Source organism: Mycobacterium sp. NGS50 (assembly GCF_059812545.1).
On the sequence record NZ_JCALCW010000035.1, the window covers coordinates 1 to 56,643 of the forward strand.

At 68.4% G+C, this 56,643-nt stretch carries 33 protein-coding genes; 11 read left to right on the top strand and 22 right to left on the bottom strand.

The features are described 5' to 3' along the window. Positions 1 to 32: 32 nt before the first annotated feature. The gene (locus AC5Y36_RS21000) at positions 33 to 1,520 is read right to left on the bottom strand and encodes a flavin-containing monooxygenase (protein WP_500042894.1); all 1,488 of its coding nucleotides are present in this window, start codon (positions 1,518 to 1,520) and stop codon (positions 33 to 35) included. 288 nt (positions 1,521 to 1,808) lie between these two features. Here AC5Y36_RS21000 and AC5Y36_RS21005 point away from each other — a divergent pair, with 288 nt between their 5' ends. From AC5Y36_RS21005 to AC5Y36_RS21015, 3 genes are all read left to right on the top strand, one after another. Next, the gene (locus tag AC5Y36_RS21005; RefSeq protein ID WP_500042922.1) at positions 1,809 to 2,834 is read left to right on the top strand and encodes an AurF N-oxygenase family protein; all 1,026 of its coding nucleotides are present in this window, start codon (positions 1,809 to 1,811) and stop codon (positions 2,832 to 2,834) included. Between the two features lie 28 nt (positions 2,835 to 2,862). After that, positions 2,863 to 3,711: a phthiotriol/phenolphthiotriol dimycocerosates methyltransferase gene (locus AC5Y36_RS21010; RefSeq protein WP_500042895.1), complete on the top strand. Its 849-nt coding sequence runs from the start codon at positions 2,863 to 2,865 to the stop codon at positions 3,709 to 3,711. A gap of 108 nt (positions 3,712 to 3,819) precedes the next feature. Then, a complete protein-coding gene (locus AC5Y36_RS21015; RefSeq protein ID WP_500042896.1) occupies positions 3,820 to 5,130 on the top strand; it encodes a cytochrome P450 in 1,311 nt (436 codons plus the stop codon). Positions 5,131 to 5,139: 9 nt separating this feature from the next. On the opposite strand, the gene AC5Y36_RS21020 is transcribed toward AC5Y36_RS21015, so the two are convergent. Together AC5Y36_RS21020 and AC5Y36_RS21025 are read right to left on the bottom strand one after the other, a co-directional pair. Then, positions 5,140 to 5,925, bottom strand: a complete 786-nt coding sequence (locus AC5Y36_RS21020) for an alpha/beta hydrolase (RefSeq protein ID WP_500042897.1) — start codon at positions 5,923 to 5,925, stop codon at positions 5,140 to 5,142. 85 nt (positions 5,926 to 6,010) lie between these two features. Next, positions 6,011 to 6,817 carry an SDR family NAD(P)-dependent oxidoreductase gene (locus AC5Y36_RS21025; protein WP_500042898.1) on the bottom strand — a complete coding sequence of 269 codons (807 nt, stop codon included), beginning with the start codon at positions 6,815 to 6,817 and terminating at the stop codon, positions 6,011 to 6,013. Positions 6,818 to 6,951: 134 nt separating this feature from the next. Between AC5Y36_RS21025 and AC5Y36_RS21030 the strand changes: the two genes are divergently transcribed. Beyond that, entirely contained in the window at positions 6,952 to 8,169 is a 1,218-nt protein-coding gene (locus AC5Y36_RS21030; protein ID WP_500042899.1) for a PE-PPE domain-containing protein, read from the top strand. Positions 8,170 to 8,212: 43 nt separating this feature from the next. Then, entirely contained in the window at positions 8,213 to 9,043 is an 831-nt protein-coding gene (locus AC5Y36_RS21035) for an SDR family NAD(P)-dependent oxidoreductase (RefSeq protein WP_500042900.1), read from the top strand. 52 nt (positions 9,044 to 9,095) lie between these two features. On the opposite strand, the gene AC5Y36_RS21040 is transcribed toward AC5Y36_RS21035, so the two are convergent. From AC5Y36_RS21040 to AC5Y36_RS21065, 6 genes are all read right to left on the bottom strand, one after another. Then, entirely contained in the window at positions 9,096 to 10,460 is a 1,365-nt protein-coding gene (locus AC5Y36_RS21040; protein WP_500042901.1) for a hypothetical protein, read from the bottom strand. 307 nt (positions 10,461 to 10,767) lie between these two features. Next, entirely contained in the window at positions 10,768 to 12,165 is a 1,398-nt protein-coding gene (locus AC5Y36_RS21045; RefSeq protein ID WP_500042902.1) for a hypothetical protein, read from the bottom strand. Positions 12,166 to 12,593: 428 nt separating this feature from the next. Next, complete coding sequence (locus AC5Y36_RS21050; RefSeq protein ID WP_500042903.1) at positions 12,594 to 14,075, bottom strand: hypothetical protein; 1,482 nt, start codon at positions 14,073 to 14,075, stop codon at positions 12,594 to 12,596. Between the two features lie 197 nt (positions 14,076 to 14,272). Then, positions 14,273 to 14,944: a nitroreductase family protein gene (locus tag AC5Y36_RS21055; RefSeq protein ID WP_500042923.1), complete on the bottom strand. Its 672-nt coding sequence runs from the start codon at positions 14,942 to 14,944 to the stop codon at positions 14,273 to 14,275. A 37-nt stretch (positions 14,945 to 14,981) separates the two neighbouring features. Continuing rightward, positions 14,982 to 15,485, bottom strand: coding sequence for a DUF2505 domain-containing protein (locus tag AC5Y36_RS21060; protein WP_500042904.1), 504 nt, complete (start codon positions 15,483 to 15,485; stop codon positions 14,982 to 14,984). 11 nt (positions 15,486 to 15,496) lie between these two features. Next, complete coding sequence (locus AC5Y36_RS21065; RefSeq protein WP_500042905.1) at positions 15,497 to 16,186, bottom strand: flavodoxin family protein; 690 nt, start codon at positions 16,184 to 16,186, stop codon at positions 15,497 to 15,499. 62 nt (positions 16,187 to 16,248) lie between these two features. On the opposite strand from AC5Y36_RS21065, the gene AC5Y36_RS21070 reads away from it, so the two are divergent. Continuing rightward, complete coding sequence (locus AC5Y36_RS21070; RefSeq protein ID WP_500042906.1) at positions 16,249 to 17,091, top strand: class I SAM-dependent methyltransferase; 843 nt, start codon at positions 16,249 to 16,251, stop codon at positions 17,089 to 17,091. A gap of 26 nt (positions 17,092 to 17,117) precedes the next feature. On the opposite strand, the gene AC5Y36_RS21075 is transcribed toward AC5Y36_RS21070, so the two are convergent. From AC5Y36_RS21075 to mutA, 12 genes are all read right to left on the bottom strand, one after another. After that, complete coding sequence (locus AC5Y36_RS21075; protein WP_500042924.1) at positions 17,118 to 18,320, bottom strand: phthiocerol/phthiodiolone dimycocerosyl transferase family protein; 1,203 nt, start codon at positions 18,318 to 18,320, stop codon at positions 17,118 to 17,120. Positions 18,321 to 18,364: 44 nt separating this feature from the next. After that, positions 18,365 to 22,765, bottom strand: a complete 4,401-nt coding sequence (locus AC5Y36_RS21080) for a type I polyketide synthase (RefSeq protein ID WP_500042907.1) — start codon at positions 22,763 to 22,765, stop codon at positions 18,365 to 18,367. After that, positions 22,762 to 28,200 carry a type I polyketide synthase gene (locus AC5Y36_RS21085; RefSeq protein ID WP_500042908.1) on the bottom strand — a complete coding sequence of 1,813 codons (5,439 nt, stop codon included), beginning with the start codon at positions 28,198 to 28,200 and terminating at the stop codon, positions 22,762 to 22,764. Before AC5Y36_RS21085 ends, AC5Y36_RS21080 begins: the two co-directional genes overlap by 4 nt. Further along, positions 28,200 to 33,563 (bottom strand): type I polyketide synthase, encoded by a 5,364-nt coding sequence (locus tag AC5Y36_RS21090; protein WP_500042909.1) that lies wholly within the window; start codon positions 33,561 to 33,563, stop codon positions 28,200 to 28,202. The genes AC5Y36_RS21085 and AC5Y36_RS21090 overlap by 1 nt, the downstream gene beginning before the upstream one ends. Positions 33,564 to 33,570: 7 nt before the next feature. Further along, positions 33,571 to 38,364, bottom strand: coding sequence for an SDR family NAD(P)-dependent oxidoreductase (locus AC5Y36_RS21095; RefSeq protein ID WP_500042910.1), 4,794 nt, complete (start codon positions 38,362 to 38,364; stop codon positions 33,571 to 33,573). 28 nt (positions 38,365 to 38,392) lie between these two features. Then, on the bottom strand, positions 38,393 to 43,690 hold the full coding sequence (locus AC5Y36_RS21100) for a type I polyketide synthase (RefSeq protein WP_500042911.1): 5,298 nt from the start codon (positions 43,688 to 43,690) through the stop codon (positions 38,393 to 38,395). 196 nt (positions 43,691 to 43,886) lie between these two features. Continuing rightward, positions 43,887 to 45,647 (bottom strand): AMP-binding protein, encoded by a 1,761-nt coding sequence (locus AC5Y36_RS21105; protein WP_500042912.1) that lies wholly within the window; start codon positions 45,645 to 45,647, stop codon positions 43,887 to 43,889. 231 nt (positions 45,648 to 45,878) lie between these two features. After that, the gene (locus AC5Y36_RS21110) at positions 45,879 to 46,589 is read right to left on the bottom strand and encodes a thioesterase II family protein (protein WP_500042913.1); all 711 of its coding nucleotides are present in this window, start codon (positions 46,587 to 46,589) and stop codon (positions 45,879 to 45,881) included. 9 nt (positions 46,590 to 46,598) lie between these two features. Next, entirely contained in the window at positions 46,599 to 47,837 is a 1,239-nt protein-coding gene (lipL, locus tag AC5Y36_RS21115) for an esterase/beta-lactamase LipL (protein WP_500042914.1), read from the bottom strand. Positions 47,838 to 47,933: 96 nt separating this feature from the next. Next, positions 47,934 to 48,920, bottom strand: coding sequence for a methylmalonyl Co-A mutase-associated GTPase MeaB (gene meaB / locus AC5Y36_RS21120; protein WP_500042915.1), 987 nt, complete (start codon positions 48,918 to 48,920; stop codon positions 47,934 to 47,936). After that, positions 48,921 to 51,203: a methylmalonyl-CoA mutase gene (gene scpA, locus AC5Y36_RS21125; protein WP_500042916.1), complete on the bottom strand. Its 2,283-nt coding sequence runs from the start codon at positions 51,201 to 51,203 to the stop codon at positions 48,921 to 48,923. It lies immediately after the preceding gene. A 5-nt stretch (positions 51,204 to 51,208) separates the two neighbouring features. Next, a complete protein-coding gene (gene mutA, locus AC5Y36_RS21130; RefSeq protein WP_500042917.1) occupies positions 51,209 to 53,071 on the bottom strand; it encodes a methylmalonyl-CoA mutase small subunit in 1,863 nt (620 codons plus the stop codon). A gap of 165 nt (positions 53,072 to 53,236) precedes the next feature. On the opposite strand from mutA, the gene AC5Y36_RS21135 reads away from it, so the two are divergent. From AC5Y36_RS21135 to AC5Y36_RS21150, 4 genes are all read left to right on the top strand, one after another. Next, positions 53,237 to 53,986, top strand: a complete 750-nt coding sequence (locus AC5Y36_RS21135; protein ID WP_500042918.1) for a TVP38/TMEM64 family protein — start codon at positions 53,237 to 53,239, stop codon at positions 53,984 to 53,986. 139 nt (positions 53,987 to 54,125) lie between these two features. Further along, positions 54,126 to 54,746 (top strand): TetR/AcrR family transcriptional regulator, encoded by a 621-nt coding sequence (locus tag AC5Y36_RS21140; RefSeq protein WP_500042919.1) that lies wholly within the window; start codon positions 54,126 to 54,128, stop codon positions 54,744 to 54,746. 21 nt (positions 54,747 to 54,767) lie between these two features. Further along, positions 54,768 to 55,259: a nitroreductase family deazaflavin-dependent oxidoreductase gene (locus AC5Y36_RS21145; RefSeq protein WP_500042920.1), complete on the top strand. Its 492-nt coding sequence runs from the start codon at positions 54,768 to 54,770 to the stop codon at positions 55,257 to 55,259. Then, positions 55,256 to 55,822, top strand: coding sequence for a hypothetical protein (locus AC5Y36_RS21150; RefSeq protein WP_500042921.1), 567 nt, complete (start codon positions 55,256 to 55,258; stop codon positions 55,820 to 55,822). Before AC5Y36_RS21145 ends, AC5Y36_RS21150 begins: the two co-directional genes overlap by 4 nt. On the opposite strand, the gene AC5Y36_RS21155 is transcribed toward AC5Y36_RS21150, so the two are convergent. Next, the gene (locus AC5Y36_RS21155; RefSeq protein ID WP_500042925.1) at positions 55,704 to 56,171 is read right to left on the bottom strand and encodes an MOSC domain-containing protein; all 468 of its coding nucleotides are present in this window, start codon (positions 56,169 to 56,171) and stop codon (positions 55,704 to 55,706) included. The genes AC5Y36_RS21150 and AC5Y36_RS21155 overlap by 119 nt on opposite strands. Here AC5Y36_RS21155 and AC5Y36_RS21160 point away from each other — a divergent pair. Next, positions 56,163 to 56,366, top strand: a complete 204-nt coding sequence (locus AC5Y36_RS21160) for a hypothetical protein (protein ID WP_500042926.1) — start codon at positions 56,163 to 56,165, stop codon at positions 56,364 to 56,366. The two genes, AC5Y36_RS21155 and AC5Y36_RS21160, sit on opposite strands and share 9 nt — an antisense overlap. The last annotated feature ends 277 nt before the right edge of the window (positions 56,367 to 56,643 follow it).

Below are 56,643 nucleotides of genomic sequence, written 5' to 3' on the forward strand. Positions count from 1 at the left end.
GCTGTTTAGGGCACTTTTGCGTCTGCTCGGCCTCAAACGATGGCGTAGTCGCTGAGCGGGAAGCTGTCCTGCTCCTTGACCGCACTGGTCACCGATGTCGGGCGGAACAGTGGCGCTTCCCCGGTGTGGTGGTTGAACCAGTACGAGCGTGAGTTCGCGCAGCTGCCCAGATGAAACACCGAATCGTCGAGCAGCGTGCTCATCCGCTCGTAGAAGCGGTCGTTGGCGTCCTCGGTGACCTCAAAGGTGCTCGCACCGCGCCGCTGCAGCTCGCCGAACAGCCGGTTCATGTGCCGCATCTGGTATTCCACCGTGTTGAACCAGGACAGCCCCACCCAGGCGAACGGGCTCGCCATGCTCAGGAAGTTCGGGAAGTACGGCATCGAGATTCCTTGATACGCCTGGAATCTGGTCTCCCGCCACCACTTTCCGAGGTCGCGGCCTTCGCGGCCGATCACCTCGATCGCCGGCAGGTTGGCGTCCCACACGTCAAACCCGGTCGCCAGCACCAGGGTGTCGATGACGCGCTTGGAGCCGTCGCGCGCCACGATGCCGTCCGGCTCGATACGCTCGATGCCGCTGGTCTCCAGATGCACATGCGGTGCGGTGAACGCCGGATAGTAGTTGTTGGAGATCGACGGCCGCTTGCAACCGAAATCGAAATCCGGGTTCAGTCGGTGCGACAGCTCGCGATCGCGGGTCAGCAGCAGCCGGTACAGCTTCGACAGTCGTGCGATGCCCTTGTTGACCAGCTTGAAGTGCCGGTACCGCCACATCGTGATGACCATCATGAATTCCAGGTTGATGTCGGTGATCCAGCGCACCGCGCGCTGCGTCAGCGGCATCCTGGCGAACGCCCGTTGCACCGCGGCGGGGAACGGGATGTCGAACTTGGGCATCACCCAGATCGGGGTGCGCTGGTAGACCGTCAGCTCCGCGGCGTCCTTGGCCAGTTCCGGGATGACCTGGATGCCGGTGGATCCGGTTCCGATGACCGCCACCCGACGGCCGGCGGCCGAATAGTCGTCGTCCCAGAGTGCGGTGTGGATGGTCCGGCCGGCGAAGGTGTCGATGCCGGCGATGTCCGGCGTGCGCGGCTGGCACAGAAAACCGGTGGCGGCGATCAGGAACTGTGCGCTCAGCGTCTCCCCGCCGGACACCGCGACCCGCCAGAGCTTGGCCTCTTCATCCCAGCGGGCGCCGTCGACGCTGGTGTTGAACCGCATGTGACGGCGCACGTCGTACTTGTCTGCCACGTGCACCGCGTAGCGCTTCAGCTCGCTGCCCGGCGCATACATCCGCGACCAGTACGGGTTCGGCTCGAACCAATAGGAAAAGGTCGGCGATGGCTGGTCGACGGCAAGCCCCGGATAGTGGTTGACGTGCCACGTGCCGCCCAAGTCGTCCTCGCGGTCGACGATCAGGATGTTCTCGTAGCCCAAGCGCTTGAGCTGGATCGCAGTACCGATACCGCCGAAGCCCGCGCCCACAATGATCGCGTCGAACTGATGGCTCCCCATGATCTACAGACGCTACCGCACGCGCATTCGGCCAGACACGACCAGCAGCCCTGTACGCCCTGCACAGGCAGCCATCCGCGGTACAGTTCTGATAACCAGCACGGCACGGAATGACCGCGATACGCCCAACCACCCGATCCGACTCTTACCATATTGCCAGAGTTTGGGTAAGCTATCGTGCCAGCTGCGCGCCCTGTGCGCTGTATAGAGGAGAGGCTCGAGGTGACGGCGATCGGATGGAGCACCGCCTGGTTGATACCGGGCGTCGTGCTGCTGGTCGGCGTGTTGATGACGGTGAGCGCGGTGCGCAGCATCCGGCGGTGGAAACGCAACATGGATGTCACCGGCGACGCCGCCTACGAAGCCACCCTGGCGACCCTGTCGGAGAGCTCGGTGCGGCGCCACTTCGATCCCTATATCGACATCGACTGGGGTGCACCGGACTTCTCGGTGACACCGGACGACCCGCGGTGGGTGCTGTCGCCGGCCGACCCCCTGGGCCGGCACCCGTGGTATCGGGCCCAGCCACTGGACAAACAGATCGCGATGGGGATGTGGCGGCAGGCCAATATGGCCAAGGTGACGCTGCATCTGGAGAACATCCTGATCCGCGGCCTGATGCAGTACACGTTCTGGGTTCCCAACGGATCACCTGAATACCGTTACTGCTTGCACGAGTCCGTCGAAGAGTGCAACCACACCCTGATGTTCCAGCAGCTGGTGAACCATATCGGGATCGATGTGCCCGGGATGCCGCGCTGGCTGCGCTGGGTGTCGCCACTGCTCCCCCTGTACGCCGGCCCGCTGCCGAACACGTTCTTCTTCGGGGTCCTCGCCGGCGAGGTGCCGATCGACCACCTGCAGATGAACGCGTTGCGCGAGGGGCGGCGCATCCATCCGGCGATGGAGAAGGTGATGGCCATCCACGTCGCCGAGGAGGCCCGCCACATCTCGTTCGCGCACGAATACCTGCGCAGGCGCGTGCCGCACACCCTGCGGCGGAGCCGGTTCGGCCTGTCGCTGTATGTGCCGATCATCATGCGGCTGTTGTGCCAGGCCATCCTGGTGCCGCCACGCAACTTCTTCACCGAATTCGGTATCCCGCGCCCGGTGCGCAAGGAGCTGTTCTTCGGGACCGCCGACTCACAGCAGACGCTGCAGGCGATGTTCGCCGACATCAGGATGCTGTGCGATGACGTGGGTTTGATGAATCCGGTTGCGCGGCTGATGTGGCGGGCCTGCGGGATCGGCGGTCGCCCCTCGCGCTATCGCGGTGAGCCGCAACGCGCCCACCTACCGACCTCGGTGCGATAGCCCGACCCGCGCCTGCCATACTTCCCGCATGACTCGTACTTCCGCTCGCTCTGAGAGCCTGGACCGACTCGGTGCCCGCACGATCTACCGGATCGGCTCGACCGCAATCTACAAGCGGATTTTCCGCTACTGGTATCCGATGATGACCCGCCGCCTCGGCGTGGGCGACGACCTCATCTTCCTGAACTGGGGCTACGAGTCCGACCCGCCAATGGGACTGGAACTCAGCGAGTCCGACGAGCCGAACCGCTACAGCATCCAGCTCTACCACCAGACCGCCACCCAGGCCGGTCCCGACCTGTCCGGCAAGAAGGTGCTGGAGTGCAGCTGCGGCCACGGTGGCGGCGCCTCCTACATCACCCGCACGCTGAAGCCGGAGTCCTACACCGGCCTGGACTTCAACGCCGAAGGTGTCGAGTTCTGCCAGACGCGCCACCAGCTGCCCGGGCTGGACTTCGTGCACGGGGACGCCGAGAACCTACCGTTCCCCGACGAGTCCTTCGACGCCGTCATCAACGTCGAGGCGTCGCACATCTACCCGCACTTCGAGCAGTTCCTGTCCGAGGTCAAGCGGGTGCTGCGGCCCGGCGGGCATCTGCTCTACGCCGACTTCCGCAATCGCGACGGCTTCGGCGAGTGGGAGAAGGCGATCGCCGACTGCGGGCTGCGCCTGGTCTCCGAGGAGGTCATCAACGAGCCGGTGCTGCGCGGTCTGAAGCTGAACACACCGCGGCACAACGACCTCATCAACCGTCGCCTGCCGGCGTACCTGCGCAAGTTCGGCCGCGAGTTCGCCGTGGTGGACGGCTCCTGGTTCTACAACGACCTCGAGCGCGGCGAAATCGACTACCGCAAGTACTGCCTCGTCAAGGACTGACGGCCTTCGTCGCCGTTCACCCGGCCACCGCGTGACGCGGGGGCGCTCGCACGGCCGGGGACCGTCGATTCCGGTCGGTCCGGGCTCTGCACAAGGGGGTTGATCCAGATGACGTTGGCTCGCCGGCTCCGGTTCCGCGCCAGCCTGATGAAGGTCGGTCTCGACGGTGCGATCGGCGTGGGGCGCGACAAGGCCGCGTCGTACCGCTACACCCTGACCGGGCGCACACCCGCACCGCTGACCCGGTTCGACCCGTTCGCCCGGGACACCATGCGCGATCCGTATCCGGGGTACCGCACGCTGGTGACGGGGCCGGATGTGCCCAACGTGTGGTACAGCCGCAAACGCGGCATCTGGATCATCGCCGGCTACGACGACGTGCGGAAAGCGTTGCGCGACAACGAGGCATTGTCGTCAGCCCAGAGCCAGAGCCGCTTCCGGGTGCACCTGCCGTCGATGAACGCCGTCGACCCGCCGGAGCACACCCGGCTGCGTAAATTCGTCTCCCGGGCGTTCACGCCGCGGGCGATGACCGCCTGGGAAACCAACATCAACGCGGTCGCCGACGAACTCGTCGACGCCGTCATCGACCGCCGCAGTTGCGAGGCGGTCACCCAGCTGGCCAAACCGCTGCCCACCCGGCTGATCGCGAAGATGCTGGGCATCCCCCCCGCCGACCAGCCGCAGTTCGTGGAATGGTCGGACGAGATGGTCGCCGGGTCGTTCGTGCCGTTGACCCTGCACGGTATGCGGTTGTCCGCGAAGTCGGCCACCGCGACGGCGGCCATGCACCGCAGCCTGGACCCGCTGATCGCGCAGCGACGCCGCGAACCCGGCGACGACGTGCTGTCGATGATGACCCCCGCCGACGGCGACGACGTGCTCACCGACGACGAGATCTTCTGGAGCGCCGCGATGCTGATCGGCGCCGGCAGCGAGACGACGACGAACCTGCTGTCCGGGCTGCTGCTCACCCTAGCCCAGCATCCCGAGATGTACGCCCGGCTGCGCGAGCGTCCGGAATTGATTCCGTCCGCGGTGGAGGAACAGTTGCGTTTCGTCTCCCCCGTCCAGGGCTTCTACCGCACGGCGCTCCGCGACTACACCGTCGGGGCGCAGACGATCCCGGCCGGCGCCCGCGTACTGCTGCTGTTCGCCGCCGCCAACCGCGACCCGCGCCACTACCCCGACCCGGACACCTTCGATCTGGAACGCAACCCGACCGATCACCTCGCGTTCGGCGGCGGCGTCCACTTCTGTCTGGGCACCCACCTGACCCGGATGGAGGCCGCCCGGGTCTTCACCCAGCTGTTGCCGCGGATCGAGGCGATCCGCCTCGACGGGCAGCCCCGTTACCTCGACAACCCCACCATGCGCGGCCTGGAATACCTGCCGCTGAAATTGGTGCCCGCCGGCTGACCTGCCGCGTTAGAGTCCGTGGGCGCCGAGCCAGCCGTGGATGCGGTCGGCCACATCGGCCCAGTTCGGCTCCAGCATCATGTTGTGGCCCATGTCGGGAAAGAACTCCGCCTGGGTGCGGTAGGCGCGTGCGGTCGCGCGGACTTCTTTGCGGGTGTGCGCGTTGTCATCCTCGGCGCCCAGCACCAGCATCGGTGCGGTCACCCGTCGCGGTCGCGGCAGCCGCAGCACCAGACAGTCGATGCTGACACGCACGCTGTCGTCCTGCAGCTTCGCCGCGAATCTGCGCACATCATCCTCCGGTGTCTGCGCCGAGAAGAATTTCTCCCGGGCAAGTTGCGGGGTGTTGATGTACGGCAGCGTCTTACCGGTGAGGGTCATCTTGATCGCGTCGCCCGGCCGCCGCCTGAGCCAACGCACACTTGAGCCGAGGTTTCCCTGAGGAGGAATGGATGCCATCAGCACACCCGCCGGGGCGGTGTTGGATTCCAGATACTTCTGCACGATGAACCCGCCCATCGAATGGCCGATGACCACCGGCGGCGCACCCAGCGTCGCGGCCGCGGCGCGCACATCTTCGACGTAGTCGGCTACCGAACAGGTCCGCAGCGGCTTGTCGGTCGAGCTGTTCCCGTGCCCGCGAAAGCTGACCGCGGCCGCGAGGTAGCCCCGGTCGGCGAATGAGCTGAGGAAATGCTCGTCCCAGCACCACGCGGCATGCCAGGCGCCGTGAACGAACAGCAACGGAGCGGGATGCGCCTCACTGACGCACCCCTTGGTTATTACCTCGAGCATGTAACCCATCCCCCGCGTCACCCGACCCCTGCCCTGAACAGGATGCCATCCAGATTCCGTCGTTAGCTCCGTCACGCGATTTCCCCTAGTGCCGCGTCGCCAGCGGCGCCCTTTTTGCCAGTAGTGAGAGCATCAGCTCGTGCGGCACCACCCGGTAGAACGTCGCCGCCAGCTGGTTGATCCGGCCCGGCACGACGAGCCTCTTGTTGGTGGCCAGGCCGTCGATCCCGGCACAGGCCACCGTGTCCGCGGTTTGCCACATCAACCGAGGTAGCGCGGCTTCGCGTTCCCCTTTTCCGAATCCGGAGGCCTCATCCAACTCGGTGACCACCGGTCCGGGACACAACGCGGTGGCCACCACCCCGGTGCCGCGCAACTCGCCACGCAAACTGGTGGTGTAGGACAGCACGAACGCCTTCGCCGCGCCATAGGCCGCCTGCCCGGGCAGCGGGCCGAACCCGGCCAGCGACGCGACATTCAGCACCGCGCCGCCACGGCGCTGCACCATCGCAGGCAGGAATCGGCTGCACAGATCGACCACGGCGGCGACGTCGACCTCGACCAGGTTGAGCTGTTGGTCCGGCGAGGATTCCGCGACGGCCGCGACACTGGACAGGCCGGCGTTGTTGACCAGGATGTTGGGTGTCACACCCAGCCGCGCGACGCGGCTCACCAGCGCGGCGCGGTCCTTGCGGCAGGAGAGGTCGGCCGGCAGCGGGTGGGCTTTCGAATCAAGCCTGGCGGCCAGCGACTCGAGGCGGTCGGCACGCCGCGCCACCAGCACCACCTGATGGCCGCGGCGGGCCAGCTCCACCGCCATCGCCTCACCGATCCCGGACGACGCTCCGGTGACGATGGCGGCGCGGTCACCGCCGGGTGCTGGGAGACCCATCCATCCACCTTAGCGAGCGGTGCCCGACGAACCGGCGGGCACCGGTGGGTTCGCCCCCCAAACAGGGCCCTGATCAGTTACTGTGATCACGCTGAGCGCGGGGCGGCTGCCCTGTGACGTGATTTGGGGGTTTCATGACGCAAGGGAGCCGTCGGCTGGGGGCCGGGCTACTGACGACCGGATGTGCCGGCGTGTTGGGTTTCGCGGCGGTGCTCAACGCGCCGTTCGCCGCCGGGGCCGACGACACCGCACTGATATTGGGCTACGCGGGCGCACCGAACCCGGACCAATACCTCCCGGACAAGCCGTATCTCACCGATGTGATGAACTACTTCATCGACCCGGCCAACCCGTTCCCGGGGCAGACGGCGTTCGCCGGCTACAACCCGGTCATCCAGTACACCCCCATGACGGATTATCAGCAGGGGCTCACCCAAGGTGTCGAAGATCTGCACCAGGGGATTTTGGATAACCTGGCAAACGGGGGCAAGGTCACCGTTTTCGGCTACTCCGAAAGCGCATCGGTCGTCACCCAGGAGATGGTCAATCTCGGCGCGATGACTGACCGGCCTGATCCGAGCCAGTTGAGCTTCGTGCTGGTCGAGGCGCTCAACAACCCCAACGGCGGAATCGTGGAGCGCTTCGCCGGTTGGCCCGGGTTGGACCTTCCCGCGACTCCCGCCGACACCCCGTACTCGACCGAGATGATCAGCATCGAATACGGCGGGGTGGCGGACTTCCCGAAGTACCCGCTGAACCTGTTGGCCCTGTTGAACGCCACATCCGGCTATATGTCCCTGCATCCGTTCCTGCTTCCCGGCTGGCCGACGACTTTCGACCCGTCATCGCTGGCCAACGCGGTGGAGCTGCCGACGTCGGAAGGGTATGACGGGTCCACCGACTACTTCCTGATCCCGACCATGGACCTGCCGCTGCTGGCCGGGCTGCGCGGGACACCGGTCATCGGCCCCGCGATGGCCGACCTGATCCAGCCCGCTCTGCGGGTGCTGATCGACCTGGGCTACGACCGGACCGATCCGGCCGATGTGGTCACCCCGGCCGTGCTGACATTCCCGAACATCGACTGGGACGTGGTCAGCCAGAACCTCGAACTCGGACTGCAGCAAGGCTGGATCGCCGCCCAGGTCGACCTGGGGATGCTGCCGCAGTCCGCGCTGCCCGACATGTACCCTTACCTGCCGGATGTCACCGGCCTGGCGTCGGGAGCGATCGACACCGGCCTGCTGCCGGATGACCCGACCGCGGCGGCCGCGGATTTGGGCGGCGGCCTCGACTTCAGCAGCCTGCTGAGCGAGTTGAGCAACTGGTTCAGCACCGCGTTCACGTTGTGAGACCAGGACGCGGCGCGACTGACCGCTTTGCGACACTAGGCGGGTGAAAACGACACGCGTTGCGTTGGTTACCGGTGCGACCAGCGGCATCGGACAGGCGACCGCGCACCGGTTGCACGACCGCGGGTATCGGGTGTTCGCCGCCGGCCGCAACCGCGACGCGCTCGAGGCACTGCGGTCGCGCGGACTGCAGGCCCGCGCCGTCGATGTCACCGACACCGCGGCCGTGACCGCACTGGTCGAGGAGATCCAGGACTCGCACGACGGGATGGACGTTCTCGTCAACAGCGCGGGTTACCCGCTGCCCAGTCCGCTCGAACAGGTCGCACTGGATGATCTGCGCGCCCTGTTCGAGACCAATGTGGTTGCCACCCTGCATCTCTCGCAGCTGGTCCTACCCGGGATGCGGGCCCGCGGCGCGGGTCGAATCATCACCGTCGGCAGCACCGGCGGCCGGTTCACCAGCCCGGGCGCCGGCGCGTACCACATCGTCAAGTACGGCGTTGAAGCGCTGTCGTTGTCGCTGGGCGCCGAGGTCGCACAGTTCGGGGTCCGGGCGGTGCTGATTGATCCGACCGGGGTGCGAACCCCGTTCGTCACCAACCAGTTCGACGCCGAACACGACTACCCGGCCGACGACCCGTACGGCGGCTTCAAGTGCCGCTACGCACAGACCACCCAGGCGCTGGCCACCACGCCGGGACTCACCGTCACCGCGGACACCGTGGCGCGCACCGTGATCCGGGCCATCGAGGCGAAGAATCCCAAACCCCGATACATCGTCGGAGCGTCCGGCAAGGCCTCGGTGCTGGCCCGCGCCGTGCTGACCGACCGGATGTGGAATCGGGTGATGATGCAGGGGCTACGCGGCTAGCTCGGGAAACCGCTGAGCCACAGCGGTTTCAAGGCCCGCTCGTCGACGGCGGCTACAGCCAGTTCGCCGGGTTGAACAGGTCCGTCCACATTGTGCTGAGATCTGTCGACAGTGCGCTCGGGTCACCGAAGAGGTCGGTGCCCAGGGTGGTCAACCATGACGTGTCGAGCGCACCGGTCGCCGCCGCCACCGGAACGTCATCCGCGGGCGGATAGGTGTCGGGGTTCAGCGGGGGAACCGCGAAGCCCAGTGAGGTCCACAGGTCGTGGAAGAACTGCGCGTCGCCGGCGTACGGGTTGTCGGCCGGGGACGGGTTCTGGAAGTCCCAGAAGTTCTTGTCCTGCAGCAGTGCGATGGAATTGTCGATCTGGTCCTGGGTCGGGACATTGGCGGTGCCGTTGGCGTAGTCCGTCAGCCATTCCTGGATGACCGGGTTGCCCGGCCAGGCGTTTTCGATGTCCTGGATGAGCGCCGGGTAGTTGGTAACGTCGCTGCAGCTCCCGGAGCAGAACGGGCTGCCGGGCGTGAACGGGTCGAACATCATGTTGCCCGCGAGGAAGGCCTGGAATATTCTGCCGATCTCGGTCGGATCGGCATACAGCGGATCGATGCCGGTGCCGCCGATGCCGTCGGTCGGCGGCGGGGCCATCAAGCTGTTGAAGAAGTTCTCGAACGGAACCCACGGTTGCAGCGTGTAGGTTTCACCCGACCACGGCATGTAATTCACGCCGTCAACCGGGGTCGTGCCGGGAATCCCTTGGCCGCCCAGCAGACCCGTCGAGGATGACCAGCCGTCGAACGAGTTGACCGCACCACCACCCGGGTAGGCGGGTTCGCTGCTGCCGTCGAAGGCCGGGTTGAAGTAGTAGCCGTTCAGCAAGTCCTGGCCCGGCACGGCGATCCAGTTGGCGAACAACGGGAACAACTCGTCCTGAGTCTCACCCCGCTGCAGCATCTCCGGCAGCCACGCCCAGAAGTCGATTCCCGACATGCCGGTGACGGGGCTGACCGGGAGCTCCGGCTCGCAGGCGAGCGCATCACAGCCCGAACTGGTCGGCAGTTCCGCAGCGACCAACCCCCACAGCTGCTGCCCCAGGCCGCCGTCAAAGTCGGTTTCCGGGGCGTTCATCCCGGACAGCGCCGGGAACGGCATCAAGAAGTTCATCACCGACATGAAGTGGGTGGGGTCGCCGGGGTCCACACCCCACAGGTTCGTCGGGCTGACCACGAACCACGGACCGGCCATAAACAGGTTGTCGGTGAAGAACTGAACGGCGTGTAGTTCGTTGGCCGGGACGTTGACCAGGTCATAGAACAGGTTCAACGGCACATTGAGCAGTGAGTCCTCGGCAACCAACCGCAACGCCTGGCTTACCACGGAGACATCCGACGACGGCGGCGCAATCGGCGCGACCACGATCGCGCTTGCCGCAACTAGTGCCGCCCCCGCGGCAACTGGACGCGTAGCAACCCACATAGCATCCCCCCACATCCCGGTCGACCTACCCCACCCGGCGAACGTACCCCAAGGCTCCCCGTGCTGCGGCTCATATCCGCATATCCGCAGGGTTTGACGCACGTAGGTCTCTCGCGGGTTTCCCGCAGCCATGCGCCAGCTAACCGATCGCCCAACCGAACGCCCAGGTGTTCACCATGAGAGCCCGCTGACAGCGAACGTCACCCGCAGCGCGGTCACCCGCGCGTCGAGGCCGGCGCGATCAAGCTCAGGGGATCAGCGCCGAGCCGATGTCAAAACCCAGCGTCGACGCGAAGTCCGAGCCGAACATCGCGGCAAGATCGGTGCCGAACGTGCTGGCGAAGTCGCCGCCGAACATCGTCGCGAAGTCCGGGCCCAGACCGGACAGCCAGTCCGTCAGGGTGCTTCCGTCGCCCAGCCCGGCGAACATCGTCGACAGGGCGTCGCTGGAGCCGAGCATGCTCGCCGCCACGTCCGGCGCATCGCTGCCATCGTTGAGCGGCGGCAGCGTGAACCCGAGTTCCTTCCAGAACTCGTAGAAGTCCGGCGCCCACGCGCTGTAGTCGGGTCCACCGAGGTTCCAGTCGGCCGGCGGCGACGGGTTGCCGAAGTCCCAGAACGGTTGCTGCAGAATGTCGATCGAGTTCTGGATCTGATCCGGCGTGGGAACGTTGGCCGTGCCGTTGGCGTAGGCGGCCAGCCATTCGTCGATGTAGGTGTTGCCCGGCCAGGCCTGACCGATCATGCGGACCAGGTCCGGGTAGTCCAGGTTGTTGTCGGTGACCCAGGCGCAGTCGCCCTGGCAGAACGGGCTGCCCGGGGTGAAGGGATCGAAGGCCATGGTGGAGGCCGCCATCAGGGACTGCATGGTCCGGCCGATCTCCTCGAAGGTCGGCAGGTACAGCCCGGTGCCGCCGATCCCATCGGTAGCCGGCGGGGCCATCAGGTGCTCCCAGTAGTTCTGCAACGGCACCCACGGCTGCAGCGTGTACTCTTCGCCCGACCACGGGTAGGCCCCGGTTTCCGGGTCTGACCCCGGGAAACCGAACCCCGGAAAGACCTGACCGCCGCCCAGGCCGTCGGGCGTGCTGCTGCCATCGGCAGCCGGGTCGAAGGTGTACCCGTTGAACAGCTGGTCGAACGACACCTTGAACCAGTTGTCGAACAGCGGGAACTTCATGTCCCCGCTGAGCATCTTGCCCAGCCACAGGAACCAGTCGATGCCACCGATGCCGGTGATCGGGCTGGTCGGCGACACCGGCAGACAGTCCGCGGCGTCACAGGCGCTGTTGACCGGCAGTACCGCGGCCACCATCCCCCACAACTGCTGGCCGAGTCCGGCATCGAAGTCGGTTTCCGCGCCGGGGTTGTCGACGCCCCACATGCCGGACAGTTCCGGGTTGGGGAACAGGAAGTTCACCGTCGACTGGAAGTGGCTCGGGTCGCCCGGGTCCACCCCCCACAGGTTGGTGGCGCTGACGACCATCCACGGCCCGCTGAAGAACAGCGACCGCGACAGGAAGTCGAAGGCCTGCATCTCGTAGTACGGGATGTTGGCGAAGTCGTAGAACAGGTTCAGCGGCACGTTCATCAGCGAGTCCTCGGCCACCAGGCGCATCGCCTGACTGACGATCGAGGCCTCCACCGGCCGTGGCGTAATTGGCGTGACGGCAATTGCGCTTGCTGCTACTAGTGCGGCTCCAGCTGCGACATACGGGCGCTCAGCAACCCACACAGCGTCCCCCCCTCTGAGACGTTCATGTTCCGACCGGATGAACCTACCTTAACGCACCCTTAGTTGCCACACGTATCACACACCCCGACGGTCCCGATAGTTTCACCCGCCCCCAGCCGCAACTGGTGCGATACCCCAAAATCAAAGCTAAATAGACCGGAAGCCCAGTCTCAGCAAATTCTTCTGCGCGAAGCTTTCACACCACTGAACTGGTGACCGCCGCGTGTCGCAGCCGCAGTGACGCCTGTCCTGCACCGTACGGGGGTTCAATGAACGGGCCGGCGGGTGGTGTTGCGCCGCAATGGACGCCGACCGCCTCAGCTAACCAACTGACCGGATCAGAGCGCCGAGAGCAGATCGAAGCCCAGCGTCGAGGCGAAGTCGGGGCCGAGCATCGAGGCGAGGTCCGCGGCGAAGTCGGCGCCGAACAGCGAACTGACCTCCGGACCGACGCCGGCCAGCAGATCCGAGAAGGTGCTGCCGTCCATCAGCCCGGAGAACATGGTCGACAGGGCGTCGCTGGAGCCGAGCATGCTCGCCGCGACATCCGGCGCATCACTGCCGTCGTTGAGCGGCGGCAAGGTGAACCCGAGATCCTGCCAGAACTTGTAGAAGTCCGGCACCCACGCGCTGTAGTCGAAGCCACCGAGGTTCCAGTCTTCCGGCGGCGACGGGTTGCCGAAGTCCCAGAACGGCTGCTGCAGGATGTCGATCGAGTTCTGGATCTGCTCGGCGGTGGGCACGTTGGCCTCGCCGGCGTCGTAGGCGCTGAGCCAGTTGTCGATCAGGGTGTTGCCCGGCCAGGCGTTGCCGATGAACCTGATCAGGTCGGGATAGTCCCACCCGCTGTCGACGATCCAGCTGCACTGCCCGGGACAGAACGGGCTGCCCGGGGTGAACGGATCGACGGCCATCACGAACGCCGCCAGCCAGGCCTGCATGGTGCGGCCGATCTCTTCGAATGACGGCAGGTACAGCCCGGTGCCGCCGATACCGTCGGTGGCCGGTGCGGCCATCAGGTGGTCGATGTAGTTCTGGATGACCACCCACGGCTGCAGGGTGTAGGTGTCGCCGGACCACGCATACGAGCCGTCGGGCTCCGTTCCCGGGAACCCCATGCCGGGGATCGAATAGACCGGCCCGCCGCCCAGGCCATCCGGGGTGCTGCTACCGTCGGCAGCCGGGTCGAAGGTGTACCCGTTGAACAGCTGGTCGAACGACACCTTGAACCAGTTGTCGAACAGCGGGAACTTCATTTCGCCGCTGAGCATCTTGCCGACCCACAGGAACCAGTCGAGTCCGCCGAGCCCGGTGATCGGGCTGGTCGGGGACACCGGCAGACAGTCCGCCGCGTCACAGGCGCTGTTGACCGGCAGCACCGCGGCCATCATCCCCCACAGCTGCTGACCGAATCCCGCGTCGAAGTCGGTTTCGGCGGCCGGGTTGTCGCCCGACCACATGCCGGACAGCGCCGGGTTGGGGAACAGGAAGTTGACCACCGACTGGAAATGGCTCGGGTCACCGGGGTCCACCCCCCACAGGTTGGTGGGGCTCACCACCATCCACGGACCGCTGAAGAACAGCGATCGCGCCATGAAATCGACGGCCTGCAACTCGTAATACGGGATGTTGACGAAGTCGTAGAACAGGTTCAGCGGGATGTTGAGGATCGAGTCCTCGGCTACCAGCCGCAGCGTGTGGCTAACGCTGGGCATCGGCGACGCCGACGGCGCAATCGGTGCCACGGCGACGGCACTGGCTGCCACGAGTGCGGCACCTGCGACTGCGTAGGGGCGTTCGGCGACGCGCAAGGCGCTCATCTCCTTCTGTGCTGCTGCTGAGTGCCCCCCGCACTTGCTTCGATTTGACGTCGAAGCAAGTACGCAGATTACACGCGCGTAATCGACGATGTGCGGAATTCGCCATCGTCGGGCTCTCAGCGAACTATCAGTGCCCGGTGTGTGGCTGGCAGCCTGCTACCCGGCGTGAACCGGGCAAATCCACGACACGGGGTGGTTCAGTCGGCCGGCCGGTCGAACGTGTCGAACCAGACCCGGTGCCCGTAGGCGTCGCGATGCACCACCTGCTCAACCGGTTTGCGGGTGGTCGGCCCGTAGCGGCCGCGCGGCCAGCCCAACGGCACGATGCAGCACGGCGTCACCTCGCGGGGCAGATTGAGGGCCCGGCGTGCCGACCCCTGGTTCCACAGCGGCAGCGTGATCAATGACGCGCCCAGGCCCATCGCGCGGGCGGCCAGCAGCAGATTCTGCACGCTGGGGTAAATCGAGCCCCAGTAGCCCGATTCGGCGACGTGCGGCATCCGGACCACCGGCAGCCGCCCCTCCCGCGCACCCAGCCGCAGGCAGGCCACCACCAGGACCGGGATCTCGGTGAAGTGGTCTACCTGCCACTGGATCGCGCGGGCGATCTTGGCCATCGACTCGTCGCGGGCGACGGCGCGCCGCAGCACGATGCCACGCTGAATCGCCCACGCCTGCCGGTACCGCTTGCCCAGTTTCGCCTTGACGTCGGGGTCTTTGATGACGATGAACTCCCAGTTCTGCCCGTCGTTCCCGGTCGGTGCGCGCAGGGCCAACTCGATGCACTTGAGCACGATGGCGTCGTCGACCGGGTCGGGCAGCACCCGGCGTATGGCGCGCTGGGTCATCATCGCCTCGCCGAGCGGCATGTCCAGACGCGCCAGCGCCTCGGCCACGCTGGGAACTTCAGCCACGGTCACTGACCCATCTGCTGGTGAAACGCTGGATCTCCGGGATGCCCTGGGCGAATTCGCGCGCGATGAAGCCCTCCACCTTGCCGCCGACCAGCGGGACCTTGAACTGCACGGAGCCCTGCAAGGTGAGCCGCGAGCCGTCGTCGATCGGAGCCAGCACGGCCGTTGCCCCGCCCGATCCCGGTGCGCCGGTCACCGCCACGCTGATTTCGCCGCTCACCCGCCCGTCGGCCAGCGGCGTCCATTGCTCGGTGCTCACCACGTTGAGGTCGCCGCGGTAGAAGGCGGTCAGGATTCCGGGCAGCGCACCGTGCAGCAGGTCCTCGGAGATCACCACCCGCACAGTGCCGTCGGGGTCGACCTCCAGCGAGTCCAGGGTCTTGTTGCCGCCGAAATTGTCCAGGCGGGCCAGCCAGTAGTCGCGGTCGCCGAACGCCGCATGGACCTGATCAACACGGGCCGGCGAGTCGAAGGACACGTCGAATGAACGGGGCATAGTCGGCCAGGCTACCGCTGCGCGCCGAACACCCGGTCCGCCAGCGCTGCCGCGAAGCTGCGGGTCTGCGCCAACTGCTCGGGCTGGACATTGGTGGGCGGCATCCGCAGCCCCAGGTAGCGCTTGCGGTACTGCCCGGTGCCCAGGTAGCTGGTCAGCGACAGCATGGAGCGCACCGTGTCGCCCGGATAGGTGAAGTGGATCTCGTCGACGAAGCGGCCGCCCTGGGCCTGGGCGAGCTCGCGAACCCCGTTGAGGTTGTCCAGCCAGAATTTGCGGCAGACCACGAACACCGCAAACGGTTTGCCGGACAGCAGGTTCGCGGCCTCGTCCGACTTCAGGAAGGAACGCAGCGGCATGCTCACCGTCTCCCACCAGGTCGGTGAGCCGATGCAGATCAAGTCGTAGTCGCCGTCGCGGACCGCGTCGGGGGTGCGGATCTCCCCCGTTTCGCCCCGCTTCTGGGCGTTCAGCACGCTGAACATGTCGGGCCACACCCGCTTCAGCGGGAACTGGGAAAACCGCTCGGCGTACCGCGGATCGGTGAACTCGATCGGCGCCTCGACCACGTCGTAGCCGCGCTCGGCGAACACCTCCCCCGCCGTCTGAAGCACCTTGCGGGACTGCCCGCTGAAGCTGTAGTACAGCAGCAGCACCCGGGGCGACCGCCCGTCGGGCGTAGCGTCGGTGGTGTCCGTCATTGCGTCTCCATATCCGAACCGCGGCGGGTCCTTGATCTACCGAGCGTATTACGCTGCCTGACGTGTCCGACAAAGTCTCCGTCGATCTGCACGGCGCCGCGCAGACCATGCTGACGACCCTGTATTGCAAGGCGCTGGATGCCGGCTATCCGCAGCCGGTGCTGGGTGACCGGTTCGCCCAGGAAGCGGTCAGCCGAATCGATTACGACTGGGACGGACTCGCGGTCACCGACACCTGGACACCGTTGGTGACGGTGCGGACCGCGCAGTACGACATCTGGGCACGCCAGTTCCTGACCGCCAACCCGCGTGCCACCGTGATCCACCTGGGCTGCGGTATGGACAGCCGGGTGTTCCGGTTGGATCCGGGGCCGGAGGTCGCGTGGTACGACGTCGACCAGCCGCCCGTTGTCGCGCTGCGTGAGCAGGTCTATCCCACCCGCCCCGGGTATCAGCTGTTCGCGACCTCGGCCACCGACACGTCCTGGCTGGACGAGATTCCCGCCGACCGCCCGCTTTTGCTGCTGGCCGAGGGGATCAGCATGTACCTGCCGCAGGCCGACGGTGTCGCGTTGCTGCAGCGCGTCGTGGACCGGTTCGGCTGCGGCGAACTGCAGATCGACTTCTACAACCGGTTGGCGGTGCGCTCGCAGAAGACGCATCGTCTGCAGCGCCAGTCCGGCTCGACGTTGCTGTGGGCGGTCAACAGCCCCGCCGACATCTTGGACCACGTGAACGGAATCCGGCTGCTGGCCGCCACCACGTTCTTCGACGCCGACACCTTCGACCGGGTGCCGCGCGGATTTCGACGGACCAGCCGCGCGGTTCGCGCGCTGCCGCCGGTGCGCCGGCTGTTCCAGTACCACCGCTACGCGTTCGGGCCGGTGGCTTCCGCCCGAGCGTGAAGTTGCTTCACGCTCGGCGGGTGGGGTCAGCCGGTGTGCTGCTTGGCGATACCGGACAACAGCGCGCGGATCGCCTCCACGGAGCGCTCCGGCGCCGGTCCGTGCGAGTGGTACTCGATGTTCAACTGGCCGTTGTAGATCTGCGTGAAGTAGATGTCGATGCCCGCGCTGACCGCGAAGTACAGCTCGCCGTGGGTGGTGGTCACCTCGACCCCCGGTGGGGTGCGCACCGGGGGAACCAGTCCGTTGTTGGACAGCACCACGACGTCGGGCAGACCGGGCGGGTTACCGACGTACTGCGGGCTGAAATGCAGCCGCGACTGCTGCACCACACCCTCAGACAGGTCCGCCTGGAAGGTGTCGGCGATGTCGCGGGCCAGCTCGAGTACCGCTGTCTTGTGGTCGATCTCGGCCAGGTAGGTGGCCAATCCGACGGGATTGGTGCACCCGGTCGCCGAGATCGGCGGTGACAGGAAGTACCGCAGCGACACGGTGTAGATGTAGGGCACCGGGATGTTCAGTTTGCCGCGCAACTGCCACTCCGCCATCAGCACGGCAGCCGAGATCACGGCGTGCAGGGTGAGGTCGTTGGCTTGGGCGAACGCGACGATCGCCTCCGTCTCGGGTTCGCTCAGCCGGCCCGACGCCATCGGCACCCGCACCGGTGACGCCGGTGTGTCGGCGGTGGCGGCGCGCCGGGTGGGCGGCAGGTCGTAGGCGAACATCGCCGGCATGAATCGTTCTATGCCCGAGCGCTTCTGCTTCTCGATGCCCCGGTCGGCCAGCACCGCCTCGATCGACTCCGGTGCGGGCTCCACTGTCACGTCACCGATGCGCCCGGTGGTCACCAGATCGGTGTAGAAGGACAGCAACTCCTCGATGAGGGCGTACATGTGGTGGCCGTCGGCGACCGCATGGTGGACGTAGAGGGTCGGCTGCGTCTCGTTATCGCGGATCGTGACCCGAAATCCGACCAGCGCCTCGTTCTGGTTGAAGTGCGGGGTCGGGGGTTCATCGTCGGGTCCGTCGAGTTCGATCACCTCGATCCCCTCGGGAACGAAGTCATCAGTGACGAACTGGTGGCGCCCGTCGGGCAGCCGCTCCAGGTGCGCGGTCAGGATCGGATGGGCTTCCAGCAGTGCGTCATAGGCGTCCGACAGGGCATCGATGTCGATCGGGCCGGTGATGTGCGCGGACAGACCCACGAAGTTGTGGGTCTCGGCCATCATCTCCTCACTGCTGGCCAGCTTGCGAATGACCGAGGTGGCAAATGTCACGACAGCTCCACCAGGGTCATCTCCCCGTCCGCCTCGGAATCTTCGGACAGCAGTTCGTGTTCGGTGACCGCGGCGCGAACCAGTTCCATCACCGCGGTGCTGAAGCCGTCGGCCAACGACTGCACAACACCGGCGCCGATGCGGCGGCTGTCGTACCACCAGTCCACGTGCAGCACACCGGCTGAGCGGTACACCCGCAGCTCGACGGCCTGCCCCAGCCCCGGAATCGCTTCGCGCACCGGCATCGCGGTGTCGGGGTCAAACCGCACCGGGGCGTCGTCGGTGGCGACGTCCGGCAGATCGGGGATGGTGCCGACGTAGTTGAAGTAGACGTCGGCCGGGCGCGCCGCGCCGAGCAAGCCGGCGGTCGGCGCATACAGGTAGCGCAGCAGCCCATGACCGATGCCGTGGTGCGGGACCGCGTCCAGCGTCTCGTGCACATCGGTCAACAAGGACAGGGCGCCGCTGCCGGAGCCGGCGGGCGAACAGGCCAGCGCCACCGGGTACAGGGTGGTGAACCAGCCCACGGTGCGACGCAGATCGACGTCGGGCTTGAGCACCGAGCGGCCGGCTCCCCCGACATGAACGGCGAAGGTGCCGGTGCCGACGGTCGCCGCGATGGTCCGGCTCAGCGCGGCCAGCAGGATGTCGTTGACGGGCACCCGCAGCCGGCGGCGCGCGTCGTCGATCTCGCTGGCATCCAGCGCCGTCAGTGACGACGACAGCTTGGCCAGATCCTCGGCGCCGGGCGGTTCGGGGACATCCGAACCCACCCGCAGGTCGGCTGCCGCGGCGGCGGCCAGCCAGTACTCGCGGCTTTCCAGCACGGCGGGATGCGTCGCCAATCCCGCACAGCGCTGCGACCATTCGGTCCACGATGTGGCGACCGGCGCCAAGACGATGTCCTGGCCGGCCAGCCGCTGACCGAACGCGGTGAAGATGTCGGTGAGCAGGATGTCCCGCGACACATCGTCGGCCACCATGCCGTGCACGCCGATCGCCAGGTAGCACGGACCGCCCGCCTGACTCGCGACGTAGCTGGCGGTCAGCGGCGCGCTGGTCAGGTCCTGCTGATGGATCTGCTCGTTGAGGATCGCCAACACCGCGTCGTGTTCCTGCGTGACGCCCTCGGGCAACGACCAGGTGGCGATCTCGGCGAATTCGGCGGGCTCCTCGACCCGCTGTTCCCAGATCCCGGCACGCTGGGCAACCCGCAGCCGCAGCGCGTCGTGGTGGTTGGTGACCGCGGTCAGCACGGCGCGGATGTCGTCCACCGACACATCGGGGCGCAGCTGCAGGATCAGCGGCAGCCGCCAGCGCCCGGCTTCGCGGACACCGCGCTCCAGGAAGTAGGTCAGGTTCGGCGGCACCGGCGGGTGCTCGACGTCGGTGGGTGACTGGCGGGTCAGCCCGCCCGACGCGTAGCGGGCGGTCAACACTTTGGCCAGCGCGGACACCGTCGGGTTGTCGTAGAGGTCCTGCGGGGTCAGGTCCAGTCCCTCGTGGGCGGCGGCCATCGCGACGCTGATCGCCACCAGGGAATCACCGCCGATGTCGAAGAAGTTGGCGTTGGCGGCCACCGCTCCGACGCCCAGGCACATTGCCCAGATCCGTTGCAGGGTCGCTTCGATGGAGCTACCGCTGGACGGCGCGGCCGCCGGCTGCGGCGTGCCGTCGGCCGGCGCGGCACCGTTGCGACCGCTGTAGGTCGCCGCGGCGTTGTGTTCCACCCAATGCCGTTGCCGCTCAAACGGGTACCCGGGCAGCGACGTCAGCTGCGGCCGGTGACCGCCGTTCAGCGGCGTCCAGTCGACGTCGACACCCGCCGCCCACAGTTGTCCCAACGCCAGCAGGAAGGTGTCCCGGTCGCCCCGGTTCTGGGCATGGTGCCGCATCAACCGGACAGCGCGGTGGTCGGCCGACCACCGCGGGTGCCGCATCGCCGAGGAGGTCAGCGTCCCGCCCGGCCCCACCTCGACCAGCACCCGCTGGGGTTCGGCCAGCAGCACATCGAGTTCGTCGGCGAACCGGACCGTGGCCCGCACCTGACGCGCCCAGGTTGCCGGGTTGGTGGCCTCGCTGGGGGCCAGCCAGGTTCCGGAGAGGTTGGACAGCAACGGTATCTGCGGTTCGCGCAGCGTCTGGCGGGACAGGAACCCGGTGAACTCCGGGATGACCGAGTCCATCAACCGGGAGTGGAAGGCGTGCGATGTGCGGACCCGTCGGGCGGTGATCCCGGCTCGTCCGAGGCGCTCGGTGAAGGCGCGGATGGCCTCGTCGGAGCCGCCGACCACACAGCTGCCCGGGTCGTTGACGGTGGCGAGATCGACGTCATCGGACAGGTACTCGGCGATCGCCTCGGGGCTCAGCGGCACCGCGACCATCACGCCGCGGGGTGCGGCGTGCATCAGGCGGGCCCGCATCGCGACCACCTTGACGGCGGTGTCCAGGTCGAAGACGCCGGCGATGGTGGCCGCCGCGTATTCGCCGATGCTGTGCCCGGCCATCGCGGCCGGACGCACGCCATAGCTTTCGAGCAGCTTCGCCAGCGCGTACTGCACGGCGAACAGCGCGGGCTGGGTCCGGTCGGTGCGCTCCAGGTTGCGCGCGGTGCCCTCGAAGATCTCGGCCCGCAGGTCAATGTCGAGTTCGGTGTTGAACCCGGCCGCGCAGGCATCGAAGTGCTCGGCGAACACCGGTTCATCCTCGTAGAGGCCGCGCGCCATCGCGATGTGTTGGGCGCCCTGACCCGGGAACAGGAACACCACCCGTTCCCCGCCGCCGACGTTGGGTACGGCGTCGCCGATGAACACGTTCTCGTGCTCGGGGGTAGCCAAAACCGTTGCGGCGTCACGGTGATCGGCGACCACCGCGGCCATCCGCAGATCCGCGGTGCGGCGGCGCGCCAGGGTGTAGGCGGTGTCCGCCAAATCGGGCAGCAACGCCTCGTCGGTGCCCGACAGCGCGGTGGCCAGGTTGGTGCGCGCCTGCTGCAGGCTCTCGGCGGTGCCCGCCGACAGCAGCAGCACCTGCGGCCCGGATGCCGCCGGTGACGGCGTGGTCGGCGGCGCCTCTTCCAGCACCACATGCGCGTTGGTGCCGCCGACACCGAACGAGCTGACCCCGGCGCGGCGGATACCCTCCCACTCCCATGGCCCGTAGGAGTTGCGAATCCGGAACGGCCCCTGCTCGAGATGCAGTTCGGGGTTGGGGCTGGTGTAGTGCAGGGTCGCCGGGATCGCCCGATGCTTGAGGCACAGGATCGTCTTGATCAGGCTCGCGATGCCGGCCGCGGACTCCAGGTGACCGATGTTGGACTTCACCGAGCCCACGTAGCAGGGGCCGGGGCGGGGCTCCTCGGACACGCCGAATGCTTGGCGCAGGCCTTCGATTTCGATCGGGTCGCCCAGCGGGGTGCCGGTGCCGTGCGACTCCACGTAGCTGATGGTGGCGGCGTCGACGTCGGCGACCGCGTGCGCCTCGGCGATGACGTCGGCCTGACCTGCCGCATTGGGGGCGGCGTAGGTCATCTTGACCGCGCCGTCGTTGTTCAGCGCCGAACCGCGGATTACGGCGTGGATGCGGTCGCCGGCCTCGACGGCGGCTTCCAGGGACTTCAGCACGACGACCCCGACGCCGCTGCCGAAGATGGTGCCATCGGAGCGCACGTCGAACGGCCGGCAGTGGCCGGTCGCCGACACCATCGAACCCGGTTCGTGCCAGTAACCGACCCGGTGCGGGATCCGCAGCGACGCCCCGCCGGCCAGCGCCATATCGCATTCACCATTGAGAATGCTCTGGCAGGCCAGGTGGACGGCGACCAGCGCCGACGAGCAGGCGGTCTGCACCGACAGCGCGGGGCCGCGCAGGTTGAACTGGTGCGCGACCCGGGTGGCCAGGTAGTCCTTGTCGTTGTTCAGCGACAGGTTGACCATCTCGAAGGTGACGCCCTGCCCGATGACCGCGTTGGGGTCGCTGTTGGACATCAGGTTGTGCATCAGGTAGCCGCTGGTGGTGCTGGTGCCGTACACGCCGACCGCCTCGTCGAGCTGCGCCGGGTCGTAGCCGGCGTCTTCGAGTGCGTGGAACGAGGTCTGCAGGAACAGCCGGTGTTGCGGGTCCATCATCCGGGCGGCCTGCGGGGTGAACCCGAAGAAGGTGGCGTCGAACTCCTCGATGCCGTCGAGCAGCGCGGCCCGGCGCACGTAGGCGTGGTTGGCCAGTGTCTTCTCACCGATGCCGGCGGCCAGTAGGTCGGATTCGCTGACGTCGACAACCGATTCCACGCCGTCGCGCAGGTTGTTCCAGAATTCCGCCACGGTGTTGGCACCCGGCAACCGGGCCGCCATGCCGATCACCGCGATGGCGTTCTGCGGCAGTTCGTAATTGCTGGTCACGCTCGGTCTCCTACCTTTCGCCGCGTCGCGGCGCGCTGGCGGGCAGCGGCACGCTGCTGGGCCCGGCTGCGTACTGATGATTCAGCATCTGCTCCGCTGTTGTCGCCGCCCTCCGAACGGATGCCGAGTTGGCGGATCAGGTCCGCGGCGAGGTCGGTCAGCGACGCGCCCTGCAGCAGCAGCGCCACCGGCGGCTCGGCCCCGAAGTCACCGCGGACGGTGTTGCGGATACGGACCGCCATCAACGAATCCATGCCCAACTCGGTCAACGGCTTGGTGGCGTCCAGGACGCTGTGCTTGGGGTAGCCCATGATCGCCAGAATCCGGCTGCCGAGCCGGGCGATGACCGCTCGGCTGGCTTCGGCTGCGTCCATCTGGCGCAACGCGTCGGGACCAGCCCAGTCGTCGTCCTCGCTGTCGAGGTCCAATTCCTCGGCCAGGTTCGCGAAGAAGCCCAGCTGCACGATCTCGGGGAATGCAGCGGCAGCACGATCCAGCCGCAGCCGCGCCACCCCGACCCGGGTCAGCGAACCGGCGAGGATCGCCTCCAGAGCCTCGATTCCCTCGGCCGGCGAAATCGGGTCCAGGGCACCGAATTTGAGTTCGCGGGCTACCCCGATGTCCGACCATTGGCCCCAGTTGATGGTGATGGCGGGCAGTCCCGCGGCAAGCCGCCACGCGACCAGCCCGTCCAGCCAGGCGCTGGCGGCGGCGTAGGCCGCCTGCCCGGGTGCGCCCAGCAGCGACGACGTCGAGGAGAACCCAGCCCACCAGTCCAGCTTGCGGGCGTCCGGGTCGGCCGGGTTCTCTGCCATCGCCTCGTGCAGCCGCAGCGCGCCGGCCGCCTTGGGCGCCCACACCCGGTCCAGGCTCTCCTGGTTGACGGCGACGACGATCTGGTCGTCGATCACGGCCGCCCCGTGGATGACACCGCGCAGCGCCAATCCGGTGGCTTCGGCCGCACTCACCAACCGTTCGGCGACACCGGCATCGACGAGGTCGCCGCTGACCACCGCGATCTGGGCGTGCTGCTCCAGTTCGGCGATCACCATGCGCTGTTCGTCGGTGGGTTGCGAGCGGCTGTTCAGCACCACCCGCCCGGCGCCGCTGTCGATCAGCCAGCGCGCGAAGACCAGGCCGAGACCGCCCAGGCCGCCGGTGATGATGTAGGCGCCGTCGCGGCGCACGGTCGGGGTGCCGTCACCGGTGCCGAGCACCGCGCGGGAAAGCCGTTCGACCTGCCGCTTACCCTCGCGCCAGGCGATGATGTCGTCGGTGCCCGTCGATGCCAACTCGGACAGCAGCGGCGCCACCGTCTCCGCGGGAGCATCCGAGGCGTCCAGATCCACCAGGGTGGCACGCAGGTCGGGGTGTTCGTAGGCCAGCACCCGGACCAGCCCCTTGAGCGCATTGGCCGCCGGATCGCCGGATTCGCCGTCCCGCACCACCAGGCCGCCCTGGGTGACCAGCCACAGCCGCGGCGGTTTGCCGTGCCAACCGTTGACCACGGCACGCACCGTCGACGCGACCGACCAGGTCAGGTTGCGCCCGCGGGTCACCGCGTCGTCGAAGCCGCCGCGGCGGGCGAACACGATCACCCCGGCCGGCGGCAGTTCAGGGTCGGCGGCGGTGTCGGCGAACGCCTCCAGCACCGCCGGCTCGCTCGTGCCGTCGGCGGTGATCACCCGGCGGGTGGGTCCACCGAACTGCTCGGCGAATGATGCTGCCAGCTGCTCGGTTTCGGCTCCGTCGGTCAGCACCAGCCAGCTGCCGTCCGGCAACTCCGGAGACTCGGGGGTGACCGGGATGTCGCTCCAGGTGGTGTCGAAGATCTTCTGCGTCAACGGCAGCGGCACCGTGCGGCGCTGCACACGCTGCAGGTAGATGCCGGACAGTTCGGCGGTGATCGTGCCGGCTGCATCCATCAGGGTGATGCGGCCGGTGATGCCATCGTCGTTCTGGGTCACCAGTTCGGCGTGGCAGCGGGCGCGCCGGCCGACCTCGCCGAACACCCGGATCGCCTCCACCGACACCGGCAGGTAGGTGGCCTCGACCGAGCCGTTCAGCGACTCCTCCGGCAGCGCCGCGGCCAGGCACTGCAGGGCGGCGTCCAGCATCACCGGATGGATCCGGTAGCTGCGGTGCGGCGTGGCTTCGTCGGGCAGCACGATCTCGGCGTCGGACACGCCACCGGGCTTGCGCACGATGCGGGTCAACGCCGCGAACGACGGCCCGTGGTGCAGACCGGTGCGGCGCAGCGCCGCGTACAGGTCGGCCGGGGACAAAGCGGTGCCGGCCTCACCGGAGGCCGTGACGCCGGACGGCGTCACCTGCTCGGCTACCCCGACGCGGGCGACGGCGTGCCGCTGCCAGTTGCCGCTCTCCGAGCGGGAGTGGATTTCGACGCGCAGGCCACCGCCGCTGTCCTCGTTGACCAGCTGGGTGGTCACCTCGGTGCTGTCGTCGAGTCGCAGCATCTGCTCGACCTCGACGCGGTCGACCGCAACGCCCTCGGCCGGCAGGCCCAGCGCTTCGCTGGCAGCGGCCAGTGCCATCTCAGCGAATCCGGTTGCCGGCATGACGGCTTGGCCGTGCACCTTGTGGTCGGCCATGTAGCCCACCAGTGCGGTGCCGACGTCGCCCTGCCAGACGTGGCCCCGACCGGCCGGTAGTTCGACGTGCGCACCCAGCAGCGGGTGGGCGTTGGCCGAATGCCGGGTGGCCGCCACCGGCGCCGCCCAGAAGTGGGCATGCTGCCAGGGGGTCGGCGGCAGGTCCGCGTACCGGGTCCCAGACCCGGAATTGCCGGCGCCGGCCGTGACCGCCGGGGGCGCCACGGTCGCCAACGACGTGTGAAACGCCAACGTTTCCGGGGTGTCCCGATGCAGGGTCCCCGCGACCTGCACGCCGCCGCGCGGCCGGGCGGATTCCAGCGTGCCGTTGACGGCGTGCGTCAGCAGTGGGTGCGGGCTCATCTCGACGAACGTGCTGTGATCAGCAGCCGCGGTACTCACCGCCTCGCTGAACCGCACCGGATTACGCAGATTGGCCACCCAATAATCAGCACCAAAGGCCGGACCCCGAGCCTGACCCACCGTACTGATCAACCGAATCGACGGCGTCATCGGCGCCAAACCCGCCAACTCCGAACGCAACTCATCCAAAATCGGATCCACCGTGCGATGATGCGACGCCACATCCACCTCAACGCGACGCGCCAGCTTGCCCTGCGCATCCACCACCGCAACAACCGCATCAACCTGATCCGGCGGACCCGCAATCACCGTCTGCTGCGGCGCGGCATACACCGCCACCGACACATCCGGATAATCGGTGATCAACTTATCGGCAGCCTCAGCACCCAACTCCAACAACGCCATCGCACCTTGACCCGACAACCGCCGCATCAACCGCGACCGCGTCGCAATCACCTTCAAACCATCAGCCGGGCTCAACGCCCCAGCCACCACCGCCGCAGCAACCTCACCCATCGAATGCCCGATCACCGCATCCGGGATCACCCCATAGGAACGCCACAACGCCGTCAACGCCAACTGCATCCCCACCAACACCGGCTGAATCCGATCAATACCAACAACCGGCTCACCCGACTCCAACACCTGCCGCAACGAAAACCCAACCTGCTCAACAAAAACAGGCTCCAACTCATCAACCGCAGCAGCAAACGCCGGCTCATCAACCAGCAACCGCTGACCCATCCCCGCCCACTGCGAACCCTGACCCGAAAACAGAAAAACAGTGCCCGAACCACGGGCTGCATCGCGGGGCCCGATCACGCCGGGGGCCGGATGCCCGGCGGCCAGGGCGCGCAGGCCGGTGAGGATCTCGTCGCGGTCGCGTCCGCACACCGTGGCGATCTTGTGGTGCCGGCTGCGGTGATGGTTCAGGGTGTGCGCCACATCAGCCAACGCCACCTGCGCACCCGCGCCGGCCAACCACCGCGCCAACATCCCCGCCGTCGCAGCAATGCGCTCATCACTCTTACCGGACACCACCAGCGTCGTCACCGGGGCCGCGGGTGCCTGGGTGGCCGACGGCGCGACATCCGGGCCCTGCTCGACGATCACGTGCGCGTTGGTACCGCCCAGGCCGAAGGACGACACCGCCGCCCGCCGCGGCCCCTCGGTCTGCGGCCACGGGGTCAGCTCGGTGGGCACGAACATCCGGGTGGGGGTCGGGTCGATCGCCGGATTCCATTTGGAGAAGTGCAGGTTCGGCGGAATCTGCTTCTTCTGCACCGACAGCGCGACCTTGATGAACCCGGCGATCCCGGCGGCCGCCTCCAGGTGGCCGATGTTGGTTTTGACCGCGCCGAGCGCGCACTGGCCGTCGCCACGGCCGTACAGTTCGGCGAGCGCTTCGAATTCGATCGGGTCACCCAGCGCGGTTCCGGTGCCGTGCGCCTCGATGTAGTTCACCGATTTCGCCGCCACGTCGGCGCCGCGCAGGGCGCGCGCGATCACATCGCATTGCGCGATGGTGTTCGGTGCGGTCAGTCCGTTGGAGCGGCCATCGGAGTTGATCGCCGAGCCGCGCACCACCGCGAGCACCCGGTCGCCGTCGCGCACCGCGTCGGTCAGTCGCTTGAGGACCACGACGCCGCAGCCCTCGCCGCGGACGAATCCGTCGGCGCCGGCGTCGAAGGAGTGGCAGCGCCCCCGCGGGGACAGCATGCCCCACTTGGACATCGCGATCTGGGTTTCCGGGCGCAGGATCAGGCTGACGCCGCCGGCCAGCGCGAGGTCGCTTTCGCGCAGTCGCAGGCTCTGGCAGGCCAGGTGGATGGTGGTCAGCGACGACGAGCATGCCGAGTCGACGGCGACCGCCGGACCGCGCAGCCCCAGCAGGTAGGCGATGCGTCCGACCGCGACGGCGTGCGCGTTGCCGGTCGCGGAGTAGGCGTCGATGTTGTCGGGGTTCGCCGCCGAAATCGTTTGGTACTCGCCGTAGTAGACGCCCATCATCACCGCGGCGCGGACACCGGACAGCTGCTCGGGCAGCATCCCGGCGTGTTCGAGCGCCTCGTAGGCCACCTCCAGCATCAGCCGCTGCTGAGGGTCCATGGCCTCGGCTTCGCGCGGTGAGATGCCGAAGTAGTCGGCGTCGAAGCCGGCGATATCGGATAAGAATCCGCCCCACTTGGACGCCATGCGGCCGGGCGCGAATTGGTCGGAGTCGTAGTACTCGTCGGCACTCCACCGGTCGGCCGGGATCTCGCGGATCCCGTCCCCACCGTTGGCCAGGAAATCCCAGTACTGCTCCGGGCCGTTCGCGTCGCCGGGGAACCGGCAACCGATGCCCACGACCGCCACCGGCTCGGCGGAGGTGGTGCGTGACGCCGCGTCGAACTTCTGCGTCAGTGCGTCCCGTTTGTCAGCGGCCAGTGCCGCAACTCTGTCGAAGATCGTTGCCATCAAAAAGTACCGCTCTCGCTACCTGCAGAAGCCGATTCCACGCTGTCGAACAGTTCATCCAACACGCCGCCCGCCGAGTCTTCCGGATCGGCCCCGTCTTCGTCGACGTCGGCCGGCTGCGGCGGTGGCGGCAGCAAACCCACCAAAAAGGTCGCCAGCGCCGAGACGGTGGGGTTGTTCCACAGCATCGACGCCGACAGGTTGGTTCCCACCATCTGCTGGGTCTCTTTGAGCATCGTCATGGCCATCATCGAGTCCAGGCCCAGCTCCGGGAACGGCTGGTCCACGTCGACCGCTGACGGCTGCATCCGAAGCGCGCGGGCCAGGATGGCACGCAACCGGACCAACAACTCACCCGGCCGGTCCTGCAGCGTGATCTCCGTCCAGTCCACCGGCCCCGCGGAGGCGTCCGGTGCCTCGGCAGCGGGGCCATCGGCGCCCAGCTCGGTGCCGATCTCGGCGACCACCTGGTCGAAGTAGCCGACTTCACGGAACTCCGGTGTCGAGGCGGCGGCGCGGTCCAGCCGCAGCCGTCCCACACCCACCCGGGTCAGCGGGCCGCCGATCAGCGCCTGCAGTGCCTCGGTACCTTCCTCGGGCGTGATCGGGTCCAGCACACTGTAGGTGAGCTTGTGGCTCATGCCGACGTCGGACCACTGGCCCCAGTTGATCGCGGTGGCGACCATGCCGGAGGCGCGCCGCCACGCGACCAGGGCATCCAGCCAGGCGTTTCCGGTGGTGTAGGCGGCCTGCCCGGGCAGACCCAGCAGGGTGGCCATCGAGGAGAAGCCGACCCACCAGTCGAGTTGCCGAGATGCGGTCGCGGCGTGCAACCGTAGCGCGCCGGCAACCTTGGGTGCCCACACCTTGTCCAGACTGTCGCGGGTGAGCGCCGCCACCAGGCCCTCGCCGGTGATGCCGGCAGCGTGCACGATGCCGCGCAGCGCTGTCCCGGTCGCTTCGGCGGCTGCCACCAGCCGGTCCGCCACCCCAGCCACAGCGATGTCGCCGGACACGTACTCGACTTCGGCGCCGGCGGCCAACTCGGCGAGGATCTCGCGCTGGGCGTCGGAGAGCTCGCTGCGGCCGTTGAGTACCAGTCGCCCGGCACCGCGGCTGACCAGCCACCGCGCGACCACCAGGCCCAGACCACCCAAGCCGCCGGTGACGATGTAGGCGCCGTCGGATCGGACGACCGCCTCGTGCTCGCCGGCCGCAAGGCTGGCCCGGGTCAGCCGCTCGACGTGGCGTTGCCGGTCGCGCCAGGCGACCACGTCGTCGGCTGCCGGGTATTCGAGTTCGTTGATCAGGGCCGTCGCCAGGCTGCCGGGGTCGCCGTCGGGATCCAGGTCGACGAGGGTGGCACCGAGGTCGGGCTCGTCGGCCAGCACCCGGGCCGCTTCGCCGGGGAACCGCCAGTTGCGGATGAGACCGCGCAGCGCCCCCACGGCCGGGTCGCCCGGGTCCTCATCGCGGACGGCCAGTCCGCCCCGGGTGACCAGTGCGAGCCGCGGTGACGTAGCGGGCCAGACATCGACGGCGGCACGCGCGGTCGCCGAGGCCGACCAGACGAGTTGCTGCGCCCGCCGCAATGCGCCGTCGGGATCGGATCCGTCGAACCCGGATCGGCCGATCAGCGCGACGATGCCGGCCGGAGGCAGGCTCTCGTCGCCGCCGGCGGCCGCGAAGGCGTCCCGGATCGCGGCATCGTCAGCGAACCCGGCACTGATGACCCGCCGGGTCGGCGTACCGAACCGGGAGGCGAACTCGGTTGCCAGCGCCTGGGATTCGGCATCGTCCTCGGCCAGCACCAGCCAGGTGCCGTCGGCGGGTCCGGTCTGGCCGGACGCGGGGCTCGATACCCATTCGGTGTCGAAGATCTTGTGGTCCAGCGGCAGGCGCAGCGCGGCCGGGTCCAGCGGGCGCAGATCGATGCCGGTCAACTCGGCGAACGGGGTGCCGGCGTCGTCGGTGAGTACGATCCGGCCCAGGTAGCCGCCGTCCTGCGGCGCTAGTTCGGTATGGCATCCGGCGCGGCGGGCAGGCGGCCCGTACAGCCGGATCCCGGTGATACCGACCGGGCGGTAGATGGCGCCCTCGGGTGCTGCGGATGATGCCGACGATTCAGTGGCCGCGGCCAGCTGGCGCAGCGCCACGTCCAGCAGCACCGGATGGATCCGGTAGCACGGGTGATCGACCGCCGACTCGGGCAACGCGACCTCGCCGGCCGAGTCACCGGGCACCTGAGGCGTCGCGTGCGCTGCGATGGCCACCTCGGCCACCGCGTATCGGCTCCACTCACCGCCGCCCGAGCGGGCGTGGATCTGGACGCGGGTCTCGGCGAACTGGGTGGTGAGCTGCGTCTGCTCGGACAGGATCAGCGGCTGTTCGATGATCAGGTCGTTGACCTGGACGGCCTCGATCGGCTGGCCGAGCCCGGTGGCGCCGGCCGCCAACGCCATCTCGACGAAGGCCCCGGCCGGCAGCACGGCTTGACCCTGCACGTGCTCGGCCAGTGCGGGCACCGTCTCGGCGTCGAGGTCGGCCTGCCAGACGTGCTCACGCCCGGACAGCAGTTCGACGTGCACCCCCAGCAGCGGGTGCACGTCGGGCAGCCGCTGCGCCGCCGACGGTCCGGTGACCCAGTGGCTGACGTGCAGCCACGGGGACGTGGGGATCTCGGCGAAGTGACCGGCTGTGGCCGGCACGACGCCGACGGCGGCCAGTTGGCTGTGCAGGAACAGAGTTTCGTCCTCGACCCGTTTGAGCGCCGAGGTCACGGTGACCGGGCCACCGGACGCGGACTCGAGGGTTTCACCGACGGCGTAGGTGAGCAGTGGGTGCGGGCTCATCTCGACGAACGTGCTGTGATCAGCAGCCGCGGTACTCACCGCCTCGCTGAACCGCACCGGATTACGCAGATTGGCCACCCAATAATCAGCACCAAAGGCCGGACCCCGAGCCTGACCCACCGTACTGATCAACCGAATCGACGGCGTCATCGGCGCCAAACCCGCCAACTCCGAACGCAACTCATCCAAAATCGGATCCACCGTGCGATGATGCGACGCCACATCCACCTCAACGCGACGCGCCAGCTTGCCCTGCGCATCCACCACCGCAACAACCGCATCAACCTGATCCGGCGGACCCGCAATCACCGTCTGCTGCGGCGCGGCATACACCGCCACCGACACATCCGGATAATCGGTGATCAACTTATCGGCAGCCTCAGCACCCAACTCCAACAACGCCATCGCACCTTGACCCGACAACCGCCGCATCAACCGCGACCGCGTCGCAATCACCTTCAAACCATCAGCCGGGCTCAACGCCCCAGCCACCACCGCCGCAGCAACCTCACCCATCGAATGCCCGATCACCGCATCCGGGATCACCCCATAGGAACGCCACAACGCCGTCAACGCCAACTGCATCCCCACCAACACCGGCTGAATCCGATCAATACCAACAACCGGCTCACCCGACTCCAACACCTGCCGCAACGAAAACCCAACCTGCTCAACAAAAACAGGCTCCAACTCATCAACCGCAGCAGCAAACGCCGGCTCATCAACCAGCAACCGCTGACCCATCCCCGCCCACTGCGAACCCTGACCCGAAAACAGAAAAACAGTGCCCGAACCACGTCGCACGGTGTGCGGGTCCACCACGCCGGCGGCGGTGTCGCCGTCGGCCAGGGCCTGCAGCCCGGCGATCGCCTGGGCGTGATCGCGTGCGCTGACCATGGCCAACTGGCGATACCGGCTGCGGTGGTGATTCAGGGTGTGCGCCACATCAGCCAACGCCACCTGCGCACCCGCGCCGGCCAACCACCGCGCCAACATCCCCGCCGTCGCAGCAATGCGCTCATCACTCTTACCGGAGAGCACCAGGGTGCTGATCACCGGTTTCGTCTCGTCGGCACCGAGTTCGGTGGCCGGGGCCTGCTCGACCACCACGTGCGCGTTGGTGCCGCTGACCCCGAACGACGACACCCCGGCACGCCGGGCCCGGTCCACCGTGGGCCAGTGCATGCCCTGGGCGGCGATGGTGAACTGCGCGGCACCGGCGCTGGCGTTCGGCGTCAGCTGTGAGAAGTGCAGGTGAGGCGGGATGTAGCCGTGCTGAACGCTCAGCACCGTCTTGATGAAGCCGGCCACCCCGGCCGCGGACTCCAGGTGCCCCAGGTTGGTCTTCACCGACCCCAACACCAGCGGCGCCGATCCGCCGCGGTCGGCGAACACCGCGCTCAGCGCATCCAGCTCGATCGGGTCACCCAGCGCGGTCCCGGTGCCGTGCGCCTCGATGTAGTCGATGTCGCCGGGCGACAGTCGCGCCGCGGCCAGCGCCGAGCGCAGCACCGCCTGCTGGGCCGGACCGCTGGGCACGGTCTGTCCGCTGCTCGGCCCGTCCTGGTTGACCGCCGAGCCGCGGATCACGGCCAGCACCCGGTCGCCGTCGCGTTGCGCGTCCGACAGCCGCTTGAGCACGACGGTGCCGACGCCTTCACTGCGCACGTACCCGTCCGCGGTGGCGTCGAAGGTCTTGCAGATACCGTCCGGGGCCAACATCCCCCACCGCGAGCAGGCGATGGTGTTCTCCGGGGTCAGGATCAGGTTGACGCCGGAGGCCAACGCCTGATCACTTTCCCGGCGGCGCAGGCTCTGGCAGGCCAGGTGGATGGTGACCAGCGACGACGAGCAGGCGGTGTCGATGACGACCGCCGGGCCGTGCACACCCAGGAAATACGACAGCCGGCCGGCGAAGAAGTTGGATGCGCTCCCGAACGGCAGGTATGGGTCGATGTCTTCGGGTCGCAGCCCGCCGGCGACGGCGCGCCAGTAGTAGTCGCTGGTGGTCACACCGACGAACACCGACGTCTGGGTGCCGCGGATGTCCTGGGCGGTGATGCCGGCGTTCTCCAACGCCTCCCAGGTGACTTCCAGCACCGCCCGCTGCTGGGGGTCCATCGAGGCCGCTTCGCGCGGTGAGAGCCCGAAGAACTCGGCGTCGAACTCGTCGGGCTGCCAGGAGGTCAGGAATCCGCCCTCCCGGTTGCAGATTGTGCCGGGCACGGTGTGATCTGCGGAGTAGTAGGCGTCGGCGTCCCACCGGTCGGCCGGTACCCGGATCACGCCGTCGACACCGTCGCGCAACAACTGCCAGTACTGCTCGGGGTTATTCACCCCACCGGGCAACCGGCAGCCCATCCCCACCACCGCGATCGGTTCGGTATCGCCCTTTTCGGCGATCTCGAGCCGGGCCGTCAGATCGTCGATTTTGCGCAGCGCTTCTGCGACGATCGACCGCCGATCCGGCGATCCGGCGATACCAGGAGTGCCAGCGGGCTCAGTTTTCATAGAGCGCTCAACCAAGCCTTTCGGAGAGTTGCCGAAGCAGTTCGTCATCGCTGAGATCGTCGTAGTCGTCGGCGCTTTCCGCCTCGGCGACCTCGATCAGTTCGGGAAGCGTGGTTGCCAGATAGCCGGTGAGTGCTTCCACGGTCGGATAGTCGAATACGACGGCCGCCGGAAGGATTTCCCCGAGGCTTTCCGACAGCGCCCGCTGCAGCGTGACGCTCATCAGCGAATCCATTCCGGACTGGAAGAAGCCGGCGGCCGGATCCAGCAACTGCGCGGAGGCCAGCCCCATCGCGGCGACGACCTGGGCGGTGACGTGTTCGTGCAGCAGGGGAAGGCGCCGTTCCGGTTCGCAGTCGCGCAGTTCCATGCGGAACTTGGTTCCCGCCGCGGTCCCGGCGGTGGCCTCGTCGTCGTCGGTCATCAGCAACTCGTCGACGATGTGGAACGCGGCTCGGGTGCGGTATGCGGTGGCCAGTCGGGGCCAGTCCGCGTCGACCACCACCGCCCGCGTCGGGGCGTCCTGGGCGCTGACCCACGGCAATGCCTGGATGGCGATGTCGTCGGCCATCGGCTGCAGACCCGATTCCAGGGTCACCTGGCGTTCGGCCTCGGACTGGATGTCGGTCAACGACTTCCACAGACCCCAGTTGACGGCGGTGGCCGGAAGCCCCGCTGCGCGTCGCGCGTAGGCGAAGGTGTCCAGGTAGGTGGTGGTTGCCGCGTAGTGCGCCAGCCACCGCGAACCGGTCAGCCCCGAGATCGACGAGAACAGCACGAACTGGCGTACCGGGTGCGGCAGCGACAGGGTGTGCAGTGCGGCGACCACATCGAGTTTGGGCCGGAACATCGCGACCACGTCGTCGTCGGACATCTCGGTCAGCGTCACCGGCCCGCCCCCGAAGGCCGCCACATAGATGCCGGTCAACGGTGGCAGATCGGCTCCGAAGCGATCGAACAATCCCGCCAGCGCCCCGGCGTCGGCGGCATCCACCGCGACCGTCACCAGCGTGGTGCCGTTGGCCGCCAGGCTGGCGGCCAACTCGTCGAGGCGCGAGCCCGGATTGCGCGACACCGCCACGATGGTGCCGGCGCCCTGGGCGGCGAGCTGGCGGATCAGGTGCGGCCCGATGTTCCCGGTGGCACCGACGACCAGATGGCTTCCAGCACCAACGGATTGGTCACCGAACGCGACCGGGGTCTGCACCGACGGGTAGCCCCGACGCAGCCGGGGAACGCGACGGATCCCGCCGCGGTACACCACCTGGTCCTCGCCGCCGCCGCGCACCGCCTCGTCGAGCACGTAGGTGGCGACCACCGCGGCGGGCACCGACTCGTCGACGTCGACGACGGCGCCCCAGAATTCGGGGTGTTCGAGGGCCAGCGTGCGGCCCAAGCCCCACAGCACCGCCTGGGTGGGGTCGGCCCGATCCCCCGCGTCCACCGGTTGTGCGTTGCGGGTGAGCAGGAACAGCCGCGGCGCCGGGGCGCTCGCGGTGTTCGCGGCGATCGCCGCGGAAAGCCGGCGGCCCGCATTGAAAAGGTCATAGCCGGGCTGGGCGGCGAACCGGTCGAGTGAACCGGTGGGCGCGGCGTAGAGCACATGGCTGACGTCGGCCAGCGCATCGGCGAGGGCGGTCGTCGCGCTGTCCTCGGACAGCACCGATGGGCTGAGCACCGTGGCCGAGCCGCCGAGCCCGCGCTGCAGCGCCGCCCCGAGGTCGGCGTCGGCGATGACCAGCCAGGATCCCGCCGACCCGGTGGCTTGGGCATCCGGCAATTCCTGTGCCGGCCAGTCCAACTCGCACCACCATTCGGCGGGCACCAGGGTGTCGGGTACCGCTCGAATCGCCGCACCTCTTGCGGGTCCACCGCCCGCACCACCGCGGCGGACGACGTCGACCCAGTACCGGGTGTGCTGCCAGGGTGTGGTCGGCAGCACCGGGTGGGGCTCCGGGGGGTGCGGGGTCTGCGGCGGGTGGACGGTGTGCGTGCGGTTGAGGTTGGTGTGGAAGCTCACCGCGTCGTCGCCGTCGCGCGACAGCGTGCCGATGCTGTGGTGATGGCTCACCGATTCCAGCGTGTCATTGACCGCATGGGTCAGGATCGGGTGAGCACTGACCTCGATGAAGGTGGTGTGATCGGCCGCGGCGGCGGTGATCGCCTGGCAGAACCGGGCCGGCTGGCGCACGTTGGCCACCCAGTAGTCGGCGTCCAGCACCAGGCCCGGATCCGCCGCATTCTCCAAGACGGTGGACAGGAACGGGATGGTCGCCGGCTGGGGGACGATATCCACCAGCGCCGAACGCAGATCCGGCAGGATCGGCTCCATCAGCGCGGTGTGCGAGGCAACCTCCATGTTGACCCGCCGGGCGAATCGGTTCTGCGCGCTGACCGCGGCGATCACCTCGTCGACCGGCGCCACCGGCCCCGCGATCACCGTCTGGCGCGGCGAGACGTAGCCGGCGACACTGACCCCTGCGTAGTCGGCGATCAGCGCCTCGGTGGCGTCGGCATCCAGGTTCAGCAAGGCGACCGCGCCCTGCCCGGCAAGTTGCGACATCAGTTGGGAACGGGCGGCGATCACCCGGAACCCGTCGGCCACCGACAGTGCTCCGGCGACCACAGCCGCGGTCACCTCGCCCATCGAATGCCCGATCACCGCGTCCGGGTGCACGCCGTAGGAACGCCATAGCTCGGTGAGGCCCAGCTGCAGACCCATCAGCACCGGCTGCACCTGCGCGTCGCCGCTGATCGGCTCGGACCCGGCGATGATCTCCCACAGCGAGAAGCCCACGTGCTCCACGAACGCCGGCTCCAGTGCGGCGATCGCGCGGGCGAACACCGGCTCGTCGGTCAGCAGTTGACGGCCCATCCCGGCCCAGTGCGAACCCTGCCCCGAGTAGACGAAAACGGTGCCGGGCCCGCACTGCCCGTCGTGGGCGCCGACGACGCCGTCGGTGGAGCGGCCGTCGGCCAGCGCACGCAGCCCCTCCACGGCCTGGGCGTGCTCGCGGGCGCACACCGTCGCGAAATGCGAATGCACGGCGCGGTGGTGGTTGAGGGTGTGGGCCACGTCGGGCAGCGGAACCTCGGCGCCCTCACCGTCCATCCAGTCCGCCAGCGCCGCGGCCTGCGCCGCGATGCGTTCCCCGGTGGCGCCGGAGACCACCAGCGTGCTGACCGGCTGGGCAGCAGGCCGAGTAGCGGCATCGACGACGGGCGCCTGTTCGATCACCACGTGGGCGTTGGTGCCGCCGAATCCGAACGCCGACACCCCGGCCCGCCGCGGACGCTGCGTGTCGGGCCACGGCTGTTGTTCGGCAACGACTTTCAGCCGCATCTGGTCGAACTGGATGTGCGGGTTGGGGGTGTTGAAGTGCAGGTTCATCGGGATCTGCGCGCGCTGCACCGACAGCACGGTCTTGATGAATCCCGCGATCCCGGCCGCCGCCTCCAGATGCCCGAGGTTGCTCTTGACCGCACCGATCAGCAGCGGCGCCTGCTGCGGGCGTCCCCGTCCCAGCACCGTGCCGAGCGCCCGCGCCTCGATCGGGTCGCCCAGCAGGGTTCCGGTCCCGTGGGTTTCGACGTAGTCCACCTCGCGCGGCGTGACCCCGGCGCCGGCGTACGCGGCGCGCAGCACCGCCATCTGGGCGGCGGGGTTGGGAGCGAGCATGCCGTTGGACCGGCCGTCCTGGTTGACCGCCGAGCCCCGCACGACCGCCAGCGGCCGATCCCCGTCGCGCAGCGCGTCGGAGAGTCGCTTGAGCACCACCACGCCGCAGCCCTCGCCGCGGACGAACCCGTCGGCGGCCGCGTCGAAGCTGTGGCAGGCCCCGGTCGCCGACAACGCGCCGGTGGAGTCGAACGCCCGGAATACCCCGGGTGCCAGCAGCAGGTTCACACCGGCGGCCAGCGCCAGGTCGGTGTCCCCGGTCCGCAGGCTCTGGCAGGCCAGATGCACGGCGACCAGCGACGACGAACACGCGGTGTCCACTGTGACCGAGGGTCCGCGCAGGTCCAGGAAGTAGGACAGCCGGTTGGCGATGATGCTCAGTGCGCCACCGGGATTGCTCCACGCGTCGACGCCGGACAGGTCCAGGGCCGCCAGATAGCCGTAGTCGGAGTAGCAGGCCCCGGCGAACACCCCGGTCTGCGAGCGGCGCAGTGACGTAGGCGGAATCCCGGCGTGCTCCAACGCCTCCCAGGCGACCTCGAGCAGCAGTCGCTGCTGCGGGTCCATCTTGACGGCTTCCCGGCTGGAGATGTCGAAGAACTCGGCGTCAAAGGCGTCGGCCTCGGCCAGGAACGATCCCGACCGGGTGGTGGTGGCCAGAATCGCCGCCACTTCCGGGGAGCCGTCGTCGAACGGTGCCCACCGCTCCGGGGGCACCTCCCCCACCGCGTTGCGGCCCTCGGACAGGAATTGCCAGTACGACTCGGGCCCGAAGATGTCGCCGGGGAACCGGCAGCCGATGCCGATCACCGCGATCGGCTCGTCCAGGCTGCCCCGGTTCGCCTCCGGTTCGACAGTGCCCTCGGCGGCTTCGGGGGCCGCCCCGGTGAGGAACTTGGCCAGGTCGTCGAGTGAGGGATGCTGCCAGAGCTCGACCGGCGAGACCGGCCGATGCAGCAGTTCGGACAGTTCACCGGAGAGCACCACCGAGTCGCGCGAGCCGACGCCGTGGTCGTTCAGCGATGCGTTGAAGTCGATCGCGTCGGGACTGCAGCCGATGGTGGTGACCAGGTAGTCGGCCAGCCAGTTCCGCAGGGCCACCTCGTCGAACGACTCCGTCATGCTCGCCAAGCCAATCTCTTTAGTCTCATCAGATACCGTCCAATCCGGCCGGAGCCGATTCCACGCTGTCGAACAGGTCGTCCAGCACGCTGTCGTCTGATTCCGCCAGCATGTCTACGCCCTCGACTGAATCATCTTGTGGTGAAACCTTTTTGGCGAGATGCGCGGCCAGTGCCGTGATCGTCGGGTGATTCCACAGCATCGTCGCCGACAACTCGATGCCGACGAGGTGTTCCGTCTCGCGACGCACCGTCATCGCCATCACCGAGTTCAGGCCCAGTTCAGCGAACGGCCGGTCCAGCTCGAGATCGGCTTCTGGCATCCGAAGTTCATGGGCCAGGATGGCGCGCAGCCCGGCTTCCAGCTCACTGCGTACGGTGTCCGCCGACAACTGTGACCAATCCCGTGCCGGTGCCGCTGGTTCCGCATCCTGCGCGACTCCGCCCGCAGCCGGCACGGGTGCCATCACCGCCTGACCGACGTCGTAGCGATCCAGGTGCTCCCAGGCCGAAAACGCCTCTGCCGGCAGGATCGGCCGCGAACCCATCCGCTCCAGTTCGGCCACCGCCACCTGGGCGTCCGCGCCGAACCCCAGACCCTTCCACGCCACCCAGTCCAGGCTGACGGTGTGGCAGCCCTGCGCGTGGCGGGCCCGGCCCAGCCCGTCCAGGTAGGCGTTCGCCGACGCGTAGGCGGCCTGCCCCGGCACACCGAATACCGCGCCCGCCGCGGCGGTCAGGAAGAAGAAGTCGATGCTGCCCGGCGGGAACTCCTGGTGCAGCACCTGCGCACCGGCGACCTTGGGCCACAGGGTCGCGCGCAGCCGGTCATCGGCCAGCTCGGTCACCAGCTGCGCTTCGGTGATCCCGGCGGCGTGAATGACACCGCGGACCGGCGGGGCCCCATCGGCGTCGCGTTTGGCCAGCAGTGCTCGCACCGCGTCGCGCGATCCGATATCGACGGCCACCGCATCCACGGACACACCGCGGCCCTCCAACGCCCGGACAGCCGCGATTTTGCCGCGGAGGTCGGCGCCGTGGCCCGGATCGTCCCAGTCGCGACGCGGCGGCAGCGCGGTCCGACCGGCCAGCACCAGCCGGCGGGCGCCCCGGTCGGCGAGCCATCCCGCCATCAGCAGGCCCAGCGCCCCCAGCCCGCCGGTGATCAGGTAGGTGGCATCGGGACGGCAGCGCAGGGTTTGGCGTACCGGTTCACCGGGAAGCGGCGCCAGCGCGGGGACGCTGAACTCGCCGTCACGCAGCGCCAGAATGGATTTGGCGGGAGTCCGCAGCACCGCCGAGAGCGCCCGGATGCTGTCGGTGAGATCACCGTCGGCCGGCAGGTCGATCAGCCCGCCGCACAGTTCGGGTTGCTCGGCCCGGATCACCCCGGCCAGTCCCCACAGCCCGCTCTGACGCACGGCCTCGGCGGAGGCGGCTTCGCGGACACCGCGGGTGATCAGCCACAGCCGAGGCGGGTTGTCTTCGCGGCGCGCGAGTTGCCGGACCAGTTCGGCGACGCCGGTCGTCAGCCGGGCCGCGCACTCCAAGTCCGACTCGGCCTCGGTGTCCGGCCCAGGATCGGCGAAGTAGAGCACACAGTCCGCGTCGGTGGGGTCGGCGGGCGAATGCCCGGCGGCGGCCAGGGGCTCCGCCAGGATGCGGGCGCCGTCGCGGTGTCCGACCACCGCCACGGTGCACGGGGTGTGGGCGGGCTGCTCGGTGTGCTCGTGCCACGGCTGCCAGTCGATCACCTGCGCGATGGTCCGCGGGTCGTCGTCGACGGCGGCGTCCACCGCCGCGTAGCGCAGTGAACGGATGTCGACGCAGGTGGTTCCGTCGGGCGCGGTCACCGTGATATCGACGATCAGTTCATCGTGGCCGCCACCGCGTCGGCGCACCTCGATGCTGCCGTGACCGTCGGTGAGTTCGGCGCTGGCCATGGTCATTGCGGCCAGGCCGGTGGGCACCATCAGCTGCGGGTTGGCGCTGTCCAGCAGTCGGGCGATGTGCGCGGCGGCGTCGAGCAGCGCGACCGTCGAGTTTTCGGCCGTCGCCTCGGTAAGGCGGACGTCGGCGTGCAGCACGCCGCGGTCGGACCGGCAGGAACTGATCGCCCAGCCGAACGGCCTTCCCTCACTGCCCCATTCACGCCACAGCGACGTGACGGACTCATCGGTGAAGTCGGTCGCCTCGCCGTCGCCGTCGGCTGGTTCACCGGCGGCCACGTCGGCGCGGTCGGTGATCCGGCCGCTGACGTGGCGGACCCAGCGGGTGGCGTCGGCGGGACGCGACGAGATGGTGACCTGGTCACCGTCGGCGACCACCTGGACCACTCGCGGTCGGTCGACGACGATCGGATGCTCGAATCGGATGTCGGCCAGGGCTGATTCGCCCGATTCGGCGGCGGTGATCAGGGTCTGCAGCAGAACCGATGCCGGGATCAATTCCACACCGCGGTGCCGGTGCGATCCCGGGTACGGGGTCACGTCGGGCGCGAGCCGTGCTTGCCACAGCTGGGTCGGGGGCGTGCCGGCGACCGCGATGTGCGCGCCCAGCAGCGTTCCGGGCCGGGGCGCGGCTTCGGCTGCCTGGAGCGCGTTTTCGATTGCGATCCAGTGCCGGGTGTGCTGCCACGGGGTGCTCGGCAGCACCGGGTGCGGCTCGGCCGGGTGCGGCGTGTCCGGCGGCGCGATGGTGTGGGCACTGTTGAGGTTGGTGTGGAAGCCGAGCGTGTCGTCGCCGTCGCGCCACAGCGTGCCGATGCTGTGGTGGTGGGACTCTTCCAGCGTCTCGCTGACGGCGTGGGACAGGATCGGGTGGGCGCTGATCTCGACGAAGGTGGCGTGATCGGCGGCGGCCACGGTGATGGCCTGGCTCAGCCGTGCCGGCTGACGCACGTTGGCGACCCAATAGTCGGCGTCGAAGGTGGCACTGCCATCCGGTGTGACGGTTGAAATGAACGGGATGGCAGGCTTTTTCGGAGTCAGCCCGGTCAGCGCGGAACGCAATTCAGGCAGGATCGGGTCCATCAGCGCGGTGTGCGAGGCGACTTCCATGTTGACCCGGCGCGCGAACCGCTCCTGGGCGGTGACGGTCGCCAGGACGGTCTCCACCGCGGCCACCGGTCCGGCGACCACCGTCTGCCGCGGCGAGACGTAGCCGGCGATACTCACCTGCGGGTGCTCGGCGAGCAGTTCCTCGGTGGCCGTCGCATCCAGTTCGAGCAGCGCCACCGCACCCTGACCGGCCAGCCGGCCCATCAGCGTCGAGCGGATCGCGATGACCTTCAGCCCCTCGGGCACCGTGAGTGCCCCGGTCACCACCGCCGCGGTGACCTCCCCCATCGAATGGCCGATCACCGCGTCGGGTTCCACCCCGTTGGAGCGCCACAACTCGGTGAGCGCCAGCTGCAGACCCATCATCACCGGCTGCACCTGCGCATCACCGGCGACCGATGCGCCCTCGGCGATCACCTGACGCAGCGAAAAGCCCACCTGTTCGACGAAAACCGGTTCCAGCTCGTCGATCGCGGCCGCGAAGACCGATTCCTCGGCCAGCAGCCGCCGGCCCATTCCGGCCCAGTGCGAACCCTGCCCGGAGTAGACGAACACCGTGCCCGTTCCGCACAGACCCTCATGCGGAGCGACCACGCCCGGGGCGGAGTCTCCGGCCGCCAAAGCCCGCAGCCCGGCGATCGCCTGCTCCCGGTCGCGCACACAAACGGTGGCGAACTGCTTGTGCCGGGTCCGGTGGTGGTTGACGGTGTGCGCCACATCGGCCAGCGGCACCTGCGCACCCGGGCCGGCCATCCACTCCGCCAGCACCCCGGCGGTGGCGGCGATCCGCGCCGGCGACTTGCCGGAGACCACCAGGGTGCTGACCGGGGGTTCCGGCTCGCGCGAGGCCGCTTCGGTGGCCGGGGCCTGCTCGACCACCACGTGCGCGTTGGTGCCGCTGACCCCGAACGAGGACACCCCGGCACGCCGGGCCCGGTCCACCGCCGGCCAGTCCATGCCCTGGGCGGCGATGGTGAACCGCGACGCCGCCGCGCTGGCGTTGGGCGTCAGCGCCGAGAAATGCAGATGTCGCGGAATGTAGCCGTGCTGAACGCTCAGCACGGTCTTGATGAAGCCGGCCACCCCGGCCGCGGACTCCAGGTGCCCCAGGTTGGTCTTCACCGACCCCAACACCAGCGGCGCCGACCCGGCCCGCGCGCCGAACACCGCGCTCAGCGCATCCAGCTCGATCGGGTCACCCAGCGCGGTCCCGGTGCCGTGCGCCTCGATGTAGTCGATGTCGCCGGGCTCCAGCCGCGCGGCGGCCAGCGCCGAACGCAACACCGCCTGCTGCGCGGGCCCGCTGGGTACCGTCTGTCCGCTGCTCGGCCCGTCCTGGTTGACCGCCGAACCCCGCACCACGGCCAGCACCCGGTCGCCGTCGCGCACCGCGTCCGACAGCCGCTTGAGCACCACGACCCCGGCGCCCTCGCTGCGCACATACCCGTCCGCAGCGGCATCGAAGGTCTTGCAGCGGCCGTCCGGCGCCAGCATGCCCCACGCGGAGGTGGCGATGCTGTTCTCCGGGCTCAACATCAGGTTGACGCCGGCGGCCAGCGCCTGATCGGTCTCCCGGCGGCGCAGGCTCTGACAGGCCAGATGGATGGTGACCAGCGACGACGAGCAGGCGGTGTCGAGGGAGACGGCCGGGCCGTGCACCCCCAGGAAATACGACAGCCGGCCGGCGGCGAAGTTCTTGCCGTTGCCGAACGGCAGGTACGGGTCGACGGCCTGCGGCGGCAATTGCGCGGCGATCAACGAGTAGTCGTAGGTGGTCAGACCGACGAAAACACCGGTCTGGGTGCCGCGGATCGTCTGGGCGGTGATGCCGGCGTCCTCGAGTGCTTCCCACGCCACCTCGAGCAGCAACCGCTGCTGGGGATCCATCGCGTCGGCCTCACGCGGTGAGAGCCCGAAGAACGCGGCATCGAACTGGTCGGGCTCCCACGACGTCAGGAAGCCGCCTTCACGACTGCAGATCGTGCCGGGGCGGGTGCGGTCCTCGGAAAAGAACGCGTCGGCGTCCCAGCGGCCCGCCGGCACCCGCACCACTCCGTCGACACCGTCCAGCAGCGCCTCCCAGTACTGCTGGGTGCCGTTGACTCCTCCGGGGAGCCGACAACCCATCCCGACCACGGCGATCGGCTCGGTGTCGCCCTTCTCGGCGACCGCCAACCGGGCCGTCAAGTCATCGATCTTGCGTAACGCCTCTGCGACGATCGCCCGACGATCCGGCGGCGTAGCAGTCCCAGGAGTCCCAGGCGTCATAGGGTGCTCAACCAAGCCTTTCCAAAAGTTGCCTCCGCAGTCCGTCGACGTCCCCATACATCATGCTGGGTGACGCTGCACATGCGCCGCCCGGGGGCGTCGCCGACGGGACGCAGATGGGCACGATGCGATAACTGACATACCCATACTTCCCGGTGTCAGGTCTCGCAGACACCAACCAGCTAAGCCACCACAACTAGCTCAGCGCGTCGACCTCGTCGCGCCGTGCTCCGTCCAGGCGGCTGAATGCGTCCTGCTGGTAGAGCTCGGCACAGGAGGACCGGCGGACCTTGCCGCTGGTGGTGATCGGGATGGCGCCGGGGTCCACCAGCACGAAGTCGCCGACCCGGACGCAGTGCGTCTTCGAGATCGCCGCCGTCACGTCGCGCCGGACCGCGTGCATCCGGTCCCGGATCTCCGCGTCCGAGCCACCCTTCTGCTTGTGCTCGACGATGACGACCAGCTCTTCTCGCTGCTCGCCCTGCACCGAGATGGCCACCGAGCGCCCCCCGGAAATCTCCTGGATGGTCGCCTCGATGTCATCGGGGTAGTGGTTGCGCCCATCAACGATGAGCAGGTCCTTGATCCGGCCGACGATGTAGAACTCGCCGTCGGTGATCACACCCAGGTCACCGGTTCGCAGCCACGGTCCCTGCGGGGTACCCGGCGAGGGGTTGACGATGCGCCCGCCGAAGGTCTGCTCGGTCAGTTGCGGCTTGCGCCAGTAACCACTGGAGATGTTGCCGCCGTGCAGCCAGACCTCGCCAACCTTGCCGGCCGGGTTCTCGGTGCCGGTCTCGGGGTCGATGATCCGGGTCATGATGGCCCGCGGCTCACCGATGCTGACCAGCTCGGAACCGGTTTCGCTGGGGCAGGCGTGGCCGGCCGCCAGCTTCTCGTAGTCGAACCGGACCACGGTGGGCCGCTGCGAGCGGGGCGCCGAGCCGGCGTACACCATGGCTTCGGCCAGCCCGTAGGACGGCGCGACCGCGTTGGCCGGCAGGTTGAACTTGGCGAACCGCTCGCTGAACCGCCGGATGGTCGCGGCGTGAATCCGCTCGCTACCGGACAGGATCGTGTGGACGCGGGCCAGATCCAGCCCGGCCATGTCGTCGTCGGAGGTGCGGCGTGCGGCCAGCTCGAACGCGAAGTTCGGCGCCGCGGTGAAGGTGTTCGGGTAGCTGGCCAGCTGCTGAACCCACCGGGCCGGCTTCTGCAGGAACGCCATCGGGCTCATCAGCACCGCTGGAAGGTCCAGGGTGATCGCACCGACGATGCCCAGCAGCAGGCCCATGTCGTGGTAGAAGGGCAGCCACGACACCAGGGTGGTGCCGGGTGGCGGCACAGCACCACTGTCGGAGAAGTAGTCCGCCAGCACCTGCTCGACGTTCACCAGGATGTTCTGGTGGGTGACCACCACGCCCTTGGGGATGCTGGTCGAGCCCGAGGTGTACTGCAGCAGCGCCGTCTTGGTCTGCGACTCCGGCAGGTAGTCCACCGGGGCGTCGAGGTCGATCGCGTCGATCTCGATCACCGCGGGCGGCGGACCCTGCAGGGCACCTACGGTCGACAGCACGTCGTCGACGACCGCCGAGGTGGTCAGGATGGCAACAGGGGCGCAGTCCTTCAGGGCGCCGGAGACACGCTCGTCGTGGCGGCCGAACAACGGCACGGGCAGCGGAACCGCGATGAAGCCGGCCGCGATCGCGCCCAGGAACCCGAGGACGTACTCCATTCCTTGGGGCGCCAGGATCGCGACCCGGTCGCCGGGTGCGCCGCAGCCGGCGACCTCGTTGGCGATTACCTGGGCACGATGCTGGACCTGGGTCCAGGTCAGTGTCTCCGAGTAGCCGGCGGGGTCCACCTCGTAGTCGATAAAGGTGTAAGCAGGCTCATCGCCGTGCTCCGCTACTCGTGCGGCTAGTGCAGCCGGGATGGAAGATACGATCGTCGACAACGCGACACCCCTCCTGGAATCGTGAGAAAAACCTCAACCCCTCGGACCCCGTCATCCCAGGTTGTTCGTACCCGCGCAGGCTAACACGGGCGACGTACAAACCCCTGTTCGACGGTATCCCCTCCGATACCCCATTGTTACCAAGGGGCATATTACGTCACCACAGCCACACCGGATAGTTCTTTCAGCGTTCATTCAGAAATACCACAACAAAATGGCTGGTCCGCGGACCTACGGCCGGCAATACGCGGTGATCTTGCTCTCAATCTCGGCGACCAATTCCGGTAGATGGTCGTTGAGATAGAAGTGATGGCCGGGGAACATCCGGGCGCTGAATTCGGCCGTGGTGCGCTCCGACCAGGGTGCCACCTTCTCGGGAGTGGCGACGTCGTCGTCGTCACCGTAGAAGGCGAAGATCGGGCAGGACACCGTCGCGTCGGGCGGGCAGTCGTAGTGGGTGATCGCCTTGAAGCCGCGCAGCGTCGGCAGAATCCGGGACGCGAACTCCTCGTTCTCTAAGAATTCGGGGTTCACCCCGGTCATCTCGCTGACCGCGTTGAGCAGGCCACGGTCTGATTCCGGGATGTACTCGTAGCCCACCCGGCCGGGTGCGGCAGACGCGGACACGAACAGCGCCGCGATCGGATTTCCGGCTTCCTCGAATCGCCGCGCCACCTCGAACGCGACCAGGCCGCCCATGCTGTGGCCGAAGAAGGCGATCGGCCCGTCCGGAACGGCCTGGGGCGGCACCATCTTGCAGACCCCGTCGGCGAGGTCGGGAATGCCGGTGAACGCGCCCAGATCATGGTTGCCGCCCTTGCCCGGGTACTGCACCGCGACGCGTTTGACGTCGGTGGTGAACTCCTTGGAGAACGGCACGTAGTACTGCGGGGATCCGCCCGCGTGCGGAAAGATGTAGAGCTTCGGAACAGCGTCGGCCACCCGGCTACCCTAGCCGGTGGCCTCGCCCGGCTCGGGATACGGCGCCCCGCAGTCCGGGACCGCCGCGTAGCCGTCCCGACGGGCACGCACCGCGCCCTGGCGGATCAGGGCGGCGGTTCCGACGAACCCGGCGTGGTCGGGCACCACGAACGGGGTCAGCAGCCGGTTGTGCACGAACCCGAAGGCCAATCCGGAGGACGGGTCGGCCCAGCCCAGCGAGCCGCCCAGCCCGACGTGACCGAACCCGGGTAACACCCGGCCGAATGGGACGGCGTGATAGCCCAGGTGGAAGGCCAGCGGGACCAGGATGCTGCGGTCCCATTCCAGGCGGTGCGGGCCGGTCAGCCCGTCCACCAGCTTCCGGGACAGGAACCGGGTCCCCTCGACCTGGCCACCGTTGGCGAGCGTGCCGTACAACCGGGCCAGTGCCCGGGCGGTGGCCACCCCGTTGACCGCAGCGGCCTCGGTGTCCAGGAAGGGGATATCGCCGCGGACGGTGCCCATCACCCCGGGGAAGTAGAAGGCACCGAATCCGCCGTACGGCAGCAGCGCGGCGGCCTTGGGCGCCACGAAGTCGATCACGGGGTTGACCCGCGCGCGTTGCGGCATGATGATCTCGGCCGCTCTGGTCGGTGACCCGGCCGGTGGCCGCCCCAGATGCAGGCCGTCGGTGTTCAGCGGTTCGGCGACCTCGGTGCGGATCAGGTCACGCATGCCGGTTCCGGTGACGGCGCGGGCCAGTCCGGACACCAGCCAGCCGTAGGTCAGCGCGTGGTAGGCGGGTTTGCCGAGCTCCGGACCGGGCCGGGCAGCGGCCAGTCGCGCTTCCATCGCCTGGTGATCCAGCAAGTCCGCCATGCTGACGCCGTGCAGGTGGGTCAACCCGGCACGATGCCCCAGCAGCTGGCGGACGGTGATCGCCGATTTGCCGTTGGCAGCGAAGTCCGGCCAGTACTGCGCGACCGGCGCGTCGTAGTCGATGAGACCCCGGTCGACCAGCCGGTGGATGACGGTGGAGGCGATGCCCTTGGTCGTCGAGAACACCATCGGTGCGGTGTCTGCTGACCAGGGCAGCCGGCCCTGCCGATCCGACCATCCGGTCCACACATCGACGACGGGCTCGCCGTCGAGGTAGACGGCCAGGGCACCGCCGCCGAACCGCCGGCCCGGGAACATGGCGGCGAAGGCGCGTACCGCGCACGCAAAGTGCGCGTCAGCGACCCCGTGCACGCCGTCTGGAAGTGTCATCTGGTCAGCGCTCAGGCTGTTTCGAAGGCTCCGTTGCCCCATATAACGCAATCTACCGGCGTCGGATGGGCAAACGAAACTGACGTTATCTAACTGTTAATCCTCGCAGGCCTGCAGAATTTGCTGTGCGGCCAGCGCCGGCGTGATTTCACCGGCGGTGACTTTGCGTTCCACATCTGCCCGAACCTGACGCACCGCCGGATGCGACAGCACCCGGTCCAGCACGGCGTCGCGCACCATCTGCCACGTCCAGTCGACCTGCTGGGCGCGCCGGCGCGCATCGAACTCGCCGGCCTCGGTCAGCACCCGGCGATGCTGCTCGACGGTGTCCCACAGCTCGGCCAGCCCGGTTCCCTCCAACGCACTCATCGTCAGCACCGGCGGCCGCCACAGCGTTTCGCGCGGATAGATCAGCCGGATCGCGCCGGCGAGTTCACGTGCCGCCGAGCGGGCCTCGGGAAGATGATCGCCATCGGCCTTGTTGACCACGACCACATCGGCGAGTTCCAGGACCCCCTTTTTGATGCCCTGCAACTGGTCGCCGGTGCGGGCCAGGGTCAGAAACACAAAGGTGTCCACCATCTGGGCGACCGTCACCTCGGACTGCCCGACGCCGACGGTTTCGACCAGGATGATGTCGAACCCGGCGCCCTCCAGCAGCACGATGGTCTCGCGGGTGGCCCGGGCCACCCCGCCGAGAGTTCCCGATGTCGGCGACGGCCGGATGTAGGCGTCGGGATGTGCGGCCAGCCGCGGCATCCGGGTCTTGTCCCCCAGGATCGATCCGCCGGTACGGGTCGACGACGGGTCGACGGCCAGCACCGCCACCCGGTGGCCCTGCTCGATCAGGTGCATGCCCAGCGCTTCGATGGTGGTCGACTTGCCCACCCCGGGCACCCCGGTGATGCCCACGTGGTGGGCGCTGCCGGCCCGCGGACCCAACTCCAGCAGCAGCTGCTGGGCCTGCTCCCGGTGGTCGGCGCGGGTGGACTCGACCAGCGTGATCGCCCGTGGCAGCACTGAGCGATCGCCGCGGCGGATGCCGTCCGCCAGGGCTGAGATGGTGTCGTCGGCGGGCGCCATCTACGACAGCTGGTAGCCGAGCCGGTCGGCGAGTTTTTCCAGTAGGCCGGTGGCGGCGTCGGCGATCACCGTGCCGGGCGGGAAGATCGCGGTGGCCCCGGCGGCGTACAACTCGTCGAAATCGCCGGGCGGGATCACCCCGCCCACCACGATCATGATGTCGGGCCGGTTGACCTCGGCCAGCGCGTCGCGCAGCGCGGGCACCAGGGTCAGGTGTCCGGCGGCCAGCGAGGAGACCCCGACCACGTGGACGTCGTTGTCGGCGGCCTGCCGCGCCACCTCGTCGGGGGTGGAGAACAGCGAGCCGACGTCGACGTCGAAGCCGATGTCAGCGAACGCGGTGGCGATCACCTTCTGGCCGCGGTCATGGCCGTCCTGGCCCATCTTGGCGACCAGGATCCGAGGCCGGCGGCCGTCGGCTTCGGCGAACTTGTCCACCAGCGCGGTGACGCCGGCGATATTGCTGCCTTGCCCGACCTCATCGCGGTACACGCCGGCGATAGTACGGATCTCGGCCTGATGCCGCCCGTACACCTTCTCCAGCGCGTCGGAGATCTCCCCGAGGGTGGCCTTGGCCCGGGCGGCGTCGATCGCCAGCGCCATCAGGTTGTTGCCCAGCCCGTCCTCCCCCGCCGGGCCGGTGGCGGCCGCGGCCCGGGTCAGCTCGGCCAGCGCCGCCCGGCAGGCCTGCTCATCGCGCTCGGTGCGCAGCTGCTCGAGTTTGGCCAGCTGTTCGGCGCGCACCCGGCTGTTCTCGACCTTGAGCACCTCGATCTGTTGGTCCTCGGCGACCTGGTACTTGTTGACGCCGATCAGCGGCTGCCGCCCCGAGTCGATGCGGGCCTGGGTGCGCGCGGCGGCCTCCTCGATGCGCAGCTTGGGGATGCCGTCGCTGATGGCCTGCGCCATGCCGCCGTGCTCGGCCACCTCGGCGATGTGGGCGCGGGCGCGCTGGGCCAGCTGGTGGGTCAGCCACTCCACGTAGTAGGAGCCGCCCCACGGGTCGATCGGGCGGGTGGTGCCCGATTCCTGCTGCAGCAGCAGCTGGGTGTTGCGGGCGATGCGGGCCGAGAAGTCGGTCGGCAGCGCCAGCGCCTCGTCCAGGGCGTTGGTGTGCAGCGACTGGGTGTGGCCCTGGGTGGCGGCCATCGCCTCGATGCAGGTGCGGGCCACGTTGTTGTAGACGTCCTGGGCGGTCAGCGACCAGCCGGAGGTCTGCGAATGGGTGCGCAATGAAAGGGATTTCGCGCTCTTGGGGCTGAACTCACCGACCAGTTCGCTCCACAGCAGCCGGCCGGCGCGCAGCTTGGCGACCTCCATGAAGAAGTTCATCCCGATGCCCCAGAAGAACGACAGCCGCGGGGCGAACTTGTCGATGTCCAGACCGGCGTCCAGGCCCGCCTTGATGTAGTCCACCCCGTCGGCCAGGGTGTAGGCCAGCTCCAGATCCGCAGTGGCACCGGCCTCTTGGATGTGGTACCCGGAGATCGAAATGGAGTTGAACTTCGGCATCTTGGCGCTGGTGTAGGCGAAGATGTCGGAGATGATCCGCATCGACGGCTTCGGCGGATAGATGTAGGTGTTGCGCACCATGAACTCTTTGAGGATGTCGTTCTGGATGGTGCCGGCCAGCTTCTCCGGCGGCACCCCCTGCTCCTCGGCGGCCACCACGTACAACGCCAGGATCGGAAGCACCGCACCGTTCATGGTCATCGACACGCTGACCGCGCTCAGGTCGATACCGTCGAACAGCTGGCGCATGTCCAGGATGGAATCGATTGCCACGCCCGCCATGCCCACGTCGCCCTGCACCCGGGGATGATCCGAGTCGTAGCCGCGGTGGGTGGCCAGGTCGAACGCCACCGACAAGCCCTTCTGCCCGGCGGCCAGGTTGCGTCGATAGAACGCGTTGGAGTCCGCGGCGGTGGAGAAGCCGGCGTACTGACGGATCGTCCACGGCTGGTTGACGTACATCGTCGGGTAGGGCCCGCGGATGAACGGCGGCTCACCGGGAAAACTGTCCAGCGGGTAGCCGTCGGCCACCGCGGCGTCGCGGTCGGCGGCGACGTACACCGGCTTGACGGCGATGCCTTCCGGGGTGTGCCACTCCAGTTGCTCGGGCGTGTAGCCGTGGGCGGCTGCCGCGGCGGCGACATGCCCGTCGACGGCCGCCGGGGTGGCCGGCTGCGGGGCGCGGTCACTGGCCAACGCGACACCGGCGAAGTTGGGAACGGCGTCGGTGGCGCCGGCAACAGGTTGGCCGGCAACGTCACTCACGGTCATTGCGATCAGGCCCCCAATCGGGTGAGCAGATTTGACAGGGCTTCGACTGCGTTGATCTTCGCGGTCAGGTAGGCGTCGGGTTTGGCATCGGCTTCGGCGACCGCTTTCTCCGGACCGGCCAGGCAGATGTGGTCGACCGCGGCGGAGCGGGCCGCCGCGACGACACCGGCAACCTCCTCGCCGTAACGGGCGTCGGTGCCGCAGATGACGGCGATGCCGGGTGAGCCGGAGTCGGCGATCACCTGAGCCACCGTTGTGGCATCGACGGTGCCCGGATTGATCGTTTGGATCCCCCCGGACGCCAGCAGATTCGCCGCGAATGTGGTCCGGATGTTGTGCTCAGCCAGCGGCCCCAACGGCAGCAGCAACACCGTCGGGCGTGCGCCGGTGCGTTGCAGCAAGGCATCCGAGCGGTCCCGCAACGCTTCGAAACCGGCCGCGTAGCGCTGCACGACGGTGTCTGCGCCGGCCGTCGGCAGCGCCGGCTCGTCCAGGTTGGGGAACTCGTTGACGCCGGTGATGGCCTTGCGCCGGTGCGCGATGTCGGCGCTGCGCTGCGCACCGACCGCGGTGATCTGCTCGACGATGTAGTCCAGTGCGGCCGGGTATCCGCCCTGGGCGGCGCGCTCCTCGGCAGCCTGGAAGTGCTGCCAGGCCTGCCGGGCCAGCTCGGCGGTCAGATCCTCCACGAACCACGATCCGCCGGCCGGGTCCAGTACCTGGCCCAGGTGCGATTCCTCCAGCAGCAGCAGCTGCGTGTTGCGGGCGATGCGCCGCGTGAAGCTGGTCGAGGTATCCGGCAGGCCGCCCGGGATGGCGGCGTCGAACGGCCGCACCAGCACGGTGTCGGCGCCACCGACGCCGGCGCCGAATGCGGCCAGCGTGGTGCGCAGCATGTTCACCCAGGGATCACGCTGGGTCATCATCGGCATCGAGGTCTGCGCGTGGATGACGGCCGCACCCTGGTCAGCGGCGCCGACCACCTCGGCCACCCGTGCCCAGAGCTGGCGCGCGGCCCGCATCTTGGCGATGGTCATGAACTGGTCGTCGTCGGCGGCGAAGCGAAAACTGATCTGCCGCACGGCATCCGCAACCGGCACCGATCCGTCGAGCAGGCGCAGATAGGCGACCGCGGCCGCCAGGCTGCCGGCCAGCTCCCATGCCGCGTTGGCGCCCTGATTGTGGAATGCCGGGCCGTCGATGGTGATGGTCCGCAACCCGCCCGGGTGGCCCGCGAGCCGTGATGCCACCCCGCGCACATCGTCGAGTGAGGGCGCCGGGCGTCCGCTCAGCGGTGCGGTCAGCGGGTCGGCACCCAGGTCCACCGACAGTGTCTGCCGCGCGTTGGCCTCCAGCTTGTCCGCCAGCGCGAGTACGGCGTCGGCGACACCGGTCAGGTCCGCATCACCGGAGTATTCAAAGACGACCGGGACCAGTTCCAGGTAGACACCGTCGAACAGCGCGTCCAGGTCGGCGGGGGCCACCGCGTCCTGCCCGATTCGCAGCGCCAGCGCGCTGGCCCCTTCGGTCAGGGCGGCCAACAGCGCCCCGTTGGTTTCGGTGACCGACCCCGTGCTGTCGGCGGGGAACGCCTCGGCCACCTTCCAGCCGGTATTGACATCGCGCGTCGCGTCCGCACCGCGCTGGAAGGGCCAGGCGCCCGGCAGCGGCGGCTCGGGCACCGCGTCGAATGCGGTGTAGAGCGCGCGGACCGCGAAGCCTTCGTCGGTCGCCGTCTCCAGCAGACGCTCCGGCTCGTCACCGAGTTCGGCGGCGTCGCGGCGTGAGCTTTTCGCCAGAACCCCGGCCACCGCACGGCGCCAACGGGCGCGGGCCTGGTCTCGTTCGGCGGTGACGTCGACTGACACCAGCGGCTCCTGTGGTTACTCGTGAGTAGCGGCTCGATCGCTACCCGACTGCTGTTAACCAGGCTAAATGATGCCGATCGGGGGGCCGGGCGGAGGTCCACGCAGTGGGAAAACTCCACGCGCGTGACGTGAAGAGTTCACCGTCGGCCCGTAGTCTTAGACAGCGTGACGGCCACCTCCAAGACCAGCCAGGCGCTGCGCGGCGTGTGGGCTGCCGTGCTGGCGACGGCGCGTCAACTGCCCCGGTGGCGGGTCGTGATGACGGTGTTCGGGATCGCGGTGGTGGCCGCGGTGGCGTTGCTGGTGCCGGTGCCGAACGCGGTCCAGGTGCGTGACTGGGCCGCCTCGGTCGGGCCGTGGTTTCCGCTGGCATTCCTGGCCGCGCACATCGTGATGACCGTGTTCCCGTTCCCCCGCACCGTGTTCACCCTGGCGGCCGGGCTGTTGTTCGGGCCGCTGCTCGGGATTCTCATCGCGGTGGTCGCCAGCACACTGAGCGCCGTGGTGGCGCTGTGGCTGGTGCGCGCTGCCGGCTGGCAGATGGGCCGGTTGCTGCGCCACCCACGGGTCGACTCGTTGGATGCGCGGTTGCGCCAGCGCGGCTGGCCGGCGGTGGTGTCGCTGCGGCTGATCCCGGCGGTGCCCTTCTCGGTGATCAACTATGCGGCCGGCGCGTCGGCCGTGCGGGTGCTGCCCTACACCCTGGCAACCCTGATCGGCCTGCTGCCCGGCACCGCGGCGGTGGTGGTGCTCGGCAATGCGCTGACCGGTGATGTCAGCCCGCTGCTGTTTGTGGTGTCCTTGGCGACGGCGGCTGTCGGGGTGGCGCTTTTGGTCTACGAGGCGCGTAGCCACCGCCGGCACCACCGTGCGACGGAGGCCGAATCGACGCCCGAGCCCGCCGTCACGCACTGAACCCGTTCTGGCGTTTCCGCGCCCCTGCGCCCCGTCAGATTGCGCTGGCGGCGGTGGCTGCGCGGTGCGCGCAACCCTGAGCGCAATCTCACTGTGCCGACCCTACCGCTCGACTAAACAAACGTTTACAATAGTAAACGTGCATTCACCCGTGTCCGATGATCGGACCGCGCGAGCCCGAATCCGCGATGAAGCGCTGCGCTTGTTCGCCGAACACGGGCCCGACGGGGTCACGATGCGTGATATCGCAACCGCAGCAGGCGTCTCCCCCGCGTTGCTGGTGCGGCACTACGGCTCCAAAGACGGGCTGATCGACGCTGTCGACGGGCACGTCGTCGCGACTCTGGAAACCCTGCTGGGCGGCATCACCGAGGCCGCCGGCGCCGCCGGCCTGGGCCAGGCAGCATTGCCGGGCCTGCTGGACGGGCTCGCCGCGCAGCTGCCGCCGGATTCCCCGATCCCGTCGTATCTGACCCGCGCCCTGATCACCAACAGCGCGCTGGGTTCGGCGCTGTTCGGACGCCTCTATGACATCAGCAAACGCGCCCTGGATGTGATGGTCGCGTCGGGAGTCGCCAGCGCCGGCCCGGATCCGGCGGTGCGAGCGGCGTTGCTGTTGACCAATGACCTTGCCGTACTGATGCTTCGGGACCACCTGACTTCGGCGCTGGGTGTTGACCCGCTCTCGGCCGAAGGGGCACGACGGTGGGGCGCAGAAGTATTCACAATCTACGGCGCGGGACTGACCGGCGCCGATTGACCCGTCACAAGGAGACACACCATGCCCACTGCACACCCGGCCGTCGCCGTTGCCACAAGGCTATTACGGACCCGGCGCCTGATGCGGGCACCGATCTGGCTGTACCGGTCCCGGCTGGGCCCGCTACTGGGCCCACGGCTGCTGATGCTCGAACACATCGGCCGCAAATCCGGTGCGGCGCGCTACGTCGTGCTGGAGGTCATCGATCATCCCGCCCCGGAACGCTACATCGTGGCATCCGGGTTCGGCGTAAAAGCGCAGTGGTTCCGCAACATTCGCGCGAACCCCCGGGTACGGGTCTATGCCGGCTCACAGTTCCGGGCGCCCGCCACCGCCCGGGTGCTGAGCCAACAACAAGCCGACGACGCCCTGGCGGTCTACATCGATCGGCATCCCCGCTCATGGGCACAATTCAAGGCTGTGCTGGAAGAAACGCTGGGAACCGAAGTGACCGAGACGAATACGCCGCTGCCGCTGGTCGAATTGCGCCTCGACGCTCCCACCCTGTCATGACGGCGCAGTGGGCACGCGCATTCTTCGGTCCGGCACGGACCCGGGCCGAGTCGCTGTTGGGCGTGGCCGGCGGCGTTGTGGTGATCGCCTTGCTGATCGCCTACATTCGGCACACCGGAGGCTGGTCGCAATGGTCCGCGGTGCAGATCCTGGTTCTGGCGCTGACCGGCGGGGACCTCGTCGGCGGCATCTTCACCATCTCCTCCGGCACTGCAAGCCGCTGGTATCACCGCCCGGGTCGGGATGCGCGCCGCTTCCGAACCGGGTTCGTCATCGCGCACGCGGTGCTGTACCTGGTGCCCGTCGCCGTAGTGTTCGACCTGGGGTGGCGATGGGCGCTCGTCAACACGGCGCTGGTGCTGGGCGCCGCCGCCGCTATCGAGGGTGCCCGCACTGACCTCAAGCGCATCGTTGCGTTGTGCCTGACGCTCGCCGCGTCGCTGGTCAATCTGATCTGGCTGCCGATCCCAGCCGCGCTGGCCTGGTTGCCGATCCTGCTCTTCGTGAAGGTGCTGGTGTGCTTTCTGCTGCCCGGGATGCGTCCAGCAGCCTCCCAGGGCTGACCGAGTCGCCGATGGACACGGGTCCTGCCGTGACGACCTCGGCGTAGACAGCGAGGTTGATCCCGCGCTCTGCGGTGAGCGGTTTCAGCCAGCGCCGGTTCGCCTGCACGCCGTCCTGGGCGATGTCGATAATCCGGCACCTTTCGATGTTTGCGACGATGCGCAGCGCGCATCCGCCGATCACCACAGGTCGCCCCATCCACGACTCTTCGGGGAACGGCTCATCGCAGGACACCACGATGTTGACCCGCAGCCGCCGGGGATCGGCGTAGACGCCCAGGTGTCGGCCGCACCAGCGCAGTGTTCCGGTGCTGATCAACGACACCGATCCGGCGTCCTGATGCGGCACGCCGTGTTCGGCTTCTACCCGAACGGTAAACCCCAGAGTGACGCTGAGATCGGCGTCCAGGTTCGGTTCGCCGACGCACCACTGGCTTTCGTCGCGCCACACGGTGACGTCACCGGCTGCGGTGGTATGGGCGCTGTACTCGAAGACCTCGGCGTGGCGCCGGAAACGGCGGGTCGCCTTGCCCGAGGCAAGTGACCGTCGTCGCCTGCCACCGCGAACCACCCGTCGCCCACCAGCCAGCGCATATCCACCTCGACCGAGTCCAACGCCTCCCCGCCCATGGCTTTGACCGGGTACCTGCGCACGACCTTATGCGCTTTCGGGGCGCCCTTGTAGCATCCCTTGTGACCCACCTTCCTGGGGAGTCCCCTGGTCCTGCTTTACGAATGATGCTTGGGAGTCGCCGTTTTCACGGTTATCCACAGTTGCCAGTTCATCCACAATTAGGCAGATCTCACGAGCTATTCGCACA

Coding starts and splice junctions, on each gene's coding strand:
- AC5Y36_RS21025 (WP_500042898.1), bottom strand. CDS start 6,817: ATGGGTCTCCCAGCACCCGGCGGTGACCGCGCCGCCATCGTCACCGGA.
- AC5Y36_RS21075 (WP_500042924.1), bottom strand. CDS start 18,320: ATGATGGCCGAGACCCACAACTTCGTGGGTCTGTCCGCGCACATCACC.
- AC5Y36_RS21055 (WP_500042923.1), bottom strand. CDS start 14,944: ATGCCGCTCGGCGAGGCGATGATGACCCAGCGCGCCATACGCCGGGTG.
- lipL (WP_500042914.1), bottom strand. CDS start 47,837: ATGACACTTCCAGACGGCGTGCACGGGGTCGCTGACGCGCACTTTGCG.
- AC5Y36_RS21060 (WP_500042904.1), bottom strand. CDS start 15,485: ATGCCCCGTTCATTCGACGTGTCCTTCGACTCGCCGGCCCGTGTTGAT.
- AC5Y36_RS21160 (WP_500042926.1), top strand. CDS start 56,163: ATGCGGCACGCCGTGTTCGGCTTCTACCCGAACGGTAAACCCCAGAGT.
- AC5Y36_RS21100 (WP_500042911.1), bottom strand. CDS start 43,690: ATGACGCCTGGGACTCCTGGGACTGCTACGCCGCCGGATCGTCGGGCG.
- AC5Y36_RS21015 (WP_500042896.1), top strand. CDS start 3,820: ATGACGTTGGCTCGCCGGCTCCGGTTCCGCGCCAGCCTGATGAAGGTC.
- AC5Y36_RS21150 (WP_500042921.1), top strand. CDS start 55,256: ATGACGGCGCAGTGGGCACGCGCATTCTTCGGTCCGGCACGGACCCGG.
- AC5Y36_RS21010 (WP_500042895.1), top strand. CDS start 2,863: ATGACTCGTACTTCCGCTCGCTCTGAGAGCCTGGACCGACTCGGTGCC.
- AC5Y36_RS21065 (WP_500042905.1), bottom strand. CDS start 16,186: ATGACGGACACCACCGACGCTACGCCCGACGGGCGGTCGCCCCGGGTG.
- scpA (WP_500042916.1), bottom strand. CDS start 51,203: ATGACCGTGAGTGACGTTGCCGGCCAACCTGTTGCCGGCGCCACCGAC.
- AC5Y36_RS21095 (WP_500042910.1), bottom strand. CDS start 38,364: ATGACGGAGTCGTTCGACGAGGTGGCCCTGCGGAACTGGCTGGCCGAC.
- AC5Y36_RS21005 (WP_500042922.1), top strand. CDS start 1,809: ATGACGGTGAGCGCGGTGCGCAGCATCCGGCGGTGGAAACGCAACATG.
- AC5Y36_RS21030 (WP_500042899.1), top strand. CDS start 6,952: ATGACGCAAGGGAGCCGTCGGCTGGGGGCCGGGCTACTGACGACCGGA.
- AC5Y36_RS21020 (WP_500042897.1), bottom strand. CDS start 5,925: ATGCTCGAGGTAATAACCAAGGGGTGCGTCAGTGAGGCGCATCCCGCT.
- AC5Y36_RS21050 (WP_500042903.1), bottom strand. CDS start 14,075: ATGAGCGCCTTGCGCGTCGCCGAACGCCCCTACGCAGTCGCAGGTGCC.
- AC5Y36_RS21000 (WP_500042894.1), bottom strand. CDS start 1,520: ATGGGGAGCCATCAGTTCGACGCGATCATTGTGGGCGCGGGCTTCGGC.
- AC5Y36_RS21090 (WP_500042909.1), bottom strand. CDS start 33,563: ATGAAAACTGAGCCCGCTGGCACTCCTGGTATCGCCGGATCGCCGGAT.
- meaB (WP_500042915.1), bottom strand. CDS start 48,920: ATGGCGCCCGCCGACGACACCATCTCAGCCCTGGCGGACGGCATCCGC.
- AC5Y36_RS21085 (WP_500042908.1), bottom strand. CDS start 28,200: ATGGCAACGATCTTCGACAGAGTTGCGGCACTGGCCGCTGACAAACGG.
- AC5Y36_RS21145 (WP_500042920.1), top strand. CDS start 54,768: ATGCCCACTGCACACCCGGCCGTCGCCGTTGCCACAAGGCTATTACGG.